Annotated in this window: 45 protein-coding genes and 8 pseudogenes (2 of these 53 running past the window's edge); 28 read left to right on the forward strand and 25 right to left on the reverse strand. The window is 70.9% G+C overall.

The window, feature by feature from the left end:
* The 3 genes in view from ACFWP2_RS09800 to ACFWP2_RS09810 are tightly spaced (each overlapping or abutting the next) and all read left to right on the forward strand, a layout consistent with a single transcriptional unit that may run on beyond the window.
* Positions 1-61: the 3' end of a hypothetical protein gene (locus tag ACFWP2_RS09800; RefSeq protein WP_380449786.1), read on the forward strand. 203 nt of this gene lie to the left of the window's left edge; only the last 61 of its 264 coding nucleotides appear in the window; the start codon falls outside the window, past its left edge; its stop codon occupies positions 59-61.
* Entirely contained in the window at positions 51-1685 is a 1635-nt protein-coding gene (locus ACFWP2_RS09805; protein ID WP_380449788.1) for an amino acid adenylation domain-containing protein, read from the forward strand. The genes ACFWP2_RS09800 and ACFWP2_RS09805 overlap by 11 nt, the downstream gene beginning before the upstream one ends.
* Positions 1613-2758 carry an acyl-CoA dehydrogenase family protein gene (locus ACFWP2_RS09810; protein ID WP_380449789.1) on the forward strand — a complete coding sequence of 382 codons (1146 nt, stop codon included), beginning with the start codon at positions 1613-1615 and terminating at the stop codon, positions 2756-2758. The genes ACFWP2_RS09805 and ACFWP2_RS09810 overlap by 73 nt, the downstream gene beginning before the upstream one ends.
* 167 nt (positions 2759-2925) lie before the next feature.
* On the opposite strand, the pseudogene ACFWP2_RS09815 reads toward ACFWP2_RS09810, so the two are convergent.
* The 6 genes and pseudogenes from ACFWP2_RS09815 to ACFWP2_RS09840 all read right to left on the reverse strand — a co-directional run.
* Positions 2926-3841 (reverse strand): annotated as a pseudogene (locus tag ACFWP2_RS09815) (IS30 family transposase); the annotation flags it as partial.
* Positions 3842-4073: 232 nt separating this feature from the next.
* Positions 4074-4400 (reverse strand): DDE-type integrase/transposase/recombinase, encoded by a 327-nt coding sequence (locus tag ACFWP2_RS09820; protein ID WP_380449791.1) that lies wholly within the window; start codon positions 4398-4400, stop codon positions 4074-4076.
* A pseudogene (locus tag ACFWP2_RS09825) lies at positions 4392-4448 on the reverse strand (hypothetical protein); the annotation flags it as partial. The gene ACFWP2_RS09820 and the pseudogene ACFWP2_RS09825, both read right to left, overlap by 9 nt.
* A gap of 19 nt (positions 4449-4467) precedes the next feature.
* Positions 4468-4749: pseudogene (locus ACFWP2_RS09830) on the reverse strand (IS3 family transposase); the annotation flags it as partial.
* Positions 4680-4991: a transposase gene (locus tag ACFWP2_RS09835; RefSeq protein WP_380449793.1), complete on the reverse strand. Its 312-nt coding sequence runs from the start codon at positions 4989-4991 to the stop codon at positions 4680-4682. The pseudogene ACFWP2_RS09830 and the gene ACFWP2_RS09835, both read right to left, overlap by 70 nt.
* A gap of 66 nt (positions 4992-5057) precedes the next feature.
* Positions 5058-5312 (reverse strand): hypothetical protein, encoded by a 255-nt coding sequence (locus ACFWP2_RS09840; RefSeq protein ID WP_380449795.1) that lies wholly within the window; start codon positions 5310-5312, stop codon positions 5058-5060.
* A gap of 459 nt (positions 5313-5771) precedes the next feature.
* Here ACFWP2_RS09840 and ACFWP2_RS09845 point away from each other — a divergent pair.
* Positions 5772-6315 (forward strand): annotated as a pseudogene (locus ACFWP2_RS09845) (hypothetical protein).
* Here ACFWP2_RS09845 and ACFWP2_RS09850 read toward each other — a convergent pair.
* Positions 6272-6847 (reverse strand): transposase, encoded by a 576-nt coding sequence (locus ACFWP2_RS09850; protein WP_380449935.1) that lies wholly within the window; start codon positions 6845-6847, stop codon positions 6272-6274. The pseudogene ACFWP2_RS09845 and the gene ACFWP2_RS09850 sit on opposite strands and share 44 nt — an antisense overlap.
* Before the next feature lie 118 nt (positions 6848-6965).
* Between ACFWP2_RS09850 and ACFWP2_RS09855 the strand changes: the two genes are divergently transcribed.
* Together ACFWP2_RS09855 and ACFWP2_RS09860 are read left to right on the forward strand one after the other, a co-directional pair.
* Positions 6966-8036, forward strand: a complete 1071-nt coding sequence (locus tag ACFWP2_RS09855) for a tyrosine-type recombinase/integrase (RefSeq protein WP_380449796.1) — start codon at positions 6966-6968, stop codon at positions 8034-8036.
* A 23-nt stretch (positions 8037-8059) separates the two neighbouring features.
* The gene (locus ACFWP2_RS09860) at positions 8060-10369 is read left to right on the forward strand and encodes a tyrosine-type recombinase/integrase (protein WP_380449797.1); all 2310 of its coding nucleotides are present in this window, start codon (positions 8060-8062) and stop codon (positions 10367-10369) included.
* A gap of 519 nt (positions 10370-10888) precedes the next feature.
* Here ACFWP2_RS09860 and ACFWP2_RS09865 read toward each other — a convergent pair.
* The 3 genes and pseudogenes from ACFWP2_RS09865 to ACFWP2_RS09875 all read right to left on the reverse strand — a co-directional run.
* Positions 10889-11062 (reverse strand): annotated as a pseudogene (locus ACFWP2_RS09865) (transposase); the annotation flags it as partial.
* Between the two features lie 306 nt (positions 11063-11368).
* The gene (locus ACFWP2_RS09870; protein ID WP_380449799.1) at positions 11369-11911 is read right to left on the reverse strand and encodes a transposase; all 543 of its coding nucleotides are present in this window, start codon (positions 11909-11911) and stop codon (positions 11369-11371) included.
* On the reverse strand, positions 11908-12660 hold the full coding sequence (locus ACFWP2_RS09875; RefSeq protein WP_380449800.1) for a hypothetical protein: 753 nt from the start codon (positions 12658-12660) through the stop codon (positions 11908-11910). The genes ACFWP2_RS09870 and ACFWP2_RS09875 overlap by 4 nt, the downstream gene beginning before the upstream one ends.
* A gap of 447 nt (positions 12661-13107) precedes the next feature.
* Here ACFWP2_RS09875 and ACFWP2_RS09880 point away from each other — a divergent pair.
* Positions 13108-13278: pseudogene (locus tag ACFWP2_RS09880) on the forward strand (pyridine nucleotide-disulfide oxidoreductase); the annotation flags it as partial.
* A 312-nt stretch (positions 13279-13590) separates the two neighbouring features.
* Here the strand turns inward: ACFWP2_RS09880 and ACFWP2_RS09885 are convergent.
* Together ACFWP2_RS09885 and ACFWP2_RS09890 are read right to left on the reverse strand one after the other, a co-directional pair.
* A complete protein-coding gene (locus ACFWP2_RS09885; protein ID WP_380449801.1) occupies positions 13591-14202 on the reverse strand; it encodes a DUF6529 family protein in 612 nt (203 codons plus the stop codon).
* Positions 14162-14740, reverse strand: a complete 579-nt coding sequence (locus ACFWP2_RS09890; protein WP_380449802.1) for a hypothetical protein — start codon at positions 14738-14740, stop codon at positions 14162-14164. Before ACFWP2_RS09890 ends, ACFWP2_RS09885 begins: the two co-directional genes overlap by 41 nt.
* 842 nt (positions 14741-15582) lie before the next feature.
* Here ACFWP2_RS09890 and ACFWP2_RS09895 point away from each other — a divergent pair.
* The gene (locus ACFWP2_RS09895) at positions 15583-15951 is read left to right on the forward strand and encodes a protein NO VEIN domain-containing protein (RefSeq protein WP_380449803.1); all 369 of its coding nucleotides are present in this window, start codon (positions 15583-15585) and stop codon (positions 15949-15951) included.
* A 113-nt stretch (positions 15952-16064) separates the two neighbouring features.
* Here ACFWP2_RS09895 and ACFWP2_RS09900 read toward each other — a convergent pair whose 3' ends face one another.
* Both ACFWP2_RS09900 and ACFWP2_RS09905 read right to left on the reverse strand, forming a co-directional pair.
* Positions 16065-16409 (reverse strand): DUF4253 domain-containing protein, encoded by a 345-nt coding sequence (locus ACFWP2_RS09900; RefSeq protein ID WP_380449936.1) that lies wholly within the window; start codon positions 16407-16409, stop codon positions 16065-16067.
* 150 nt (positions 16410-16559) lie between these two features.
* Positions 16560-16721 (reverse strand): annotated as a pseudogene (locus ACFWP2_RS09905) (IS5/IS1182 family transposase); the annotation flags it as partial.
* Between the two features lie 336 nt (positions 16722-17057).
* Between ACFWP2_RS09905 and ACFWP2_RS09910 the strand changes: the two are divergent.
* On the forward strand, positions 17058-17486 hold the full coding sequence (locus tag ACFWP2_RS09910) for a DoxX family protein (RefSeq protein ID WP_380449804.1): 429 nt from the start codon (positions 17058-17060) through the stop codon (positions 17484-17486).
* A gap of 81 nt (positions 17487-17567) precedes the next feature.
* Positions 17568-18110: a DUF6928 family protein gene (locus ACFWP2_RS09915; protein WP_380449805.1), complete on the forward strand. Its 543-nt coding sequence runs from the start codon at positions 17568-17570 to the stop codon at positions 18108-18110.
* A gap of 60 nt (positions 18111-18170) precedes the next feature.
* Here ACFWP2_RS09915 and ACFWP2_RS09920 read toward each other — a convergent pair whose 3' ends face one another.
* Complete coding sequence (locus ACFWP2_RS09920; protein WP_380449807.1) at positions 18171-18320, reverse strand: hypothetical protein; 150 nt, start codon at positions 18318-18320, stop codon at positions 18171-18173.
* A gap of 523 nt (positions 18321-18843) precedes the next feature.
* On the opposite strand from ACFWP2_RS09920, the gene ACFWP2_RS09925 reads away from it, so the two are divergent.
* The 3 genes from ACFWP2_RS09925 to ACFWP2_RS09935 all read left to right on the forward strand — a co-directional run bounded on the left by ACFWP2_RS09925 (position 18844) and on the right by ACFWP2_RS09935 (position 22740).
* Positions 18844-19257 (forward strand): hypothetical protein, encoded by a 414-nt coding sequence (locus ACFWP2_RS09925; protein WP_380449808.1) that lies wholly within the window; start codon positions 18844-18846, stop codon positions 19255-19257.
* A 176-nt stretch (positions 19258-19433) separates the two neighbouring features.
* On the forward strand, positions 19434-21767 hold the full coding sequence (gene secD, locus ACFWP2_RS09930; RefSeq protein WP_380449809.1) for a protein translocase subunit SecD: 2334 nt from the start codon (positions 19434-19436) through the stop codon (positions 21765-21767).
* A 481-nt stretch (positions 21768-22248) separates the two neighbouring features.
* The gene (locus ACFWP2_RS09935) at positions 22249-22740 is read left to right on the forward strand and encodes a hypothetical protein (RefSeq protein ID WP_380449810.1); all 492 of its coding nucleotides are present in this window, start codon (positions 22249-22251) and stop codon (positions 22738-22740) included.
* A gap of 152 nt (positions 22741-22892) precedes the next feature.
* Here ACFWP2_RS09935 and ACFWP2_RS09940 read toward each other — a convergent pair whose 3' ends face one another.
* Entirely contained in the window at positions 22893-23279 is a 387-nt protein-coding gene (locus ACFWP2_RS09940) for a hypothetical protein (RefSeq protein WP_380449812.1), read from the reverse strand.
* Positions 23280-23340: 61 nt separating this feature from the next.
* Here ACFWP2_RS09940 and ACFWP2_RS09945 point away from each other — a divergent pair.
* Positions 23341-24144, forward strand: a pseudogene (locus tag ACFWP2_RS09945) (IS3 family transposase); the annotation flags it as partial.
* A 568-nt stretch (positions 24145-24712) separates the two neighbouring features.
* Positions 24713-25225, forward strand: a complete 513-nt coding sequence (locus tag ACFWP2_RS09950; protein WP_380449937.1) for a hypothetical protein — start codon at positions 24713-24715, stop codon at positions 25223-25225.
* 425 nt (positions 25226-25650) lie between these two features.
* Here ACFWP2_RS09950 and ACFWP2_RS09955 read toward each other — a convergent pair whose 3' ends face one another.
* Both ACFWP2_RS09955 and ACFWP2_RS09960 read right to left on the reverse strand, forming a co-directional pair.
* Complete coding sequence (locus ACFWP2_RS09955) at positions 25651-26469, reverse strand: DUF4253 domain-containing protein (protein ID WP_380449813.1); 819 nt, start codon at positions 26467-26469, stop codon at positions 25651-25653.
* A 75-nt stretch (positions 26470-26544) separates the two neighbouring features.
* The gene (locus ACFWP2_RS09960; RefSeq protein ID WP_380449815.1) at positions 26545-32697 is read right to left on the reverse strand and encodes a ricin-type beta-trefoil lectin domain protein; all 6153 of its coding nucleotides are present in this window, start codon (positions 32695-32697) and stop codon (positions 26545-26547) included.
* 1268 nt (positions 32698-33965) lie between these two features.
* Between ACFWP2_RS09960 and ACFWP2_RS09965 the strand changes: the two genes are divergently transcribed.
* Together ACFWP2_RS09965 and ACFWP2_RS09970 are read left to right on the forward strand one after the other, a co-directional pair.
* On the forward strand, positions 33966-38282 hold the full coding sequence (locus ACFWP2_RS09965; protein ID WP_380449817.1) for a ricin-type beta-trefoil lectin domain protein: 4317 nt from the start codon (positions 33966-33968) through the stop codon (positions 38280-38282).
* A 493-nt stretch (positions 38283-38775) separates the two neighbouring features.
* Complete coding sequence (locus tag ACFWP2_RS09970; protein ID WP_380449818.1) at positions 38776-39792, forward strand: helicase-related protein; 1017 nt, start codon at positions 38776-38778, stop codon at positions 39790-39792.
* A gap of 568 nt (positions 39793-40360) precedes the next feature.
* Here ACFWP2_RS09970 and ACFWP2_RS09975 read toward each other — a convergent pair.
* Together ACFWP2_RS09975 and ACFWP2_RS09980 are read right to left on the reverse strand one after the other, a co-directional pair.
* A complete protein-coding gene (locus tag ACFWP2_RS09975) occupies positions 40361-40540 on the reverse strand; it encodes a hypothetical protein (RefSeq protein WP_380449820.1) in 180 nt (59 codons plus the stop codon).
* A gap of 41 nt (positions 40541-40581) precedes the next feature.
* Positions 40582-41487 (reverse strand): hypothetical protein, encoded by a 906-nt coding sequence (locus ACFWP2_RS09980; protein ID WP_380449822.1) that lies wholly within the window; start codon positions 41485-41487, stop codon positions 40582-40584.
* A 615-nt stretch (positions 41488-42102) separates the two neighbouring features.
* Here ACFWP2_RS09980 and ACFWP2_RS09985 point away from each other — a divergent pair.
* The gene (locus ACFWP2_RS09985) at positions 42103-43065 is read left to right on the forward strand and encodes a hypothetical protein (RefSeq protein WP_380449825.1); all 963 of its coding nucleotides are present in this window, start codon (positions 42103-42105) and stop codon (positions 43063-43065) included.
* Positions 43066-43462: 397 nt separating this feature from the next.
* On the opposite strand, the gene ACFWP2_RS09990 is transcribed toward ACFWP2_RS09985, so the two are convergent.
* On the reverse strand, positions 43463-43843 hold the full coding sequence (locus ACFWP2_RS09990) for a hypothetical protein (RefSeq protein ID WP_380449828.1): 381 nt from the start codon (positions 43841-43843) through the stop codon (positions 43463-43465).
* A gap of 207 nt (positions 43844-44050) precedes the next feature.
* Between ACFWP2_RS09990 and ACFWP2_RS09995 the strand changes: the two genes are divergently transcribed.
* The gene (locus tag ACFWP2_RS09995; RefSeq protein ID WP_380449830.1) at positions 44051-44380 is read left to right on the forward strand and encodes a hypothetical protein; all 330 of its coding nucleotides are present in this window, start codon (positions 44051-44053) and stop codon (positions 44378-44380) included.
* A 349-nt stretch (positions 44381-44729) separates the two neighbouring features.
* On the opposite strand, the gene ACFWP2_RS10000 is transcribed toward ACFWP2_RS09995, so the two are convergent.
* Positions 44730-46331, reverse strand: coding sequence for an ABC-F family ATP-binding cassette domain-containing protein (locus ACFWP2_RS10000; protein ID WP_380449832.1), 1602 nt, complete (start codon positions 46329-46331; stop codon positions 44730-44732).
* 301 nt (positions 46332-46632) lie between these two features.
* On the opposite strand from ACFWP2_RS10000, the gene ACFWP2_RS10005 reads away from it, so the two are divergent.
* On the forward strand, positions 46633-47553 hold the full coding sequence (locus ACFWP2_RS10005) for a RimK family alpha-L-glutamate ligase (protein ID WP_380449833.1): 921 nt from the start codon (positions 46633-46635) through the stop codon (positions 47551-47553).
* 93 nt (positions 47554-47646) lie between these two features.
* On the opposite strand, the gene ACFWP2_RS10010 is transcribed toward ACFWP2_RS10005, so the two are convergent.
* Positions 47647-48981 (reverse strand): NAD(P)/FAD-dependent oxidoreductase, encoded by a 1335-nt coding sequence (locus ACFWP2_RS10010; RefSeq protein ID WP_380449834.1) that lies wholly within the window; start codon positions 48979-48981, stop codon positions 47647-47649.
* 492 nt (positions 48982-49473) lie between these two features.
* On the opposite strand from ACFWP2_RS10010, the gene ACFWP2_RS10015 reads away from it, so the two are divergent.
* The 4 genes from ACFWP2_RS10015 (at position 49474) to ACFWP2_RS10030 (ending at position 52590) form a co-directional block, all read left to right on the forward strand.
* Positions 49474-50637 carry a magnesium and cobalt transport protein CorA gene (locus ACFWP2_RS10015; RefSeq protein WP_380449835.1) on the forward strand — a complete coding sequence of 388 codons (1164 nt, stop codon included), beginning with the start codon at positions 49474-49476 and terminating at the stop codon, positions 50635-50637.
* 493 nt (positions 50638-51130) lie between these two features.
* Positions 51131-52012: an SDR family NAD(P)-dependent oxidoreductase gene (locus tag ACFWP2_RS10020; RefSeq protein WP_380449836.1), complete on the forward strand. Its 882-nt coding sequence runs from the start codon at positions 51131-51133 to the stop codon at positions 52010-52012.
* 47 nt (positions 52013-52059) lie between these two features.
* A complete protein-coding gene (locus ACFWP2_RS10025) occupies positions 52060-52137 on the forward strand; it encodes a 50S ribosomal protein bL37 (protein ID WP_380449938.1) in 78 nt (25 codons plus the stop codon).
* 291 nt (positions 52138-52428) lie between these two features.
* Positions 52429-52590: a hypothetical protein gene (locus ACFWP2_RS10030; RefSeq protein ID WP_380449838.1), complete on the forward strand. Its 162-nt coding sequence runs from the start codon at positions 52429-52431 to the stop codon at positions 52588-52590.
* A gap of 40 nt (positions 52591-52630) precedes the next feature.
* Here ACFWP2_RS10030 and ACFWP2_RS10035 read toward each other — a convergent pair whose 3' ends face one another.
* Positions 52631-52987, reverse strand: coding sequence for a hypothetical protein (locus ACFWP2_RS10035; protein ID WP_380449840.1), 357 nt, complete (start codon positions 52985-52987; stop codon positions 52631-52633).
* Positions 52988-53137: 150 nt separating this feature from the next.
* Here ACFWP2_RS10035 and ACFWP2_RS10040 point away from each other — a divergent pair, with 150 nt between their 5' ends.
* The 4 genes from ACFWP2_RS10040 to ACFWP2_RS10055 all read left to right on the forward strand — a co-directional run bounded on the left by ACFWP2_RS10040 (position 53138) and on the right by ACFWP2_RS10055 (position 56047).
* Positions 53138-53734, forward strand: coding sequence for a helix-turn-helix domain-containing protein (locus tag ACFWP2_RS10040; RefSeq protein ID WP_380449842.1), 597 nt, complete (start codon positions 53138-53140; stop codon positions 53732-53734).
* A 63-nt stretch (positions 53735-53797) separates the two neighbouring features.
* Positions 53798-54805 (forward strand): signal peptidase I, encoded by a 1008-nt coding sequence (lepB, locus tag ACFWP2_RS10045; RefSeq protein ID WP_380449844.1) that lies wholly within the window; start codon positions 53798-53800, stop codon positions 54803-54805.
* Between the two features lie 269 nt (positions 54806-55074).
* Positions 55075-55293 carry a hypothetical protein gene (locus ACFWP2_RS10050; RefSeq protein ID WP_380449846.1) on the forward strand — a complete coding sequence of 73 codons (219 nt, stop codon included), beginning with the start codon at positions 55075-55077 and terminating at the stop codon, positions 55291-55293.
* A gap of 94 nt (positions 55294-55387) precedes the next feature.
* Complete coding sequence (locus ACFWP2_RS10055; RefSeq protein ID WP_380449847.1) at positions 55388-56047, forward strand: zinc ribbon domain-containing protein; 660 nt, start codon at positions 55388-55390, stop codon at positions 56045-56047.
* A gap of 81 nt (positions 56048-56128) precedes the next feature.
* On the opposite strand, the gene ACFWP2_RS10060 is transcribed toward ACFWP2_RS10055, so the two are convergent.
* On the reverse strand, positions 56129-57030 hold the 3' portion of the coding sequence (locus ACFWP2_RS10060) for an LCP family protein (RefSeq protein WP_380449849.1). It continues 808 nt past the right edge of the window; 902 of the gene's 1710 nt are visible here — the last part of the coding sequence; its start codon lies off the right edge, out of view; it ends in the stop codon at positions 56129-56131.

Genomic DNA, 57030 nt, shown 5'->3' on the forward strand with positions numbered 1-57030 from the left:
CGTCACCCACATCGTCGAGTACGTCGAGGTGCGCGTCGGGGGCGCCGGTAATGAAGGCTGATCCGACCGCAGCGCCGGACTCCCTCGACCAGTACCTCGACCGCACCGCCGAGCGCCTCCCGGACGGCGAAGCCGTCGTCGGCAGCGACGGACGCGGCATCACCTTCCGGGAGCTCCACCGCCTGTCCGCCAAGGTCGCGGCGTACCTGTCGCGCCACGGCGTGGGGCCGGGCGACCGCGTGGGCCTGCTGCTGCCCAAGTCCCCCGAGACGGTCGCCGTCATGCTCGGCACGCTGCGCGCCGGCGCCGCCTACGTCCCCATCGACGCGAACGGCCCCGCCGAACGCGCGGCCAAGATCCTCTCCGACTGTGCGGTCCGTGTCGCCTTCACCACGCCGGACGCCCTTCTGCGCCTCGACCGGACGGCCGCCCAACCGCACCTGACGCCGGTCCTGCTGGCCCCCGGCGCACAGGAACCGTCCGACACGCCCCACGCGGTGTGGGCCGATGTCCTCGCGGCGGACGAGGAGGACGCCCCGCGGGTCGAGCCCGATCCCGACCGACTGGCCTACCTGCTCTACACCTCCGGCTCCACCGGAACCCCCAAGGGCGTGGCCATCACCCACCGCAACGCCGTCAGCTTCGTCGAATGGGCCTCGGCCGCCTTCGCCGTCACCGAAGTCGACCGGCTGTCCGGCCACGCGCCGTTCCACTTCGACCTGTCCGTCTTCGACGTCTACGCCGCGCTGCGCAACGGTGCCGGCGTCCACCTCATCGACACCGACCTTGCGGCCAGCCCGCGCCACCTCGCGAAATTCGTCTCGTCGCGCAGGATCACCATCTGGTACTCGGCCCCGGCCATCCTCGGCGCGATCGGTGCGATGGAACCCGCCCCGCCGGCCCCCGCGGACCTCCGGCTCGTCCTCTTCGCGGGCGAGCCCTTCCCCCCGGCGAAACTGCGCCGCATCAAGCAGACCTGGCCGGGCCCCGACTACTTCAACCTCTACGGGCCCACCGAGACCAACGTCTGCACCTACCACCCCGTCCCCGACGAGGTCCCCGACGACCGCCACGACCCGTACCCCATCGGTGCGCCGTGCTCCCACTGCGACGCGCTGCTCGTCGACGAGGACCACAACCCCGTCGACGGGGAGGAGGGGTTCCTCGCGATCGCCGGCCCCTCGGTCTTCCCGGGGTACTGGCGCGACGGACGGCCGGTGCAGGCGGCGTCGCACTTCACCACCGCCGACGGGCGCCTCTGGTACGACACCGGCGACGTCGTCCGGCGGGAGGGGGGCGTCTTCGTCTTCCGGGGCCGGCGCGACCGGATGGTCAAGCGCCACGGCTACCGGATCGAGCTCGACGAGATCGAGAAGGCCCTGGCGGCCCATCCGGACCTGAGCGACGCGGCCGTGGTCAGCACCGAGAGCGACGGCCAGCGCGTCATCACCGCGTTCATCGTCGCTCCCACCGGGGCACCGTCGGCACCGGACCTGAAGCGCTACTGCCAGGGCCACCTGCCCCGGTACATGCTCCCCGACGGGTTCCAGGCCCTGGAGGAGCTGCCCCGCACGTCCACGGGAAAGACCGACTACCGTCATCTGGAGGGCCTGTGCCAAGCGGAACCGACGAGCGACAGCGGGAACTCTTCGAACGTGCTGCGGACTTCGCCCGCGAGAGTCTGAACGACGACATCCCCGGCCGCAACCGGGACGGGGTCTTCGACCGGGCCGCCTGGAAGCTGTGCGCCGAATTCGGTCTGCTGAAGATGGCGATCCCGGACGAGGGCGAGTCGATGCCCCGGCTCAGCGACCTGATCGCGGTCATGGAGGGGCTCGGCTACGGGAGCGACGACCAGGGCCTGCTGTTCTCGCTCAACGCCCACCTCTGGACCACCATGGTCCCACTGGTGCTGTACGGCACCCAGGAGCAGCGGGAACGCTACCTGCCCGGGCTGGCCGACGGAACGCTGATCGGGGCCAACGCCTCGACCGAGCCGGAGGCGGGCTCGGACGTCTACGCGATGAAGACGACCGCGCGACCCGCCGACGGCGGCGGTTACTTCCTCGACGGCACCAAGACGTACATCACCAGTGCGCCGGTGGCCGACCTCCTCGTCATCTACGCCACCCTCGACGAAAAGGCCGGACCGCTCGGGATCACCGCCTTCCTCGTGGAGGCCGACACCCCCGGCCTGGAACGCAGCCCCGCCTTCGACAAGATGGGGCTGCGCACCGCGGCGATGGGCCGGGTGGACCTGCGGCAGTGCTGGGTGCCCGACAGCGCCGTGCTGGGGCGGCCCGGTCGCGGAAGCTGGGTCTTCGAGAGCGCCATGGAGTACGAGCGCGGCTCCATCCTGGCGGCATGCCTGGGCGTGATGCGCCGCCAGGTGGAGAAGGCCGTCCAACACGCCCGCCGGCGGCAGCAGTTCGGCGAGCCGATCGGGAAGTTCCAGGCCGTCTCCCACCGCATCGCCGAGATGAAGGTCCGGCTCGACGCCGCGCGCGCACTCGTCCAGCGGATCGGCGTGCTCAAGGACGAGGGCAAGGACGCCACCCTGGAGGCGGCCGTCGCCAAGCTGTACGTCTCCGAGGCGTACGTCCAGTCCTCGCTCGACGCCGTGCGCCTTCAGGGGGCGAAGGGCTACCTGTCCGCCAACGCCGAGTCATGGCAGCTCAGGGACGCCGTCGGGTCGTTGCTCTACTCGGGGACGTCCGACATCCAGCACAACATCATCGCTCGCGAACTGGGCCTCTGAGGCCCGTCCGACGACCGAGCGGCACCCGGGCGCGGCTCCTGGAGCCGCGCCCGGGCCGTGACGGCGCGGTGGGCCGGGTGGAACCGAGGGGGACGGTCGACTGCACCTGGCCCACCGCGTCACATCTCACCGCCGAGCGTGACCCCGTCGTCCAGTACCAGGGGCTGGGCCATCTCGGCGCCCTGGTCCCAGGTCAGCGATCTGCGTAGTTGCTCGGGGAGGTCCGTGATCGTGGCGGCAATGGCGTCGCGGACGGCCTCGGCACCGTGCCCGGCGAGTGCCGGGCCGTTCTTGGCGCGTGGTCCGCCGTGGGCCCTCCATGGGCGGCAGATGCAGCAGCATCGTGTACCGGGTGGTGCGCTCCACCAGGGTGCCGATCGCGGAGCTGTTCAGGCCGATGATGAGATCGCCCTCCTAATGCCCCAGAACCGCACGATTGTTGGCCTCGGCCGGGCGTTGGCTGATGAGCGCCTCCTCGGTGACGAACTGCTTGCCACGGCCCTGGGTCCGGGCCCTCGGGACCCGCAGTGCGCGGCCGGTACGCAGGCAGGCCGCGAGCTCCCGCTTGAGCCCGCCACGGCCCTGGATATACAGGGACTGGTAGATCGCCTCGTGAGAGATGCGCATCGTTTCGTCCTCGGGGAAGTCGATCGGGAGCTGGTGCGCGATCTGCTCGGGGCTCCACGCCATGGCCCACCTCCGGTCCTGTCGCGGCCCGTGCCGTCGGCCCTTCCACCGGGTCGTGGGGCCGGGCACGGTACGACCGTCCGGGGCGGTGACCGTGCCGGCCAGCCGCTCCTGCACGTAGTGTCGCAGCTGCTCGTGCTTGGAGAGCTTGCACGGCTTCGGGCGGAGTGCCTGCCGGTCGGCGTGCCACTGCGCGGTCGAAGCCCGGTAGTCCAGGCGCCCGCCCCGGGTGGCCGCGTTGCGCCGCAGCTCGCGCGAGATCGTCGACGGTGCGCGTCCGAGCTGGCGGGCGATCTCTCTCACGCCGCGCTCCCGGGCCCGCAACAGGGCGATCTCCTCGCGCTCGGCGAACGACAGGTAGCGCCCCGACGGGGTGTCAAGGCTGATTGGTGGCATGTCGCCACCTTCATGGAACCATCGCGGTCCAAGCGGCATAGACACCCCGGCCACGACAGCGGCCTCCTCGCTGGACAGCCCCTTTGCGATCAACCGCCAGAACTCATGTCGCTCCGCCCGCCGATTCACCGGGGGACGACCCGGCGACCGCAAGGGTGGACGACCGGCCTTCAGCGCTGCACGCGCCCTTCCCTGAGCCACATCCTCCTCCTCGATCGAGGTGTTGCGACGATCAGTTGAAACCGCCCTGGCAGCCGTGGTCGCTGTGGTGAATCAATTGCCCCGGCTCGACGGGCCGGCCGTGCAGTGCGTACTCCAGCGCGGTGAGCACGAGGTCGGCGTCGGCGCGCTCCGAGGTGTGCCAGCCCACGATCCGGCGGGAGAAGGCGTCGCGGATCGTGGCCAGCCACCACGGTCCCTCGCCGGTGGGGACCAGTGAGATGTCGGCGACCCACAGTCGGTTCGGTGCGGTGGCGGTGACGTCGCGCCGGACCAGGTCCGGGGCGGGGTCGGCCGCTGGGTCGCGGCGGGTGAAGGAACGGGGCCGACGCGGGTTCACACCCTGCAGGCCGGCCTGGCGCATCAGGCGTTCGACCCGCTTGCGACCGACGTGGGTGTCCTCGCGGTCGCAGGACGGCGTGAACGCGTGGGGAGCCGTAGGTGTCGTCGGAGTCGGCGTGGATGCGGCGGATGTGCTCGGTGAGTTCGGCGTCGTGGCGTTTGCGCTCGCAGGGCTCGACGGCCTCGCGGCGCCAGCGGTAGTAGGCGGAGGCGGGGATGTGCAGTTCCCGGAGGACGGGCTCGGCCCCGAAGCGGTGCTGGTGCTCGTCGATGAGCTTCAGTACCGTCGCCGGGTCGGGTCGAGCTCCTGGGCGAAAAAAGCCGATGCGGCCTTGAGGATCTCGCAGGACCGGCGAAGTTCGGCGTTCTCCTTGCGCAGAGCGGCCAGCTCCTCCTTCTCGGCGGTGGTCAGCCGGTCGTCGCGCTCGCCCCGGTCCGCCTCGTCCTGGCGGATCCAGTTGCGCAGGGCCTCGTGGTGCACGCCCAGGTCCCGGGCCATCTGACGGATCACGGGCTTCGGATCAGCGGCTCGGTACGCGGCAACAGCCCGCTGCCGCAATTCGGACGGGTACTTCATCGGTGCAGCCATGGCAGAAGCTCCCTTCTCATGGCCAATCAGGCCACCTCCGGCAACCTTCCGCATCTCGGGGGAACCTCACACGTCGTACTCGCGGATGCGACCGGCCTTGGTCTGGCTCTGCGGGTGCTCGCGCTTCGCGCGGTAGATCTCGGCGAGCCCGTCGATCGCCTTATCCTGGGTGGCGAAGCCGGACTCCTCGGTTTGCCGCCCGGAGGCGTTACAGTAGCGGATCTTGTAGTCGTGGCGGCATTTCGACCACCGTCTCTGGGGGTCATCGCACTCCTTGGAGAAGGTGCCCATGCCGTGGGCCAGGGTCCTGGGTGCCACCATGTGCGGTCTCCGTCTCGTCCCGTGGTGACGTTTGCTGACCGTGGATGGTCCACCAGGCCCTGACATGGGAAGAACTGTGGATCGGGTGGTATTCGTTGGGCGCTTTCACGGATACACCAACTGGCTCGCGGGCCCGGACGGCCGAGGAGAGATGTCACAACAACCACTAACTCGCTGTTCTCAGTCGTTGCTGTCCTCAGCCGTTGCCGACCCCGTTTACTTCTCGGGACAACGCTTGGTGTCCCGTGTCATTGAACTCTGCACACGTCAGCTCTTGCATCAGCCTTTGTATAGGTCAGCGTGGCCTTGCATCGGGGAGTGGAGTTAGCCGAACGTGGTGTATGCATTAGTGGCTGTTGTCTTTCCGGGCTTGAGAGCTGCGATTCCGCTGTTCAGGCATAGGGTCGGCGGTCTCGGAGAGTGGTGGCGTGTCATGTCGTCGCTCTGGTGGAGGTCGGGATGCCGTCGGTCGTTGGGCTGCTGGAAGAGCGTGAGCTGACCGCTCGCCGTCGTGTGGACGCGCTGCGGGAGGAGGCGGACCGTATCCGGGCCGAGCTGGTCGTGGTCGAGCGGGAGTGGAACGAGTGGGTCATCGCTCGTTCACGTGTCGGCGAGGTGTTGTCCCGGGGCGAAGGAGACGCCGCCGAGCCGGGTGCCGCCGAGGAGCTGCCGGATCGTGGTGAACCGCCGGTGCCGCCTGCATCCTCGGAGGCGGCGAAGCCGAAATCGGTGGTGCCGATGTGGCGTGCGGGTCTGGCCTGGTCGGCACTGTCGGCGGACTACCGTGCATCGTGCAGGCTCTCGCGGACCGGGGCCGGCTCGGTCAAGGTCCGCTGACCTGCCAGGAGATGGCCGGCTGCTTCGGCTTGGACCCGGTGCCCGCGAAGATCGAGGCGTTGCGGTCGAAGGCGAAGCGGCTGACAGCGCGCGGATGGCTGGCCGAGCCGGCGCCGGGCCGGTCACGCTCGCGAAGAGCGTGACCGGGCAAGGCGCCGGGTCATGAGCTGCGTCATCGACCAGTAGACCATCGCCTCCGCGCTGCCGGTGGACCGCTCGAAGTCCCGCACGAGGCGGCGGCTTCGCATCAGGTGGGCGAAGAACCGCTCCACGATCCAGCGCTTGGGCAGCACGACGAAGCCGCGCATGCCGTCACTGCGCTTGACGATGGCCAGGACCAGGGCGAGGACGGCGAGGCCGTGCTCGACGAGGCTGCCGGTGTAGCCTCCGTCGGCCCAGACCAGCGCCAGCCGGTGATGCGCGGCGGCGACCCGGGCGAGCAGGACCTGCGCGGCGGCGCGGTCGCCGATGTCCGCCGAGGTCACCAGCACTGCCAGCAGCAGGCCGAGGGTATCGACCACGGCGTGCCGTTTGCGGCCGTTGATCAGCTTGTCGCCGTCGAAGCCCCGGCTGTCGGCGCCGACGACGGTGTCTGCCTTGACGGACTGGGAGTCGATCACGCCGGCGCTCGGCTCCGCATCCCGCCCGGCCTGCTCGCGGACCTTACGGCGGAGCCGGTCGTGGAACCCCTTGACCAGGCCGTGGTCGCGCCAGCGGGGAAGAACGCGTAGAACCGGTCCCTATTAGTTACGTGGAATCAAGCGCTGCACGATGCGTCTCGTATCCTGCGGCGTTCCCACGTACTGAGGAGATCTGTTGGGCAGCGCGGTGGTACTGGAGGAGAAGTGGCCGGTCCTGGGGCGGCATGACCGGGCGGCCGAGTGGCTGCGGGTATGGACGGATCTTGGCCGGGCCCCGCGGACGATCGACGCGTACGCCAGAGGCCTGGCCGAGTACCTGCTGGTCTGCGAGCGCGATGGCGTCGACCCAGTCACCGCGAACCGGCTGCATGTGGCCGCGTTCGTGAAGGACCTGACCGCACGGCCGAGCCGTCGGGGTCCCAATGTCGTCGCGATGGACTCCGGCGTCGGCCGGGCGAACGCGACGCTACAGCAGCGGTTGGTTCCGGTTCGGCTGTTCTACGACTACCTCATCGAGGAGGGGCTGCGGGAGTCCAACCCGGTCGGCCGCGGCCGCTACACGCCGGGCCGGAAGTTCGGCGGTCATCAGCGCGGCCTGGTCCCGCGCCTGACGAAGCTGCCCTGGATCCCGAGCGAACAGCAGTGGCTCGACCTGCTGGACGTCGTGCGCGACGAGCCGATACGCAACCGCGTGATGCTCGCCCTCGCCTACGACGCGGCACTGCGGCGCGAGGAACTGTGCTCGCTGCGAACCGACGACCTCGACCCCGCGCATCGAACACTGCGAGTTCGCGCCGAGACGACGAAGACCCGGCGCGAACGCATCGTTCCGTACTCCGCCGCCACCGGGGTGCTGCTGTCCGGCTACCTCGCGCACCGGGCCACCATCAGCCGAGCCCGCGGCCCGCTGTTCCTTTCGGAGTCGCGCCGCAACTACGGCCAGCCGCTGACCCTTTGGACCTGGTCCAAGGTGATCCGGCGCGTGGCGCTCGCCGCCGACCTGCCCCGCTTCTCCACCCACACCACGCGGCATCTGTGCCTGACCGATCTGGCCCGGATGGGCTGGGAACTACACGCCATCGCTACCTTCGCTGGCCACCGCAGCACCGAGTCGACCATGACCTACATCCACCTCTCCGGCCGCGAACTGGCCGAGAAGCTCGGCCGCGGAATGCAGCAGATCCACTCCTGGCGCGTGGACATGCTCACCCGGGCCGCCCACGCCGCAGGGACGGCCGCCGAGTGACCGCGCACCCGACCCCGACGGCCATGCGACCGTCCAGCACCCCGGCATGGGCATGGTCGATCGACCTCGCACGCCACGACCGACGCGGCCTGCTCACCGAGGCCGAGGCGGAGGCACTCCGGACGCTCGGCATCGATCAGCTCCGACAGCACGACCTCACCGCCGACGCGGAGCCCCTGCGGCCGATCGCCCGGCTGGTCAGGCCACTGGCGGACGCCTTCAACGCCTTGCACTGGCCACCGAAAGACCGGCATCAGCGCCGGTACGCACGGGATGCGGCAGGACTCGTGCTCCTCCGCTGCGGCGAACTGCGGCGGGCCTTCTGGGGCTGGTCGGTGCAGGAATGGGCGGACCTGATAGACACGGACGGCGCCAAGTTCCGTCGAACGTGGGGCGGGCAGATCGGCCCCAACGCCCAGCCGTTCGTGATCGCCTACGCCTACCTCCTCGGCGAGTTCACCGCCTTCGACCGGCTCGGCCGGTTCATGCGGCCGACCCTTGCCCGCCGGGTCTTCGGGGGCGAGCTCGTCGACGCGGCCATCCAGCAGATCTGCACGGTCCTGGCCGACTGGGGCTACCGCCGCGATGCCGAGAAACCGGCCGCGGCGATCTGCCAGGTGCTGCTGCTGAACCGCAGCCCCCGGCTGGAGGATCTGTCCACCGACGCCCTGGCCGCACTGCGCGAGAGCCCGGCCATGAGCGGGCAGTGGGGCACCGACCTCCACGGCATCCACCGAGCCGTCGCCGCGCTCGGCCACGCAGACCCACCGCCATCCGTCCACGAGGCCGGTCCCGCCGCGATGGAGGGAGTGCCAGCCGCGTGGGCGGCATGGGCCGAGCGCTGGTACGCGACCTCGACACTGACCCCGAAGATCCGCAGAAGCTACCGCAGCGTGCTCGCCAAGATCGGCCGCTGGCTGGCCGCCGAGCATCCCGAGATCACCGAGCCCGCCCAGTGGACCCGGCAGACCTGCGCGGCCTGGGTCGCGGCGGTCGACCGGATGGCCGTCGGCGACTTCTCCCAGTGGACGCACGGCATGCGCTCGCAGGGCCGCCTGGGCAAGCCGCTCACCGCGGAGTCGAAGTCCGGCTACCTCAAGGTGCCCCGCGCGTTCTTCCGCGACCTGCACGAATGGCAATGGATCCCGCGCCGGTTCGACCCCGCCCATACCCTGCGGACGCCCCGAAGCGTCCGCGCTCTGCTGGGCCCCGACCCGCGCGTGATCGCCGACGACATCTGGGCCAAGCTGCTCTGGGCCGGCCTGAACGTCGAGCCGGGCGACCTGCCGACCGCAGACGCCCGCACCTACCCGGTCGAGCTTATCCGCGCCATCACCTTGACCTGGCTGTTCGCCGGCCAGAGCAGTGACGAGATCGCCCGGCTCCGGGTCGGCTGCATCCGCTGGCAGCACGACGGCCTGCCCATCCCCGGCGACTCGGGTGAGGTCCTGGCCCGCGACGCGGTCTGCCTGCTCGACGTCCCCACCCACAAGACCGGCACCGCCTTCACCAAGCCCGTCGACCCGCTCCTAGGCAAAGCCATCGAGGCCTGGCAGGCCGTCAGGCCGGCCCAGCCGCCGATGCTCGACCCCAAGACCGGCGAGTACGCGGACTTCCTGTTCGCTCACCGAGCCCGCCGGGTCGCCAAGCACTACATCAACACGGCGATCATCCCGATGCTCTGCCGCAAGGCAGGCGTCCCCACCGCCGACGTCCGAGGCAACATCACCAGCCAGCTCTACAACGCCAAGGAGCCCATGACCCTGTTCGAGCTGCAGGAATGGCTCGGCCACCGGACTCCGGAAGCGACCGCCCACTACGCGAAGATCACACCGAACACCCTGGCCAGGGCCTACAACGACGCTGGCTACTTCGCCCGCAACGTCCGCACCATCGAAGTCCTCGTCGACCGCGACGCCGTCGCCTCCGGCGCCGCGGCCGAAGGCGAGCCCTGGCAGTACTTCGACCTCGGCCACGGCTTGTGCACCTACACCTTCTTCGAGCAGTGCCAGCACCGGATGGCCTGCGCGCGCTGCGACTTCTACACGCCCAAGGCCTTCAGCAAGGGCCAGCTGCTGGAGGCAAAGGAGAACCTGCAGAAGATGCTCGCGGCCATCCCGCTCACCGATGACGAACGCGCCGCCGTCGACGACGGCCAGGCCGCCCTGGACCAGCTGTTGGAACGGCTCACCGATATCCCCACCCCAGCAGGGCCGACTCCACGTCAGATCGGCGTCCCAGCCACCGCGACGCTGCTGCCGATCCTGGGCACCACCCGCGGGCTGTCACCGGCAGCGGCTCCTGCCTGCGGCGGGTGCCACTCGGGTCAGTGACTGGTCACACCCGCCGGGCCCACCAGGGTAGGTCCCTCGAAGCCAACGGATTCGGCACGGTACGGCTGCGAAAGCTCTCGTCCAACGGCGCGATCAGCTTCTCGAGAGCGCGGGCAGATGGAGCCGACAGCATGCTCAGCACTTCGTCCAGCAGCCCGCGGCTGCTTCGACCGCAGCATGCGCAGGGATGGAAATTCCTCCGGGAAGGTTGCCGGGAGGTGCTCGACCACCCGGACAGGGCCTCCGTCGTCGCCCCAGGCCACAGGCCAAACCCCGCCCAGTTCATGGCTGTTCGGATCTCGATCTGGGAGATCTCCTGCTGCACGATTGCTGGAAGGCCGGGCGCGTGAGGCACGGCTCTCCAGTGAGGCCGGTGGCTGGCAGCACGGCGCAGTTCATGGGGCCGCTTATGCGGCATCAGCGTCTTTTTTCGCAGATCAAACTCACGGACTGGCCGTCAGGCTACCAGGGTGAGTCGACCCTCACCGGGCCGTCAGCTTGACTTCCTTGATTCCACAGAAACGGCGGGAAGTCGGCCGGCAGGGCCCGCCACTTCGTTCCGTTGTCGATCAGGTAGCGGATCGCATCCAGTATTGCGCGGTGGCAGTACACCTCCGGCTGCCCGCCCCGGCCCCGCAGCCGGCCCGGCACCGGCAGCAGCGGCCGCACCACCGCCCACTCCGCCTCGGACATGTCCGTCGGGTAACGGCGCTCACGGACCCCGTGGTCGGTGGCGTTCCCGAACCGGTGTGCCAGGCAGTCACACGCGAGAGTGACCGAAGTCGACCCCGCTCCCGCGATGCCGTAGAACTGCGACAACAGGGCCTCCTGGACTGCTCTTTGGCGTAGACACCCTTCGAGCTACCAAGAGGCCCTGCTTTCATGCGCGGCGGCCGTCATACTCACCCGATCGAGACTCCCGTTCGACTAGCACTCCTCAAGATCGGAACGACAACAGCCACTGAGCTTGACTCTGTCGGGGATCTTGGATGATCGGGCTCAAGTGCCAAGGGCTCGCCAGGACTTCGGCCGGGGGACGTCGTTTTCGTCCAGGAAGGTCTGGAAGGCGGTCGGCGGTCTCGGTGATGGGGCTTCGTCGGTGACTGGCTGGCCGCTGAGCCGTTCGATGTTCACGGCGATGGCTGTGAGTACGTGCTGTAGGTGGGCTTTCGGCTGGCCTCGGTAGCGGCAGCGGCGCATTCCGTGTCCGTGGGCGAACTCGTTGATGGTGCCCTCGATACCGGAGCGGACCGCGTAGCGGGCCTTCCACTCGGGTGTCTGCTGCTCGGTGCGGACGCGGACTTGCAGGTCTCGGAGTTCTCGCGGGGGAAAGCCCACGTTCCGGGCGCTCTCGCGGGAACTGATGCACCGGGGGCGGTCCGGACACGGCTGGCACTGGCCCTTGGTGAACCGCGCCACGATCAGGGGTGCCGCGGTGGGCGAAGAGGTTGGATAGGGGCCGTGCCAGCCCTGGCTGACCTGGCCTCGGGGGCAGGTGACCTGCCGGCGGGTCGAAGTCGATGTGGAAGTCGTCCCGGTCAAAGCCTTCGCTCCTGCGGTGCTGGCGGGTGGGATTGCCCGGCAGCGGCCCGCTGACAGTGACCTGGTGTTCGCGAGCGGCTCGTTCCAGGTGGACCAGCGAAGTGTAGCCGCCGTCGACCAGGTGCTCGGCGGGCAGCAGTTCGCGGCGTGCCAGGCGGGTGTGGGATGCCGGGCAGGGCCTGGCCGTCGTTCGTGGCGGCCGAGGTGGTGGCCACGTCCGTGATCACGTTGACGCTGTCGGAGGCACATGTCTCGGTGACATGCGCGGCGAACCCGTTCCAGCTGATGATGTGCCCGTGACGGACGTAGCGCGCCGTCGTGTCGTAGGGGGAGACGATCGCCGAGGCGGAGGGCGGCAGGCCACCGTCGTCGGCGGTGCGCCAGCGCAGGCGGCCTGCCGCGTCGCGGTAGTAGTTCTGCATCATGATTTGCCGCAGTGCCTCGGCCTGCGGGCCGGGCCGGTAGCCCGGTCCGTGCTCGTGGAGGTGCTCCAGCAGCCGGCAGGCGTCCTCGCCCGCGGCAAGAATCCTGGTCTTCGGCCGGGCGGGGTTCTTGCCCAGACGGACCGGACGGCCGTCGCGGCGCCCCCACTCCTCGTCGACCAGGCCGGTCAGCAGGTGCGAATCAGTGCGGGCCACTTCTTCCAGCACGGCACGGCCCGCCTCGGTGACCAGCTCCAAGCGGGTCAGGTCGCGTACCGCAGCCAGGACGTGGGTGGAGTCCGTGCGCTGCGTGGTGCGCTCGCGCACGAGCCCGGCCTCGGTCAGGCGGGCGAGTACCAGCCCGCGAAGTCCTCGTCGCACCACAGCCCGTTCAGCCGGTCTCTCACCCACATCGCGGTCGTACCGCCCGGGTTGCTCGCCCGCGCGATCTGTGCGGTCAGAGAGGGGACTTGCTCACCGGAACGGGGGCGGAGCGACAACTGACACCTCGACAACTGCATCGGTCTTCGATCAACCCCGAGCATGCCCGCTGATCAGGCGGGCACACCGGGAAACTCCAAGATCCCCGACAGAGTCAAGCTGAGTCCGGATCGCTCAGGCTGGCGACTGCGGTCGGGGAGGGCACCGACTTGGCGCTGCGTGCCCTCGCCAGATGAGCGAGTGCCTTCGCCAGTCGGGCCCGCTGCCGGACCAGGACCGTCTTGTTCTCCATGGGCACGGGCGGTCGACCGTTGGCGGCCCGGCGCCGTCGAGCCGGACCCGGCGGCCGTCGAGGAGCACCTGCGCGCGCAGGGCGTCCGCTTCACCACCTGGGAGGGGTGGCAGCTGCTGGACGCCCACGAGCGCGCGCTCGGCGAGGCCGAGCAGCGCGAGCGGGTCAAGGTCGTCGAGCGCGAGGAGATGCTCCGCCACAGCGGGGCCTGAGCCCCCCGCAGGAGTCCGGCCCGAACGTCCGAGGGCCCGGGCCGCGCCTGACGGGATCCCGGACGCTTTTGGTGATTCGAGGTCCTGATCATTTCGCCCCGCCGATCCGGTGCTCGGCGGGGCGATCCGGAGTGCCGGGCTGCCCTTCGGGAAGGCCGCCCGCGCCACCACACCGTCTCCACCGGAACCCCGCCCGGGCCCACCCGCACGCATCGACACCGGACCACCCCGCAACGACCACGCCACTCGCCGCACCCGATCACTCACAATTCACCAACAGCGTCCGGAGGTACGAGGGCTGCCGGGGACGGTTCACAGACCCGGCACGTGGTAGCCGTTGAGGCGCCAGAGCGCGGCGCTGTACCAGAGCAGGGCGATCAGGACGAGCAGGGCGCCGCCTGCCGTGGGCAGGGCCCAGCCGGGCAGCCGGCGGTGGCGGACCACGATGACCTTGGCGACGAACGCGCCGTAGAGGAAGCATCCGGCGAACGAGTGCACGGCGATCCGACTGTCCGCCAGCTGCACGCCGTAGGCCCCGAGGCAGTGGTAGGCGATCGGGAGGGACAGCAGGAATGCGGCCAGGCCGACCAGCCGGTGCCCGGTCCGGACCGACCGGGTTGCGGTGGGCAGGCCGGGCAGCCGGCCGTACATCCAGAGCGCCAGCAGGAGCTGGACCAGCGCGAGGCCCAGCAGGGCGGTGCCGAGTTGGGCCTTGAGCTGGTTGGCGTCGTCGAATCGGCGGCCGAAGAGGCTGCTCGCGTAGTCGGGTGTGTGCGCCCGGCCGTACCAGAAGAGGCCGGCCGTCACGGCCACCGGCAGCGTTGCCCACAGAAGGCCGGAGGCCCGCCGAGGGCGGGACGACCGTTCGACGCCGTTCAACCGCTCAGCTGCCCTCGACCTTGTTGCCCGAGGTGTTGACCACATACCACGTGGCACCGAAGGCGTTGGACTCCTCGCCGTTGGTGTCGCCCTGCGCCGTGTCGCCCTCGAAGTAGTAGAGCGGGTGGCCGTTGTAGACGATCTGGGTCGTGCCGTCCTTGCGGGTGCTCGTGGAGAGCTTGGCCTGGTCGACGCCGTTGGTGGCGGCGGGGGTGCCGGTGGTCAGGGCGGGGGGCCAGGCGGTGGCGCAGGCGTCGTAGCAGGTCGAGGTGGGCGAGGTGTCCGCCTCGAACAGGTAGAGCGTCTTGCCTCGGGCGTCGACCAGGATGTTCTGGTACTTGCCGACGGTGGTTGCCGAGACCGTGGCGGCCGCACCGCCGGCTCCGGCCGAGGGGCTCGGGCTCGCGCTCCCCGTCGGGGTCGCTTCGGCGGGCTGACTGCCGGAGGGGCTCGCTGCGGAGGTCGTCTCGGGTGTCGGGCTTGCCGCGGGTGTCGACTTCTTGCTGCTGGAGCAGCCGCTGCACACCACGGTGATCAGGGCGACGACGGCGGCCGTGGCGGTCACCGTACGGGAAACTCTCATGTGCTTCTCTCCGGCCGGGGTGGGAACTGGTGCCACCACTTCAGCGCGAACAGGCTCGGCCGCTTCACCAGGCACGCCAGCAGGCGGGCAAGGCGAGGCGACCGTTAACCCCGATGGCCGACAGTAGCGGCTCATGGCCCGGTTCGCCGCCGCGATCAACCTTGCCCGCATCGACGCCCACCTCACCAAAAACTCCCCGGACCCACACCCGCACAAGCCACTTCGCAGCATTTCGCCCCGCCGAGCACCAGCTCGGCGGGGCGAAATGATCAGAACCCCGAATCACCGACAGCGTCCGGGATCCCGTCGGGCGCCGCCCAGGTCCTCGGACGTCCAGGCCCGGGGCGCCGCCACCGAATCCCGCGGGAATTCCCGCCGAAGCCGCACCTGCGGGGCTCCGGCGGATTTCCGCGCCGGGAAATCCGCGGCCTGCTGCCGATCGTCCTGCCGCACCCCCGGGGTGCCCCGTCAGGGACGGACGATCGGCAGCAGCAGCTCGTCCACGATCTCCGCCGGACCGGGCCGCACTGAGTCCCGGGTGTCGCCGCCGCCTTGCCGCCGGGGCCCCGGCCCGCCCCCGCCGCAAGGCGGCACTTCCGAAGCAGCGCAACGCCGTCGTGCCCGAGCCACCGCGGCTGGTCGACCTCGACCGGCTCGGTCGGCCCACCGTCCGCCGGACCGGGCCGGCCCCTGGCATCACGGGGGGACCGGTCCCGGCCCAGCCGCAGCGCGCGTCCCGCACCCGGGCCGGTGGCATGTCGTCCCCCCGGCCGGGCGGCGCCGTGCCTCGCGAACAGTCCACTCGGCACGGATTCCAGGACAGCAGCTCCAAGGAGACCCTGGTGATCCGAACCCTCGCCGCCGACCTCGGGGAGGACCCGGACAGCCTCGACCAGCGTGGAAAGCTGAACGTCGGAGCCGACGTGGTCGACAACGCCGGCCGCTACTACGAGATCAAGGCACACGGCGGCGCCCGACCGGGCCACGTCACCCTCACCGCCGCGGAGTACAACCGAGCCCGGGAACAGGGAGAGAACTACATCCTGGTCGTCGCCGAACACCTCAACGAGGACAGCGGAGGGGAACCGGTCCTGACCCTGATCAGCGACCCGTTGGCCAAGCTCGACCTGGAGCCCGTGTCGGACGTCCGGCTCAAGGGCCTGCGCGGAGCCGACCTGGAGGCCCTCGTGTGGGAGTGGCCGACGACCTGACGCGGACGGGAGGCATACCCCGGACAACCCTCCCCCGGGGCGGCCGGGGTACGTCTTTCCCGACATGGGAAGGCGGAGGGTCGGTACGTGCCGGAGTCGGCGCGTACGGATCGTCAGTCCCACCAGAAGGACCAGACAGGGGAGCGGACCTGCCCGTCGCCGGCCTGCTCCAGGTCCTGGATGTCGTCGGGTGCGTAGGCGTACTGCTCGATGGCGACCCGGGCCGCGGTGTGCCGGTCGGATGGCGGGCGGGTGACCAGCAGTTCGAGGCAGGAGCTGCCCGCGTAGTAGAGCTCCGCGCCGAACCGCTCGTACCAGCTGCGCAGCACCGCGACGTGCCAGGCGGGCAGGAGTCGGCGGTCGTCGTTCCCGTCGGGGGAGAAGTTCCGGTTCGGTGTTTCGAGGGCCTTGGGGAGGAGCGCCGCACCTCGTAGCCGTGGCGGGCCCGGACGAAGCAGATCGAGGTGCTGCCGGAGCCGGAGTGGAACCGGCCGGGGCGGGTACGCCGGCTGGCTTCGGGGTTCTCGGCGATCTCCGGGGACGTCCGGGCGATGGAGGGCTGGTAGAACCGCAGGCCAGAGGGGGTGGCTAGAGGGTCCGCCAGTAGGTCATCGGATGCGGGGGTTTCGAGGCCGGGTGTCCCATCGGTGGAGGGTCCAGGCGCGTTGGATCAGGCACCGGACGGTGATGGTGACGCTGGCCAGGGCGATGAAGAACTCGACAGGGGTTCTTCATCGCTCGGTGCGGCGGCGGAGCTTGCCGAAGTTGTTCGTCTGCTCGGCACCTGCTGACGAACGGACTTGGCTGGGGGCGGCGATGTGGAGCCGGTCGCGTTGCCGCGCGCGGGGATCGGGGACCTGGCGGTCTTTCACGACACCGGCGCATGTGGGGCGAGCATGTCGTCGAACTGCAACTCCAGACCTCTGATCCCGGAGGTCACGGTCAAGGCCGATCGGGCCGGGCCGATCCGTGGGCGGCAGGCCGGGCGAGCTGTTGGCGCTGGAGGTGGGGCTGCCGGAAAACTTTTTCTCCGGGGACCGATGAGTTCAGGCGGTGGCGGCGGTCAAACCTGAGAAAGCAACGACAGCCGACCAGGGAGACCTGAAATGTCCAGCACCGCCACCGCCGCCACCACGACCACCGCCACGGCCGCGAAGTCCAGCACGGCCGTGGTCCGGGTGGTCTGGACGCTGCGGATCCTGCTCGCGCTCTTCTTCGCCCTGGCCAGCGCGCTGCCCAAGCTGCTCGCGCTCCCCGCCGCCACGACCGTTTTCGACGCCATCGGTGTAGGCCACTGGTTCATGTACCTGACCGGACTGGTGGAGCTGGCCGGAGCGGTCGGCCTGCTGGTCCGCCGGCTGGCCGGGCCGGCCGCGACGGCGCTGATCGTCTTCCTGGCGTTCGCGTTCGTCACCCAGCTCACCGCGATGCACGGAGAGAACGCCGGGACCCCGTTCATCTTCATGGTGCCGCTGGCCGTCATCGCCTGGAACCGGCGCGACGAGACGGCCGAGCTGCTCGGCCGCTCGCACTGACCTGGTGCTTGGAGGGGGGGTCCGTCAGCAGAGCCCGTCCCGGCTCCCGGACGAGCGGTCGAGGCGGGTCGTGGCCGGCGGATGGTGCTGCACGCCATGCACAGCGTTGTCGACTGGCTGGCCTTCGGGGTCTGGGAGGACGGGCGGCTCGTCCGCTCGCTGAGCCTGTCCCCGGACAGCGGGATCATCGAGGACATCGGTGAGCCGCTCTCCTTCGAGGTGCCATCCTGGGCTCGGGAGCGCCCGGCCGATATCGTCCCGTGGCCCGACGAGGACGAGCATGTTGAGAGGTGGCTTCGAGTGCTCGGACCTTCCGTGGCTCGGGGGTCGTGTCGCGGTAGGCCGGTAGCGGGTCGGGGTTGGCCGCAGGAAGAAGAGGGGGCCAGGATGGCCGTGGGGCGTGCGGGGACAGTCCTGTTGGCGTTGGGGGGAGTTCTGATCGCAGCCGGCGGTGTCACCGCAGTGGTCTGTGTCCGCGATTCGGGAGGGGTGGTGACGCAGGAGAACATCCCGCTCACCCCGGAGATGCAGAAGTATGCCGAGACTCCGGCGGCGTTTGAGGAGTACCTGCGTTCGCATCCGCCGAAGCCCCTGATGGGTGAGATCCGTGGGGGAGGCAAGTAGCACACAGGGGTGGGGCTGCGCAGGTCGAACGCGCAGCCCCGCTCCCGACGCCGGTAGCGGTCAGTGCGAGTTGAGCCAGTTGATCACACCGGCGGCGCTGCTTCCATGGTTGGACGAGTACGTGTGGTTGTCGACCCAGTTGTTGCTGTCTGCCAGTTGATGGCTGTTGGCCCCCACGATCTGGCTGTTCCCGTCGAGGCCGGCGATCACGGGGCCGCCACTGGCGCCGTGCCCCCATATCGAAGGGGAGCTGATCGCGGTCGTGGTGTCGGCGCGCTCCGCGGGGGAGGGTGAATCCGACTATCCGTTGCCGTACAAGCGGCGGGACGTAGCCTGCGGTCTGGACCAGTCGGCCCCGCGCTCGCGGGGATGGCTCCTGCTCGGCGGCCCGACGTGGGTCCGCCCGGCTGTCGGCCCCGCGCTCGCCGGGGTGACCCCCAAGCCTTGACCTCTCGCGAGGTGTGCCTCCAATCAGCCCAGCCCGCGCGGAGGCGACCCTGAGCACTGACAGTTCGTCACCGATTCCGGAAGTGCCGCCTGCCCCGGTTCGGCGCGCGGGCGGCACAGCAGAGGAGGCCCACTGATGGAGAGCACCGTGCGGGCCCCCGCCGGGCCATGACCCCGGCCCCGGCCGGTCCGCCGCCCGAACCGCCCTGCGCGGTGGCGCCGTGGCCTACAGTGAGAGCTTCTTGCGGACGGGACCGGGTGACGGCACGAGCGGGAGGGGGCCGGGGTGGAGCGACGCGTACGTCGGACCGCGGCGGCCGCGCTGTCCTGGGCGTTCCTCGCGGCCTGGGCCGTCTGCCAGGTTCTCCTCGGCACGGCGACGGGCGCGGCGCAGCCGGCCCCCGGCGCGCCGCCCGCCGTCGCCGCCCCCGCCGCCGTACGACTCGGCCCGGCGGGCGCGGAGGTCCGGCGCACCGCGGACCGCCCCGGTTCCGACGTCGCCCAGCGGCAGGCGGCTGTCGCCGAGCCCGGCGTCCGGCTGCCCGCGCTCCCGCCGGTCGCGCTTCCGGCCGCCCGGACGGACGCCCCCCGGCCCCGGCCCGGGGTGTACGCCCCGGGGCCGCGCCAGGAGCGGGCGCCACCGTCCGACCACTACGACCCCCGCCATACCCGCGGTCCCCCCTCCACCCGGTCCAGCTGACGTCCCATCGCGCCCGCCGACCCGGGTGCCGCGGCCTGCCCGCGGCCCGGACGGGAGGACTCCGGCCATCGTGCCCGGAGCGTTCCCGGCGGCGCGCCGTCCCCTCGCGTCCGCCCGTCCCGGGTGCGGCGTCCCCTGCGGACGCCCGGCTCCCGCGGACCGCCCGTGGAGTACCCATGCCTACTCGCCGTACCGCGTTCTGGCGCGCGCTCGTCGCGCTCGCCGTCGTCGGTGTCTCGCTCTACGTCGCCCTGACCACCCCGCCCCGCCTCGGCCTCGACCTGCGCGGCGGCACCCGGATCGTCCTGGAGACCCAGGACTCGCCCACCGTCCGCGCCGACGCGGACGCCACCGACCGGGTGCTGGAGGTGCTGCGCCGCCGGGTCGACGGCCTCGGCGTCGCCGAACCCTCGCTCGCCCGCGCCGGGGAGCGGCGCATCGTCGTCGAACTCCCCGGCGTCCAGGACCCCCGCGAGGCCGTCGGGGTCATCGGCCGCACCGCCCAGCTCACCTTCCACCCCGTCGTCGCGACCGCCGATGGCCCGGCCGGATCCCCTGCAGCGGACGGCTCCCGGGTCCTCGCCGACCCCGGCCTCCCCGGCGGCCACCTGCGGCTGGGCCCGCCGGCGCTGACCGGCGACGGCGTCGAGGACGCCTCGGCCGTCCTCGACACCCGGACGGGCCGCGGCTGGAGCATCGACCTCTCCTTCCGCGGCTCGGCCGGCGACGCCTGGGCCAGGCTCACCGGGGACGCGGCGTGCGCCGCGTCGGCCGACCCCGCTCGCCGGGTCGCCATCGTGCTCGACGACCGTGTCCTGTCCGCCCCCGGTGTTCAGGACAGCGTGCCGTGCGGGCAGGGGATCACCGGCGGTTCGACGCAGATCACCGGCGGCTTCTCGGCCGACGAGGCCCGTGACCTCGCCGCCCTGGTCAAGGGCGGCGCCCTGCCGGTCCCGGTGACGGTGATCGAGCAGAGCACCGTCGGCCCCACCCTCGGCGCCGAGGCGATCCGGGCCAGCTCCCTGGCCGCGGCCATCGGTCTGCTCTGCACCGGGGCCTTCATCATCGCGGTGTACCGCCTGCTCGGCGTGGTGGCCACCGTCGCGCTCGCCCTCTACGGACTGATCTCGTACGCCGCCGTGGTCGCGCTCGGCACGACGCTCACCCTGCCCGGGCTGGCCGGCTTCGTCCTCGCCATCGGCATGGCGGTGGACGCCAACGTGCTGGTCTTCGAACGGGCCAGGGAGGAGTACACCGCTCCTCGGGCGGTCGGCCCCGGCAAGGAGCGCGACCTGCGGCGCCCGCTCCGTGTCGGGTTCGCGAAGGCATGGAGCGCGGTGGCCGACTCCAACGTGACGACGCTGCTCGCCGCCGGTCTGCTCTTCGTGTTCGCCACCGGCCCGGTCAAGGGCTTCGGGGTGACGCTCTCGATCGGCGTGCTGGCCTCGATGTTCTCGGCCATGCTGATCACCCGGCTGCTCGCCGAGTGGGCAGTGCGCCGGCCCTCCGCCGCCCGGCGGCCCACCCTGACCGGCATGGCCACCGTCGGTCGGCTCCGGACCCGGCTGACCCGGCGGCCGCCCCGGCTGATGCGCCACCGGCGGCGCTGGCTGGGCGCCTGCGCCGGCCTGCTGATGCTCGCCCTGGCCGGGATCGGCGGGCGCGGCCTGGACTTCGGCGTCGAGTTCACCGGGGGCCGGGCGGCGCAGTACACCGCCGCGCAGAGGGTCGACGCGGACGCCGCTCGCGCGGCGGTGGCCGACGCCGGGTTCCCGCAGGCCGTGGTGCAGACCACCGGCGACACCGGCGTGTCCGTCCGCACCAAGGAGACCGGCGACGACCAGCAGCAGCGCATCCGGGAGGCACTCACCGGCGTCACCGGCGAACTGTCCGTGGAGCGCGACGAGCTGATCGGGCCGAGCCTCGGCAGCGAGCTGCGCGGCTACGCGCTGGCCGCGCTCGGGCTCGCGGTCGCCGCCCAGCTGCTCTACCTCACGATCCGCTTCCGGCGGGCCTTCGCGGCCGCCGCGGTGATCGCGATGGCGCAGGACCTGCTGCTCGTCCTCGGCCTCTTCGCCTGGCTGGGCAAGCCGGTGGACAGCGTCTTCCTCGCCGCGCTGCTCACCATCGTCGGGTACTCGGTCAACGACACTGTGGTGGTCCTGGACCGGCTGCGCGAGCTGCGCCGGACCGGGACGAAGGCGAGCTGGGCGGACCTCGCGGACCGCGCCGTGGCGCAGACCCTCCCCCGAACGGTGAACACCGGCATGGGGGCGCTGTTCGTCCTGGTGGCCCTGGCGGCCCTCGGCGGTGACTCGCTCGCCGACTTCTCGGTGGCGCTGTTGGCCGGGGTCCTGATGGGCACGGCGTCGACGGTGTTCACCGCGATGCCGGTGGTCGTACTGCTCCAGGAGCGGTTCCCGGACCGGCCGCGGGAGGCCGGGGAGGCACGGGCGCCTCACGCGGCGGGCGCGGCGCGAACGCGCGACCACAACGGCGCGGTGGTCTGAGCGGCGCCGGTTCGGCGGGGAGGCCGTGCGTTTCGCGACCGGCCGGCCGAGTGGGGTCGGCCGGCCGGTCGCCGGGGAGGGCTGTTGCGCGCTGCTGATGCTGGACCTTGCCGCCGGGCACCTTGCCGCCGACCGGGTGGACGGTGCGTTCGCCATCGCGGACAAGGCGCTCGATGCCGGGGCCACCTACGGGTCCGGCCGCCCTCGACGCCTCGGCCGCCCCCGCGCACATGGCGGGCAGCGAGACAGTCGTCGGTCTGTCAGACGTCGTCCTCGCGGTCTGGGACGGCATGCCCACACGCGGGCACGGTGGAACCGCAGACGTCGTGGCCAACGCGCGACGCTGCGGCGTTCCCGTCCAGGTCCTGTGGCCCGAGGGCGCGACGAGGTAGTCCGACGTCACAGGTCGGCCACGACCGTGCACGACCGATCGGCAACCCGGCACCGTTGCCCCACACCACACCTGTCCTAGGGGGGGACCATGCGCACCCGTACCACCGCCACGGCCGTCGTCGCCGTACTGCTCGCCGTCGGCTCGGCCGCCTGTAGCTCGACCAGTGGCTCGAAGGGGGCGCCCGCGGCACCGAGCAGCGCGGTCACCGCCCAGCCGACCTCGACAGCGGCCGCGCCGGCTGCGCCCCAGACACCGGCCGAGGCCGGTGCGGCGGCGCCCGCGCCGGCCGGGGCGAAGCCGAGTGGGCCGCCGGCCAAGCCGGATGCCGCGACCACCGCGGCGTACATCGCGGCGCTGACCGCGATCGACCCGGAGATCGTCAGCGACAAGCCGGACCGGGCAGTGTCGCGCGGCCGCGACCAGTGCACCTCCGTCGCCGAGTGGCCGAATGACCAGGCGAAGCTGGTCGACCTCGCCAGCAAGCGGTTCACCTCGGCGAAGCATCCGGAGGGCTTCGGACCTGAGAAGTCGGCACGGATCCTTGAGGCCGTGCGCAAGCACATCTGTCCGACCTACTGAGCCTGGACACGACGAAGCGCCCCCGTCCCGGCCGAGGCCGAGGCATGCGGTCGGCCCCGCGCTCGCGGGGATAGCTCCGGCCAGTCCATGTTGGTCGCGCAGATGCTGCTGTCGGCCCCGCGCTCGCGGGGATCGCGCTCGGCGCAGCCCGCCTACGGATGCGTCCAAGTCTCCCGTCGATGCGCGACCGCCCCCCGGACCTCTGCCAGCGCGCGTTCGCGGTCGACCGGCGGCGGCTGGAACCGGCCGCCGGACCGTCGGACGTGTTCCTCCCAGCGGTCCTGCCAGAACTCCACCGTCCAGCCGGGCCATCGCTGTGGCATCTCGTACGCCTCGGCCGACGCCCCGAGTACCCACCAGCCCACCCGGCGCCGAACCGGATCGACATGGACCCCGGCTTCAGCCGGCATGCGACACACCGCCTGCTCCGGACCGTCGGCCAGCCGGTCGAGAAGCGAAGTCCCCTCGCGGATCGGATGGTCGGCAACGTTCGCCACCACATAGCAGCGGTCCGAGCCGACCGTCACCACTGCGACCATCGGCTCGGGGTCGGCCAGGTCCTCCGGATGATGGCGCCGCGAAGTTCACGAGCCGTGCGAGCGCAAACGCCACGACGCCGAGCTGACCGGGCACATCCGCCGCATCCACGCCGACTCCGACGCCACCTACGGATCCCCGCGGGTCCACGCCGTCCTGCGGCGTGAGGGCACCCACGTGGGCCGCAAGCGCGTCGAGCGCCTGATGCGCCAGGCCGGCCTGCAGGGCGTCAGCCCTCGCGGGCCCCGCTCCTTCACCCGCCGCGACCCGGCGACCAACCTCGCCCCGGACTTGGTCCAGCGCGACTTCACCGCCGCCGCGCCGAACCGGCTGTGGGTCGCCGACATCTCGCTGATCCCCACCGGCGAGGGACCGTGGTGGCTGGCCACGATCCGCGACGCCTTCTCCCGCCGGATCGTGGGCTGGCACACCTCCGAGCGGGCGGACGCCGACCTCGTGCTCACCGCGCTGGAGTACGCCCTGCACGGCCGACCCATCGAGCCCGGGAAACTGATCCATCACAGCGACCACGGGTGTCAATACACGTCCATCAAGCTCACAACTCGCCTGCTGAAGGCGGGAATCGAGCCGAGCATGGGAAGCGTGGGCGACTCGTTCGACAACGCCCTCGCGGAGAACTTCTGGAGCGTCCTGAAGACCGAGTGTGTCCGCCGCACGACCTTCGCGACCCGCACAGACGCCGACCTCGCACTGTTCGCCTATATCGACGGCTGGTACAACACCCGCCGCATCCAGAAGCGACTCGGCTGGCTCAGCCCCGACGAATACGAGGCCAAGTACTACGCCGACCAGGCGACGGCCGAACCAGTGGCCGTCGAACTACCCACACCCGCCCTGACCAGGTAATCAACACCTCCCGCGCAGCGGGGGAAGCTCACCCCCCTTGCCGTGCCGACGCAAGGCGATCGTAGTGCGATCCCGATGAGGCGGCATCCGGCACGTTGCCGTCGCGTCCCAACCGTGCCCGATCGAGAGGGAAGCCACGGGCCTCTCGGGCAACTCTCACCAACGAACAAGGCGAAGGTTCTCTGATGCGGCAGAGTACGCAGTCGGTGTTCGCGCAGCTTTCCGGGAATACCCCCCCGCGAACGCCGTCCTCCTGGTCCGCTGCCCCGGGCTCGACGCCCTCACGCCGCGTGTCCGCTCCTTCGCCGTCATGCTGACGGGACACCAGGGCGAACGGTTTCCGGAACGGCCCGACGCGGTCCGCCAGGACGACCAGCCCAACGTCCGCACCCTCGCCGCTGTCATCGTCGCAGGAAGTTCCCTGCCCTCGAACTTCGGCGTCATTGAAGGACACGTGATCCGTATCGTTCCGTGGAATCGACGCTGTCAAGTGCCGCCGAGGCTCCTGCCGCTTCGAATACGTGCTGGCCGATTGGGTCGCGGGCCGGAAGACTGAGCTGCTGTGGACATGGGGATCTCTGGTTTCAAGCCGTCCTTCCTGGTAGGGGTCGAGGCGGTTCGGCAGGCTCACGAGGCACGTCTGGCAGCGCTCGTCGGCAGGCGGCTGGCGGGGTTCGCCCTGGTGCGGTTCGCTGAGGACGACGACTGGTTCGCCGACTGCCCAGTGGTGGTGGACTTCGACGGCCTCCAGATGGAGGTCTGCCACGCGAGGCTCGACGAACTCTCGATCGGCTGGAACACGATCGACACCGCAGCGACCATCACCGGGTGGGGGCGGTCCGAGCTCACGCCCCGGTGGTCCCACAGCGATGAACGGCTGGAGCCGTTCATCGCCCGGGAACTGCGCGAGGTCGCGCTGCTCGAGTGGCGGCCGGCAGACCGTGACCTGGCGGCCGCAACGGTGGCGGTGGAGTTCACCTTCCCCGAGGGCCGTCTGCGGATCGTCAACGGCCTCGACGAGAACCACATCGAGACCGGCGCTGCCCAGCCGGACTATATCCGACACCGGATGCGCCGCTGATCGCTCGTTCACCAGTGACGATCCACCGCTTCGCGCGGCACTCGTCAGCTGGCGCTGCTGTCACCTATCGAAGCCACCCCCCTTCCAAAACCCGCAGAGGCCCCACCGGAAAATATCCGGCAGGGCCTTTGCGGCTTTAGGAGCGGGGGTGGAAGAAATGGGGCTGGCCAGCTGTAGGCCTTAGGCCGTTCTTGCTGCGCTGCCTTACAGGCCTGGCGTCCATGGAATCCACCGTTACCCTCGCCCTAGTCTCGCCTAAGCGCGCGTCCCGAGAACATCGAAGACGACTTCCATGGCCAGGGAAGCGAGTTCTTTACACGAAAGGAGCTGGGACTTCATAGTGCATGACCCGGACGTGCTCAACGAACTCAGGACCGACGGAGGTGATTGCGCCTCAGATAGTAGGGGAGTCCTTGACGCGATGGTCAGTCCCACCAGAAGGACCAGACGTGGGAGCGGACCTGCTCGTCGCCGGCCCGTTCCAGGTCCTGGATGTCGTCGAAGGCGTAGGCGTACTGCTCAATGGCGACCCGGGCAGCAGTGAGCCGGTCGCTCGGCGGGTGGGTGACCAGCAGTTCGAGGCAGGAGCTGCCCGCGTAGTAGAGCTCGGCACCGAACCGCTCGTACCAGCTGCGCAGCACCGCGACGTGCCAGGCGGGTAGGAGTTGGCGGTGGTCGTCCCCGAAGGGGGAGAAGTTCCAGTTCGGTGTTTCGAAGGCCTTGGGCAGGAGTGCTGGCACCTCGTAGCCGTGGCGGGCTTGGACGAAGCAGATCGAGACGTTGCCGGAGCCGGAGTGGAACCGGCCGGGGTGGGTCCGCGGGTCGACTTCGGGGTGTTCGGTGAGGTCTGCGGCGAGGGTGTCCTCGAACATGTCGGACGGGAGGGCCAGGGGCGGGCCCTCCCAGTCGGCGAGGGTCCATTCCCGGGCGGCCGAGACCAGTTCCTGGACCACCTCTTCCGGGTCTTGGGCGAGGGCGCGGGCGAGGCCTTCCGGGCCGCCGCCGGACCAGGGGCCGCCGATCGCCTCCCGGGCCACGAAGTCGCTGCTCCACAACGGTGAGACGAAGGGGTACCACCCGGTTTGAGCGTGTTCACGGTGGTAGCGCAGCCAGGTCTCGTAGGCCTGTGCCTTGGGGACGCGGATCTCCAGGACGGTGACCGAGTCGCCGACCGTGGCGCTGTGCACCTCGGCCTGGAGGTGTCCGGTCATGGCCTGCTCGGACAGGGCAGGGCGGTGGTTCATGGGTTCCTTCCAGCAGAATCGGACGGCGGTCCGGAACGGGGAGGCCGTCCCGGACCGCCGTGAGGAACTACGTGGTCACTTGAGGTTAATCGTCGTCCGATAGCCGTCGCCGATGAGGTGGACCTGAGAGAGATTGATGGTCTCCCTTCCAGGTGTCTTGAGCCATCCGTTGACCTTGTTCTTCGCCTCTCGCTCGGTGATATTGGAATTCAACAACATGATGTAGACGGAATCGACTCCTTGTGTGTTTGCCTTTGAGAGGTGGCCGTTGATTCGGTTTGCACTGCCCCTGACCAGCTTGAACTCGGACCTGACTCCGTCGACCCAGGCGTCAAAGCGATTTCCATCCTGGGCACCGGGGGCAGGTGTGTTCTCGCCCCGCGCCACGACGTGGTGGCCGTCCAACGCGACCTGGAAGGCCACTTCGAAGTCGTCGTCGCCGAATGCGCCCGCGTCGGATTCGTTCTTGCCGCTGTCCGACTCGTCGATCCTGCTCAGGACCTCCTTCACCTGGTCGGCCAGTCCCTTCTGGTTCATGTAGGAAGCGAACCGGCAGCCGGCTTTGCCTCCGGGCTCCCTCTGGCAGCTGTGAGAGTCGATTTTGCGAACCTGACTGAGCATCTTGCCCCACTCGAACTTCCCCGCGCCCACGATCTCGTCGTAGCGCTTGTCGCGTAGCATCTGCGCCTTCTTGGGGTCGGTGTGCTTCGCGCGGTGCTGGGCGTCGACCTCCGCGTACTGGCGGGTGAAGGCTTTCGCGACGGGCGCGTCGAGGCCTTGTCCCTCACCCACGTACTTGCCGTTGGTGCAGTCCTCGCCGCGGGCGTTGCAGTAGTTGCGTTCGTCCGGGTCGTATTCGCCGCTGGGATCGGAGCGGTCGATCGGGTTGTTGTGAGCGTATGCGTAGCCGTTGAGGGCCTGCGGGTCGTCGCTCACCAGCAGCGGGTCGACGCTGAGGAAGCGGCCGGTGGCAGCGGCGTACTCGCGGGCCCCGAGGTGGGTGAAGCCGGTAGTGGTGTCGGCTTCGCCGCCGATGAAGCCCTTGTCTCCGAGCCAGCCAGCGGGCGCGGGCTGGTTACCGCGGGGGTTGCCGAACGGGTCGACGGGGCGGCGGGTTGTGGCGAGCGTCGTCAGGTCGATGCTGACTGTGTTGGTGCCGTGGTGGTCGGCGGCCTGGACGAGGAAGCTGCCGGCCGCGGTACCGGCTCCTTGGCGGACCATGGTGAGGCCGCCGGGGATGGGGTAGTAGCGGATGCCGCTCTGGGGCTTGCTTACGGTGCCGGTGTTGACGGTGAGTTCGTCACTGCCGAGGTTGATGGTGGTGCTGCTGGGGTTGCGGCGGATGAGCTGGTTGCCGTCGGCGTCGTAGAGGTATGTGGTGGTGGTGCTCGGGGTTGTCCACTTCTGCCCGGCTGGGACGGTGCTCGCGCAGTCGCCGAGGGCCAGGGCGGTGCTGTTGGTGGTGACGTCACCGGGGATGGCGAGGCACAGCTTGGACTCGGGGTTCTGGATGGTTCCGTCGGCGCGGGGAGTCCAGGTCTGCGCGGCGGAGTTGTCGCAGTTCTGGACCTGGACGGCCGAGCCGGCCGTGGTGCCCATGGCCTGGACGCACTTGCCGAGAACGACGAGCCGGTTGTTGGCGACGGTGTAGAGCTGGCTTCCGTCGTCGGTGCAGGCGTTGATCTGCAGGGCGGTCCCGTTGGCGGTGCCTCCCCCGGCCGTGGCGATGCACATGCCGCCGTTACCGGTGATCCGGCCCGGGGCGGTGTGGCTCGCCAGCTTGCCCTCGCTGTTCCAGGTCAGAGCGGAGGTGCCGGTGCCGGACACGCCGGTGCGGATGGCGGTGGTGTTGCCGGTTGCGTCGTACTGGGTGGCGCCATTGGCAGTCGTGGTGGTGCCGGCCTTGACAGTGGATCCGAGCAGAGCGTGCGCGCCGCCGATGCCGCCGCCGGTGTTGGCTGCGGTGGTCGGCGTGTTGACGGTTCCGGGTGCCGGGAACTGCTGGGTGGTGGTGACGTCCTTCGCCGTGTCACCGGTCGGGTCGTGTTGGATGAGGGAGGTGCGGTTGCCGGTCAGGTCATAGGTGTACTCCTGCCAGTAGGGGTTGCCACCGCCCACAGTGGTCTTGGCCGGTGCCACGGCACCGCTGGTCGGGGTCGTGTTGGCGCAGGCGCCCTGGTCGAGGGTCTTGTGCTGGAGCGGGTCCGGGGTGGTAATGCCGCCGGTGTCGGTCCAGGCGGTGGTCAGGCGGCCGAGGTAGTCGTAGGTGAAGCACTGCCGGTCGGTCGCGGCGGGATTGTTGTCGGGAATGTCGGTGATCGAGGTGATCGAACCGCTGGGGTCGTAGGTGTAGTTGGTCTGTTGCACCGCGCCCGTGACGGAGGTCTGCTTGTCGAGGAATCGGGAGCGGACCCGGCCGGTGGCCTGGTCGAAGTCGGTGGTGGTCACCACCTGGGTGGCCCACGGGTTGACGGTGGAGCGCACCGGGCGGCCGAAGGCGTCGTACGCGGTCTGTACGTCGTAGGTCGTCGCGCCGGCGTAGGAGAACATCTGGCCGTAGCTGTTGTTCGAGTACGCGAGCTCCTCGTACGGCAGGCCGCCGAGGGCTGGCAACGTGGTCAGCTTGGGATTGCCGGTGATCGGGTCGTACTGGTGACTGGTGGTGTAGGTGTACGTACCCGAGCTGAGACCGGCCTCGGTGCCCGGCATGCTGACGGTGGTGCCGGTGGGCCGGTAGCCGTTGTCGTAGCCGGTGATGGCGGAGGTGTACTTCTGGCCGCCGCTGCCGCCCACGTAGCGGGTGGAACCGGTGGGCTTGCCCTTCATCACGGTGTCGTACGTCCAACTGGCCAGTTGGGTGGCCGGCGTCACCGGGCCCTCGTACAGGCCGGTCTTTCGGCCGGCGATGTCGTAGGTGTAGCTGAGGACCTCGCCCTTCCCGTTGGTGGTGGAGGTGCGCCGCGACTCCGCGTCGTAGGTGTGGGTGACGGAACCGGAGTCCGGGTCGCTAGTAGAGGTCTGACGGCCCCGCAGGTCGTAGCCGAAGCGCCAGGTGTTCCCCGCGGCATCGGTCAGGGAGGTGCGCTGGCCTGCCGCGTCGATGGTGTACCGGGTCACGTCCGCGTCCGCGGCCTTGCCGGTCGCGGTGGTGGTGCGGTACTGCCACCGCTCGGTGGTGTATCCGCGGGCGTCGGTGACCGCGCTGGTGGGCCAGGAACCTTGCGGCGGGACCACATCGGTCCGGTCGACGCCAGGGTAGGCGGTGGTGGTCCGGCTCTGGAGTGCCCCGAGGGACCAGAGCTCCGAGGCGGCCGGTCGGCCCAGGCCGTCGAAGGTGATCCGGGTCTGGGCGGGGATGGTGCTGTCCGGAGCCGCCACCAAGGTGGTGACCGGGGCGGAGTCCTTGTTGTACCAGGCGGCGTTGGCGGCCCGGATACGTCCTTGGGAGTCGTACAGGGTGTCGGTGATCAGCCGACCGGTGTAGGCCGGGTTGCCCGGGGAGGACTGGGTCTGCCGGGGGCGGGAGAAGCCGTCGAGAAGGGCGACCTGGGACGTGTAGACCGGGGACGCCCCGTCCGCTGTCAGCGTGGAGCTGGTGGTGGTGGACGGTACCCCAGTGGTGCTGGAGACGTTGTAGGAGAACTTCTGGTTGGGGTTGGGCTTGGTGGCCGGAGTGCGGCCGGGCAGCCAGACGGCAGTCAGCCGGCCGAGTGCGTCGTAGGTCTCGGTGGCGGTCTTGCCGTTGGGGTCCGTGACGGCGAGCGGAAGGGATCGGCGGCTGTCGACCTTGGTGACCGTGGTCCAGACGCTGGTCGGGGAGCCTGGGGCGGGCGCCGAGACCGTCACGGTGGTCGGGAGTTCGCCGTTGGCCCCCGCTGTGAAGACGGTTGTGGTGGTGGCGCCGTTCGGGTGATCGGCGTCGGTGGTGTTCGGGTTGTTCACCGAGACCGTGCGGCCGTATGCGTCGTAGACGCTGGTCGAGGCCATGACGAACACGGGGATGCTGCCGTCGAAGCGGTCGAGGGCCTGTGCGCCGGTCGCGTCGGCCGTCGCGAGGGCCTGCCCGTGGGGCAGCCCGTCGTAGAGCACCCGGTTCCAGGAGACCGTGTTGGCCGCCGTGGGTGCGGCGGTGCAGGCACCCGGGCCGGAGACGGTCAGGGCCTCCGAGATGTGGTCGCTGTACTGCACGTCCGGGCCGATGGCGTACCCGGTGCGGGTGCACAGGTCGGGCAGCCCGTCGGCCTGGTCGAGTACGGTGACGGTCCGGTTGTTGTGTGCCGGGTCGCTGGTCGTCGTCTTGGTGCGCGTCTGCGGGCTGCCGTCCGCCTTTGCGGCGCGGGTCGTAGTGGTCTTGCTGGTGGCGGTGAAGCGGGCGACTAGGTCGGGAAGACCGTTGCCGCGGGCCTGGGTGGCGGTGGCCACCTCGCCGCTGGAACTGTTGACGATCACGGAGATGACGGGGCCGTCCGCCTGGGCGAAGGTCTCGGTCTGCAGGACCTGGCCGGTGAGCCAGTCCACGTCGGTGGACTTGCGGCCGAGGGCGTCGGTCAGTTGGGGGACGGCCCGTTTCGTGTTGTCCTTGCGGATGTCGCCGTCCATACCCTGGCGGTAGGTCACCCGGACCTGGCTCTTGGGCCCGTCGTTGCCACTGCCCACCGTCGTGGTGACGGTGGCGAAGCCACGGAACTCCCCCCAGGTGCGGGACTTGGCGTCGGTGAGCTGGCTGTCATCGCGGTGCCAGCCGGCCGGGCCGTAGGCGTAGCTGGTGGTCTTCGCTGGAGCGTTGGTGGCGAGGTCGTTCTCGGTGAGCGAGGCGACGGTGTGATGGTGGAACCAGTCCAGGACCGGGTCGGCTCCGACGATCGAGCCGGGCGGGGACCAGCGGACGGGGTAGCAGGACCGGGTGTTGTCGTCCTCGGCGGTCGGCATCACGCCCTTGATGCGGGAGCACTCGGGCAGGTTGTAGTCGACGTTGAGGACGCCGCCGGTCTCGTTGCGAATCTGCTGGATGCGCGGGCGGTTCATCAGCGGCGGTGCCGGGACGAGATCAGTGCCGTCGACCCGGTTGGGCAGCATCACCGGGGTGAAGGTGACCGGCGGGGTGCTGGCGTCGGGGCTGGCCGTCTTACCGGTGCGTTGGACGGAGTCCAACCAGAGTACCTTCTGGCTGGTGGCGTCGCTGGGGTCGGGGAAGGAGTGTTTCAGCTCGTAGCTGTCGACGTCCTGCCACGAGTTGTTGACGCGCACCTGGGTCGCGATCGAGGCCAGCCGTTTGGTGGTGAAGTAGGTCGGGCTGTAGTTGGTGCAGGTACCGGTGTCCTTGCACTCCTGGTCGACGGGGACGTCGGGCCAGTTGTCCTTGTTCGCGACGGTGCGGTTGGCTGGGTCGCAGGCCGAGCCGGCTGCCAGGCAGCGCTCGGCGACAGTGAAGTTCACCCGGGCTGCAGGCTGCAGAGAGCCCTTCGCCGCGACCTGCTCGCTCAGCCGCTGACCGTAGTCGATCCGGGACAGGGTGGCGGCTCGGGTGTAGGCGGTGAGAGCGCCGTTGCCGTTGTTCTGCCCGCCGCCGCGGGAGTAGTGGTTGACCTCCGGCGCCCAGGTGTAGGTGGTCAGGTTGCCGTGGTCATCGACCACGTAGTCGAGTGAGAGGCGCTGCCACATCTGGCACCAGGACGCCTTGCCCTTGGCCGCGTCGTAGCACCGGTCCCCGCTGTTCGGAGCGTAGACGGGCACGGTGGAGACGGAGTTGGTCGCCGGGTCGCTCCTGTCGCCACCGGGCAGGTGGTTGAGCCCGAAGTAGTACACGGTTCCGGAGACGTCGGTGACCTTGGCGTAGATGCCGTTGTCGGTGCCGTTGGCGGCGCCGCTGCCGAACTCGACCTTCGTGCCGTCGTCATCCCGAAGGTGCCAGACCCCGGTCGTATCGTCCGAGGCCGCCGCGTTGTTCGAGGCTCGTACCAGTTGCCCGGAGTGTCCGCCGAGTACCAGGGTGGCGTTGAAACCGTCCCAGCACAGGTCGCCGGAGTTGGTGATGCCGTCCTTGTCGCACGGCAGGTAGCCGCGCTCGATGAAGCCGGGGTTGAAGTCCCAGCCATCGCCGATCCAGGACGCCTGGGCGTTGGTCGCCGACGTCCTGCCGTCCACCGACGAGGAATCGTAGCCGAGCGAGACGGTGGGCGCGTCGTCGCCGAGTGCGGGCGGAACCTGAACGCCATAGCTGTAACTCATGGAGCCGGAGGACCCACCGGCGGACCAGCCGGAAGAACTGGAGAGAGCGGTGGCCTTGTAGGTACCACCCCCGCCCGCGGCACCGGTCTCCGCCGCCAGCAGCACTCCGCCGACGGCGGCCGCAGAGGCAGGTGCCGCCGCGAACGATGCCTTGGCAGAGAACGCGGCTGCGGTCGCCTCCTCCGGTTCTCGGGCGGCAGGAAGTTCGATCTCTGTGACGAGGCGCCCGGTGGCGACATCGTGACCAGTGGTCACCGGAGTGCGGACCTGACACGACGGAACCTCGGGGGAGGTCAGGGCGCAGGACGGCAGCGTCACCAGACGCCCGCGGGAGGCGAACTCGATGCCCGTCCGGGTACTCAGCTCAACCGGGTCGACGGCGACCCTGACCGGGACCTTGCCCTCGCCGGAGCTTGCCGGGGGTTGGGTCGGGGCCGGGGTGCCGCCGGTCTCGGCGGATTTGCCCGGGGCGGTGGCTGTCAGGGAGAGAAGCAGTCCGTCCGTGCCAGCGTTGCGGCCGTCCGACGGTGCCACGGTGACCGACGACGCAGCGCCTGCCGCTTGCCCGACACCGCTGACCCAGACCGGAAGCGTTCCGATCCGGGTAGGTGCCCCGGTGAGGTCGGCGGTGACGGAGCCCCCATACGCGGCCGGTGCCTTCGGACCGGGGGCACCCGCTCGCCCGGGGACGGGGTAGTGCGGTGCGACCTCGCTCGGCTTGGCCACCAGGGAGGTCTTCACCGACGGGGTACCCGGTAGAGGGGTAGCCGGCGGCTCCCACACCCGGGAGAAGTCCGGTGCCGAGGTGGCGGCCTGAGCGGCCACCGGCACCAGAAGCGAGGCTGTCACAGCCAGCCCGATGGCGCCGGCCACTCGCCGACGCCTGCCGGCCGGAGGTCGGGTTCTTCTACTAACTATCAAGGAATTTCCTAGAGTTGACGATCCATTGCCCGACTCTTGGTGAGCCATGGGCTGGAGAATTCTATTCGCAAGTGATCATCAATCTGTATGGGTGCGGTCGAAATAACTCAGGCGATGCGAATCACGGTGGGGCTTTGTGGGGATTCACCCGGTTTTGGTGATTCGGTTATCAAAAAAAGATCTTGACTGCTCCGACTGTCACTGAAAGTGTTCATCCGACCTCTGCGCAGTTCGCGCAAGTGGCTGATATTCAGGGAAATCGTGTGCGCACCACGTCAACATTTTTGATGGACCGTCAAAAAACATATCCTGCATCAAGAAAGGACCGACCTGCCCGACTCCGAGCCATGTCGGCAGCGACGGTCCTGGTGGTCTCCGCCGGCCTGCTCTCACTCGCCCCGGTCGCGGTCGCGGACGGCGCCGACGACCTCCGGGCGATGGTCGAGGCCGGGGACGCCAGGCACGCAGGTGAGCTCCTGGACCCGCGCCCGGCCGAGCTGGCGATCGCGGAGGCGAAGCGCACCGGCAAGGACGTGCCGATCCCCGCGCTGACCGATGAGTTCAGCACCACCACCGCCATGCCCAGCGGCCGGCTCCGCCAAGAGCAGCACATGGACGCGCAGCGGGTGAAGCGGGCCGACGGCTCGTGGGCCTCATTGGACGACACACTGCTGCGCCGCGCTGACGGGACGTACGCACCTGCGGCGGCGAGTGAGGGCCTGGTGATCTCCGGCGGCGGCAACGGTCCGCTGGCGACGATGAGGACCGGGGACGGCAAGGAGCTGTCAGTCGGGTCGCCGTTCGGCAGTGCGCTGCCGGTGCCGGTGGTGAGCGGCAACAGTGCGCTGTTCACATCGGTGGCGCCTGATACCGATCTGAAGGTAACGGCTGATCGGTTCGGTGGATACAGCACGGTACTGGTGCTGCACACTCCGGCCGCCGCGGCGAACCCGGCCGTGCGTTCGCTGAACTTCCCCGCCACGGCCAAGGGCGTGGAGCTGTCGGCCAATGCGGACGGCAGTCTGAAGGCTGTAAGCGGCGGTCACGAGGTCTTCACGGCTCCGAAGTCGCAGATGTGGTCGGCTGCGGCCCCCACGGCGGGCGGATCCGTTGCACCGACTGCCGAGGGCGGGGCCGTGAAGGCGTCGTTCGCGGTGCGGGAGGCGGCTTTCTCTTCGCCTCCGCCGGAGGAGGGCGCCGGCGCAACCCGCCAGGACCCAGATGCCCCGAGCAGCGCGGAGGGTCCCGGTCCGAAGGCCACCGTGGCGGACATTCCGGTGACCGCGGCCACGGACGGGAAGGGCGTCGGGGCGATCAAGCTGTCGCCCAGCCCGGAGCTGCTGGATGGTGCCGACACCAGCTACCCGATCTACGTCGACCCGTCCTGGTCGAATGATGCCCGGGGCAAGAGCCACCACGCCTGGGTTCAGTCCGCCTACCCGGGGGTCGGCAACTTTGACCGCACCGGCTCGGCGGACCGCGACCGACCCGGTGTCGGCTACCAGGGCTGGGAGACCACCAAGGGTGTCGAGCGGGCGCTGTACGAGTTCAACCTCAGCGGCTACCTGCCCAACACTGCCATCAACTACGCGAACCTGCGGGTGTCGCAGTACGTCTCGGCCGACTTCTCCTGCAGCAACGCCTATCCGGTGAACGTCTACCGGGCCGATCCGTTCGACAGCTCCATCTCCTGGAGCAGCCACAAGACGTACGAGTGGGTCGACGGCAAGAACGTTCCGGGAAACGGGAACAGCTCGGCCTGCTACGGCGACATCCCCGTCGACTTCAACATCACCGCCCCGATGCGCAACGCGCTCGCGGACACCGGCCGGCCCCTGGCATTCGCCCTGGTCGGTATCGAGGGTATCGGCGACAAGATGGGCTTCAAGCGCTTCGGCTACGACGCCGTCCTGTCCACTGAGTACGACCATGTCCCGCTGCAGCCGGGCGACCCGCGCACCTCACCTGCGGCGCGCAGCGTCACTCGCGGCGAGGGCGACAGCTGCGCCGCCACACCCGTCTCCTCGCTGCGCTGGATCACCGACACCACCGTCAACCTGACGTCGGTGGTCAGCAGCCACAACCAGTCCCAGCTCACCGAGTACGTCAACATATGGGACGACTCCTCCTCCGGCTCCCCGAGCGTCAGCAACGGCTGGTCGAGCTTCGTGCCCAACGGCAGCCGCGCCTCCTACAACGTCCCCCGCTTTACGCTCAAGGACGGCCACATCTACGGCTGGGCCGCTCAGGGCGACGACGGACTGCTCCGTGGGCCCTCGACCCCGGCGTGCCACTTCGCCGTCGACATCACCCCGCCGGTCGCGGCGTTCGGCACGTTCACCGACCCGAACACTCAGTTCCCGCCGTCCGGCAACGGCCAGACCACCAAGCTGCGGCTTGGTGACGAAGGGCTGATCCCCTTCTCGGCGTACGACCCCAACCCCTCTGGCCTGCTGGCGTCGGGTGTGGTCTGCGTCCGCTACGGCTACGACCCGCAGCTCGCCGACTACACACAGGACTGCGCCGGGGCCGGCAGTGCCCTGAACGTCACCGAGATCAGGACCAAGCCGACCCACTGGGGCACCAACATCCTGTACGCCCAGGTCTTCGACGACGCGGGCAACGCCTCACAGACGATGTCGTACTCCTTCTACGTCCCCTGGGCGGACGGCCCGGTCGCCTTCGGCGACACCACCGGCGATGCCAATCCCGACATCCTCGTTCCGGACAGCGCCGGCAACCTGATCACCCATGGCCGGGCCACCGAACCGGGCAACACCACTGTTCCCCCGACCGGCACCGCCGCCCCCGCCAACCAGGCACCTGAAGCCAGCTCCGGCCGGACGTGGAAGGACTTCAAGGTCACTCACCGCGGCTCCCGTGACCCGGGCAAGAACACCGACGACCTGTTCGTCCACCGCGACGGCGGCGACCAGCTCTACTACTACGCCAACTCGGAGCGCGACCCGGGCCACTTCGATCTGGGCACGACAGCAACCCTCGATCGCCCGAACTGCTCAGGGGACGACACCAGCTGCCCCGGCTACCACCAGGACGAGCAGTGGAGCTACACCAGCCAGATCACCCCGATCGGCTCGGCCAAGGACACCCGCACCCCCAACCGTGAGGTCAAGGACGCCACCGGCTTCCTCGCCGTGGAGGCCGGCAACCTCTGGTACTACCCGGTCAAGCCCAACCACACCCTGCGCGCGCCGAACCTCGTCGCCACTGGCGGCTGGGACACCCTTGACCTGATGGTCCCGGGCAACACCCTCGCCGTCGACCCCGCCGGCGCCACCCCGGTCACGCCGGCCCTGTGGGCACGCGCCCGCACCACCACGGGCAACCGGACCGCCGGCGACATCCTCCAGTACGCCCTCACCATCGAGACCCGCGCCGACGGCCTCGGCGAATACACCACCGTCACGGCGGTCTCCCCGGGGAGCGCACACCGCATCGGCACCGACGTCACGACCAGTGCCTTCCCGACGGTCGGCACCGACGGCGACGTCACCGGCGACGGCGTCCCGGACCTGTGGGCCCTGGACAGCTCCGGCAATCTCCACACCTGGCCCGGCTCGCTCACCGGCAAGGCGGTCTCCGGCTTCGGCAACGACCACTACCGCGGCAACACCCAGGCCCCGCAAGCCCAGTGGAAGCTCCAGGGCGACGCCACCGCCAACCCTGTCAGCTACAACGCGACACCGAGCAACCTCACCTTCGCCGACGACACCGTCGACGGCCGTGCCACCAAGGTGGCCGTCTTCAACGGCAACAGTTCCGTCACCACCGACAAGCCGGCAGTCGACACCCGTCAGAGTTTCACACTCAGCACCTGGGCCAAGTCCACCGGCACCGGCCAGATCGTCGCCAGTCAGAACACCACCCGTGCCAGCAGCTTCATTCTCTGGAGCGAAGGCACCGGGGGTGCCTGGCGCTTCGCTCTTGCCTACGCTGACGACAACAACTGGCCGTACGACCACACCTCCGTCGCCAACAGCGCCGCCCTGGTGAAGAGCGACGTCTGGACCCAGCTCACTGCCAGCTACAACGCCACCACCGGCCAGATGAGCCTCTACGTCAACGGCACGCTCGCCGGCAGCGCCTACCACAACGCGAGCACCAGCCCCGCCCCCAGCGGCAGTCTGGTCCTCGGCCGCTACCAGTACCAGGGCCAGCCGAGCAGCGGCTTCAACGGCCGCGTCAGCAACTTCGCCGTCTACAACACCCCCGTCAACCCGCCGACCGCGAGCATGGCCATCCGCCACGCCGCCAGCTACAACTGCCTTGACGTCCCCTACAACGACACCAGCCAGGGACTCGAGATCACCACCTGCAACAACACCGCCGCCCAGAACCTCACCGTCGACTCCGCCAACGGCACCATCAGCCTGCGCGGAATGTGCGTCGACATCACCGGTGGCAGCACTGCCAACGGTGCCGCCGTCGGCCTCCGGAACTGCACCCCCGGCGCCTCGAACCAGGTCTGGCTCCCCCGGGCAGACGGAAGCCTCTACAACCCCGGCTCCAACCACTGCCTCGACCTGCCCAACAACGACACCACCCCCGGCAGCCGACTTGCGGCCTTCACCTGCAACGGCACACCCGCACAGACCTGGAGCTTCCCCGCTCTCAGAACCCCACCCCAGCCCGTCAATCCCTGATAGACCAGGCATGACTGGGCCCCTAGCACACGAGCTGGGGGCCCAGTTCCATGTACGACGGGAAGGGCCAGGCCCTCAAGGCGTGGCAAGGGACCTTCACCGGCCCCATTGTCGTGGTTCATACAAACCTGCACGAGAACGAGGCTCGCTCGGCTCGGTCCAGAGCACGTTCGCGCAGGCGGCTGTCCACGGACAGTGGCCCGTCCGCCGGCACGTCGTCGCTCGGCCAGAGCCGCGCCCCTCGCGCGGGCGTCATGGACTGCCTCCGAGTCATGCCATGGGGCCGCGCCCCTGCTGCGAAACTCGGCCTCGTCAGCTGCGACCGAGGAGGCCGCCCGCTCCGACTCGGCTCGGATGGGCCGAGGGGCCTGGCCGACATCGACTACCGTCCCAATGGCAGGACCGCCTGGCCACGTTCCTCGACCTCGGTGAAGGCCGCGTAGGTTCCCTGGGTGCGGGCACGGACCGCCGCGGCCACCTGGTCGACCTGATCATGCTGCAGACGCTCAGCCACCGCGACGCCCCCGACGGACTGCTCGACGGCTACGGCCTCGTAGTCGTCGACGAGTGCCATGCCGAGGGCGTACAAGGCGCCGAGGCCGCGATCCGCAAGGCTCGCGCCCAGTGGTGGATCGGCCTGTCGGCCACCCCGTACCGGGCCGATCAGATGGATCCGCTGATCACCATGCAGTGCGGTCCCATCCGGCACGAGATCTCCGACACCAGCGCCTTCGCCAGGCACCTCGTCGTCCACCCCACCTCATTCACCACCGACGAGCCGGGCAACGACGGCGCCTCCTTCCAGACGATCTACACCGAACTCGCCGCGAATTCCGACCGCAACACCCAGATCGCCGCGGACATCGCCGACGCCTCTCGGCGGGGACGATGCTGCCTCGCCTTGAGTAACCGCGTCGAACACCTCCACCAGCTCGCCACGTCCCTTGCCATGCATGGCATCGAACCGCTGCTCCTGCACGGCGGCATGCCCTTGGCCGAGCGAGCCCGTGTCCGAGCCAGCCTGACCGACGAGACGATCACCCCGCTGGTGCTGCTGGCCATCGACAAGCTCGCCGGCGAGGGCTTCGACGCTCCCAGGCTCGACACCCTATTCCTCACCAGCCCGATCTCCTTCAAGGGACGCGTGATCCAGCAGGTCGGCCGGATCATGCGCAACACCGAGACGAAGAAGCCTCACGTCGAGGCGCACGACTACCTCGACTCGGATGTGCCCTGGCTGGAACGCATGCACCACAAGCGGCGCCGCATTCTCGAACCCCGAGGCTTCATTGCCACCACCCCCGAGAATCTGCCCCGGTCACCCGGCCACTCCGTTGCCTCCGCACGCCGTCGGCCGGAGCCCTCGCGATCTGCGGCAACGCCGCCGGTGGCCGAGGTGCGGCGGTGGGCCAAAGGCCAGGGCATGGACGTGCCACCGCGAGGCCGACTCCGCATCGACATCTGGGACGCCTGGCACAAGGCCCATCCCCAGCCTCAACCGGTCAGCTGATGTCGGCGCTCCCGACGGACCCAGCGCCGACGATCAGATGAGGAAGTGCCCGAACCGTCGGGTCCGCTCCTCGATCGCGGTGCGGAACACGGGTGGTCCCGGTCGGGCATGCTGTGGGCAGAGCAGACCGCAGCGGGTTGGCTGAGGATGCTCGGCTGCTCGCCGAAGGTGACGACAGGTTGGCCTCGTGGTGGCAGCTTGCGGTGTCGAGGGCCGTGATCAGTTCCTCGCCGCGCACTGTGGTCACGCGGTCCCAGGCGTCCCGGTCCAAGGGGCGAGGGCGGTGGGCCCGTGGATGGCTGCGAGAGCTCCCACGGCGGACCCTGTCGACGGCGTGTCTGCCGCAGGCTGGGGACGGCCACGGAGCCGATCGCTTGGATGGTCCAGACCGCTCGCTGCCGCACCTCGTGTTCCGGGCCCTCAGCCGCGGGATCAGCTGGTCGATGAACCTGGCCGCCGCTTCGCCCCGGAGTCTGGAAGGTGAGGAGCGCGTCGCTTTGGATACTGGGGCGGGAGTACTCAGGGGCACGACGACCGCGTGGTCGGGCATGAGTCTCGCTCGCTCCGGCTATTCGGTGGCACCGGTCGGTGGTGGGACGACCAGGGCGTCGAGTGCCTGTTGGGCCCGGCCGAGGTTGTCCTTGCCAGCGCGGCGCAGGCCGGCCTTGGCGTACTTCTCGACCATGGTGGTGAAAGTCCCTTCTCCGATCGGCTGGTAGCCGAAGGAGGAGATCGGCGCCCAGGGCACAGGACGGAGCCGTTCTGGGCGCCGATCTCCGTGTGTGTCTGTCAGAGGGTCCGGGCCATGGCGATGCGCTCCACGATGGCCTCCTTGGCCAGGTAGCGGTGAACGTCATGGGCTTTGGCGACGCCGCCGTTGTGCGCCACGACATCGGTGATTCCCACAGCGAGGTGGGAAAGGCCCGCTCCCTTGTTCATGACATCGTTCGGAGAGTGGAGATTGGTCCAGTGCACTCCTGCCGGCACGGAGAGCGGAGCGCCCGGGGTGTGGACTCCCCGTCGGATACACAGCCAGCTCAGCGGGGACCCACAGGTCACGAATGTGGTCACGCCCGGTCCGCGGTCACGCCCCGGTGGCACCTCACCGCGGTTCAGCATGTCGTAGAACACCACGCTCCCCAGTGAGTGAGCGATGACCATGCGGGCACCCGTGGCCGTCAGTGCTCCTCGGACCTCGGCGCGAACGGCGGCTGCCGTCTCCTCGTGTCGCAGGTAGCCGTGAGCTTCGCGGACCAGCCACAGCAGACGGCCGGTAATCCCCTTGCCGGCCACCTGGTCCACGGCATGCGCACGGCGCAGGATCCGCGGCGTGAGCCGCAACCCCCCGAGGGTGTGGCCTGCCATCGGCGAGGAATCCTCCTTGGCGACTGCGGCCGGAGCCTGCAGGCCGCTTGCCGCGACGCGTCCGGAAGACTGGCAGAGGCGCAGAGCAGTCAGGAAGCCTCGGTCAAGGCGCTGACCGACCCCCAGCAGCGGCGCGTGGCCGCTGTACTGGTATTCCGAGCCAAATACGGAACCGGTTCGGAGGAGGTCGGTCCCGCATCGTTTGATCCCGGCCGGGCCGGCCAACCGCAGTCCAACCGCCCGGACGACCGGGTCTGCCCAGTCTGTAATGCGGCGGGTCTTCTGCCGGGTCAGCACCGCCACAAGCGCTGTGAGAATGCGGCTCGGCACGACACCACCACGCACGTGGTCGGGCCTTACCAAGCCGCTGCCGCAGAGCCTCCAGACCAGTATCGGAAGCTGATTGCGTTGCGAAGGGTGCCTCGGGATACGTCGACATCGGCCGTTCGGGGGAAAGACGGGCGCGAGAAGGAACATTCTCGCCACGTCCCCCGGATTCCGCAGCGCGTACGGGTCCATGACGAACGCGGCCGCGGACCAGCCGATTAAGGAGCCCTTCTCCTTGCCGCGCCGCGCCCTGATGAACTTGACGACGGTGCCCAGCTCGTCCCATTCGCTCTGGTAGTTGCCCAGTTGGTGCGGGTAGGGCGCTGTGTTCGCCCTGAGGAACGGCTGCCCCCGGGGGTGGCCGGCATCTCCGCCGTCCAGGGGCTGTAGGGGGAGCCGGGACGGCTGGACGCACGGATGATGACTGGTCGGGTGAGCGCCGCTCCTCCGACCGGCGGGGCGCACCCGAGGGACTCCGTACCGGGGGGATGTCGGGGCCCGGCAGCGGCCGGGTGGCCGGGGCGGGTGGGTGAGGTCCCGGCGGGCGGCAGTAGGGTGCGGCGCTGACGGATTGATCATGTGTCGGCAGACGGGCGCAGCGCGCGTGAGGAACTCGGCGTGAGGTACGGAGAGCAGGAGTCCCTGCGGCGGGCCCCCTACCGGGAGGGGTCGCACCAGCCGCAGCAGCCGGGCGGTGTCCCGCTGTGGCAGCGGTTCCGGGGCGAGGAGTGGCCGACCCTGCGGGAGGTGCTGGCGCCCGTGCGGCGGAGGGTCGGGGGCTGTGTCCTGGTGCTGCTGGTGTTCTTCCTGTGGCCGCTGCTGGTGTTCCTGGGGCTCTACCCGATGGCCAGGTCGGCGCGGCGGCTGGCGCGGCGGGTGTTCGCCGTGCCGGGGCCGCCGGGGATCACCGACGAGCCGGTGCTGCGGGTGCAGCGGATCCGGGGGTGGCTGGCGCTCGCGGCGGCGTCCTGGGTACTTGTGGTGTACGGGTCGGCGGACGATTGGGGCCGGCTCGACGAGCAGTTCGAGATCCGGCTGGCGGTCACGCCGGTGCTGGTGCTGGTGACCACACCGGTGGTGGTCGGGATACTGTTCCGGCTCGCCGGGCCGGCCGCCCGACCTGCCATGCGGGCGCAGGTGCGGCCTGCGGTGCTGATGGCCCTGAAGTACGTGGGCGGGTGCACGGCGGTTCCGGTACTGCTGTGGCTGGCCTCGCAGGCGCGGGGGTCGGTCCAGGGCCTCTTCCTTGGGCCGCTGTTCGACTTGCTGGTCCTGGCGGCGCCGATCTGGGTGCTGATGTTCGTGGCCTTCGCCTCGCCGACGGTGGCCCGTACGGCGTTCACCATGGACCGGGTGCACGCGACGTTCCCTCCCATCCTCACCGGCATCGTGGTCTGGGAACTCGCCGGGATCGGGCTGCTGTTCGGCGGCCTGCCGCCCGGCCCGCCGCCCGTCCAACTGTGCGCCGTGGTCGGCGGGCCCGCGACGGTGACGGCAGTGGCCTGGTGGGAGGTGCACCGGCTCCGTACGCGCTTCGGGGTGTCCCTGCGCGGGCGGGCGGTGGCCGCGAACGGGCGGTAGCCGGGCCCCGTGCGGAAGGCGTGCCCCTGCCGCGGTCGGCCCGCGCGCCCGCCGACTCCTGCTGCACCGCTACACCCGGCCCGGGCTCCGGCGACGAAGGAGGAGGGTTCGCCGAGCCGGGTGGCGGCGTCCGTCAAGAGCGGATCCTCCGGCGCCACGCGCACCGCGACGTGATAGACGTGCTCGGCCGGCGTGCTACCCCGGGCAACGTGCACCGGAGCGTCCAGGAGCAGCGCGAGATCCCCGACCGTCGCGTCCGGCGACCGCGCCGGGTCCGGCACCCACGGCGCCCAGGCGGCGACCATCCGCGGGTCCTCGTGCTCGTCCCGCTTTCCGGGACCGTACAGGTAGAACAACAGCCCCGCGGTGTCACTCCCGCCCTTCGCCAGCTTGGGGATCACCAGCGCGACGCCCGCTCCCGCATCAACTGCAGCGTCGCCCGGTCGACCCGCCGTACGGCCTCCTGGACGAGACGTGTGGCCGCCCCCACATCGACGGGGCCGGTCGACCCGAGCCACTCACCGATCCGCACCAGCTCCCCACGCGATCTGATCAGCTCCACCAGGACTTCCCGGGCGTCCGCGGACACCGGTACGAGCCGATCCTTGGCGACCTCCAACGCCTTTCGCGCAACCCACGCGGACACCACCATGCCGTCACGTTTCGCCGCCTCGTGCACGATCGTCAGCTCGGCCTCGTTGTACGCCAGATTCACCCGCCTCGACCGCGGCGACCCCATCTGCCGCTCCCGCCGCCGCGCGCCCTCCGTGCCACCCACCGTCGGTCCTCCTCGGCTCCGCGGGCCGACGTTCCGAAGACCGCAACGAACACGACCCTCGCCGCGACCCCCTGCTGCGCCACCCTGCTTCGCGATCGAACCGACGGCCAGCGGATACGCCGGAGTGGCAGCTGAAAATCACCGACACGGGTGACCTCTGCGGCCAGATTCGAAACCACCGGAAGCGGTGGTTCTACGATCCGCGACATGACGAGGGAAGAAGAGTTCCTGAAGCGCATGCGCGAGATTCAGGACGACCGTGAGAAGGCCATCGTGTCGCTCGCAGCCGTCATGGCGAAGCGACAGCTCCTCAAGGACCGGCTGGCCGAAACCGAGGTCCCGTACGGAAGAGCCTATGCAGCCGCAGAGGCAGCCGGCTGGAGCACGGAGGAGCTCGCCAGGCTGGGCGCGGAGGTTCCCGCGCGCCGGCCCAAGGGGCGGCCCCGGAAGCATGCTGTGACCACCAGGGCGACTCTCCCCGCCCCCTCCGCTGGTGACGGGGAGAGCCTCGATGGTGCCGGTGTACAAGCCGGCTGAGTACCGGCGCGGCTTCGTCGCCGACTGGTGCGGGGCGGGGACTCCTCGCGGAGTCGCTGCCTACAGCTGCCTACAGCGAGTTAGTGGTCAATGTTCCGTCAACTCTGGTGCGCACCTCTCGGGCCCTGAAAGAGCCTTGCCGCGGCGACCCGGCGACAGCGGCTGCCGTGAGGGCGCACTGGTGATGTGCAACGTCGTAGTCGATGCACGGGTGAACAGGAGGCTGCTCGCCGAGCGGTGGGGCGACTGCGGTCCGCACGTCGTGCTCCTGCACGCCCGGCTCACCACCCGCGGCGGCTCCGGCACGGCCCACCCGCCGGGCTTCTGCCCGGCGGGCCGGCGCCGGGGTTCAGGACCGGGCGACCAGGTCCAGGTACGCGTCGTGCCAGAGGTCCTCGTCGCCGTCCGGCAGGAGCAGTACGCGGTCGGGCCGGAGGGCCTCGATGGCGCCGGGGTCGTGGGTGACCATCACGATCGCGCCCGGGTAGGTGCCGACCGCGGCCAGGACCTCCGTGCGGGAGGCCGGGTCGAGGTTGTTGGTCGGCTCGTCCAGCAGCAGGACGTTGGCGCCGGAGTGCACCAGGGCGGCCAGGGCGAGCCGGGTCTTCTCGCCGCCGGACAGCACCCCGGCCGGCTTGTCGGCGTCGTCGCCGCGGAAGAGGAACGCGCCGAGCACGTGCCGCAGTTCACCGTCGGTCAGGCCGGGCGCGGCCTGGGCGAGGTTGTCGCGGACGCTGAGCGCCGGGTCGAGGGTGTCGTGCTCCTGGGCGAAGTAGCCGAGCCGCAGGCCGGTGCCGGGGACGACGCGGCCGGAGTCCGGCGTCTCCCGGCCGGCCAGGATGCGCAGCAGCGTGGTCTTTCCGGCCCCGTTCAGGCCGAGCACGACCAGTCGGCTGCCGCGGTCCACGGCCAGGTCCAGCCCGGTCAGCACCGGCCGGCCGCCGTAGGACTTGGCGAGGCTGATCGCCCCGAGCGGCATCCGCCCGCACGGGGCGGGCTCGGGCAGCCGGATCCGGGCGGTGCGCTCGGCCTGCCGGACGGGTTCGAGTTCGGTGAGCATCCGGTCGGCCCGGCGGGCCATGCTGCGGGCGGTGGTCGCGGTGGCGACGTTGGCCCGCATCCGGTCGGCCTGCGCGTGCAGGGAGGCGGCCTTGCGTTCGGCGTTGGCCCGCTCCCGGGTGCGGCGGCGCTCGTCGGCGGCGCGCTGGGTCAGGTAGGCGGTCCATCCGGTGTTGTGGACGTCGATCGTGGCGCGCTGCGGGTCCAGGTGGAAGACCCGGTTGACGGTCTCCGCGAGCAGGCCGAGGTCGTGGCTGATCAGTACCAGCCCGCCCCGGTGGGTGGCGAGGAAGCCGCGCAGCCAGGCCACGGAGTCGGCGTCCAGGTGGTTGGTCGGCTCGTCCAGCAGCAGGGTTCCGTGGTCGGCGAACAGGATGCGGGCCAGTTCGACCCGGCGGCGCTGGCCGCCGGAGAGCGTGCCGACGGGGGAGCCCATCAGGTGGGAGGTCAGGCCGAGCCCGGCCGCGACCCGGGCCGCCTCGGCCTCGGCGGCGTAGCCGCCACGGGACTGGAACCCGGCCTCGGCCCGGACGTACGCGTCCATCGCATGCCGCTCCTCGGCCGGCGATCCGGCGCGGGTCATCGCCGCTTCGGCGGCGCGCAGGGCGTGGACGGCGGTGTCCAGGCCGCGGGCGGACAGGATGCGGTCGGTGACGGTGGTCGACGGGTCGGCGGCGCGGGAGTCCTGCGGGAGGTAGCCGACGGCTCCAGTCCGGGTGACCGTGCCGGCGGCGGGTGCCAGCTGTCCGGCGAGGGTGGCGAGCAGCGTGGTCTTGCCGGCTCCGTTGCGGCCGACGAGGCCGATCCGGTCGCCGGGGGCGATGTGCAGGGTGACGTCGGACAGCAGGAGGCGGGCGCCGACGCGCACGTCGACACCACGGGTGGTGATCATGGGATAACGCTCCGAAACGGCTGGCGAACAGACGGGTGGCGTGGAGGCGGGCCGTCTGGCTAGGAGATTCGGGGCGTGGACATGTGGGGCACGGTAGCGGGAGGGGCGGGCCGAGCGCATCCGAATTAACGGGGTGGCGCATGGCGGGCGGCATGTGGCGGGTGGGCGTGGCGGGCGGCCGTGACGGGCTCGGGGTGTCCGTGCCGTTCGTTCATGGCGATGCGGTTTCGGCCATGCCGGGCGACGGATGGCGGGCCGGGCATCCTTGTCATGACTGTGTCGAACTCGCTTGCATGTCCGCATGGCCCGACGTGACCTCGTACTCCTGACCGACCACAGCTCGACCGAAGGCAGCCGACAGGTGCTCGCCGCCGCCGCGCGGACGCTGACCGGCCGCGAACCCGTCCAACTGGACGCCCGGCACTTCATGACCGGCGGCAGCGGTCTGATCGAGGCCGACGACGCGGGCGGCTTCCGACTGGAGGCGGCCGGCCGGTCGGTGACCGCCGACACGGTGATCGTCTACGAGATCCCGCCGCACCGGCGCCGGGCGTTCGAGGACTGTCAACGGCGGCTGCGAGGATTCGGCGCCCGCTCGCTCGGCACCGACGCCGAGGCGTGGCGGGCGGCCACCGAGAAGGACGTCACCGTCGGCCACTTCGTCCGGGACGGCGTGCCGCACATGCCCAGCATCGCGCTCTCCAGGCCGAACCCGGAGGACGCCGCCGAGGCCTTCGCGGCACTCGGCGGCGACGTCTGGGCCCGGCCCTGCGTGGGGATGGGCGGCGACGACGTCTTCCACGTCACCACCCGTGCCCAGCTCGACGCCGCCACGCGGTACTACGCCCGGGCGGGCGCGGACTGGCTGATCGCCCGCGACGCCCGGAACCTCCTCCCGGACGGGCGCCGCCACCAGTACCGGGTGGTGGTGCTGAAGGGGCGCGTGGTCCGGGTCGTCGAGCACGTCCAGGCGGACCCGGACGCACCCTGCAACGAGAGCCGGGGTGCCGTCTCCACGCTGCTCGACTACACCGAACTGCCGGACGGGCTCGCGGAGTCGGCCATCGCGGCGGCCGCCTCCGTGGGCCTCGACCTCGCCGGGGTGGACCTCGCCGCCGAGAGCGGCGGCGTGGTCTTCGAGGTCAACGTCCACCCCGCCTTCGGCCGGCGCGGCCTGGAGCAGGTGGCGCTGCCGTACGTCGCCGCGCACCTCGGCGAGTAGGGCCCGGAGCAGCCCACCGGGGCTCCTCGTGGCGGCCGGGCCCGCCCAGGCGGCGGCCCCGGCTCCTCCCTTGGGCCCCGCAGGACCGCTCCCTCAGGCCCGCAGTATCGCCGCGAGCACCGACGGCCGGAACAGCATCGACGGCGGCCCCACCAGCGACATCACCTCGTGGAACACCGCGGTGACCGCCGGGTCCTCGGTGCTGGCCGCCAGCACCTTGTCGAAGAAGCGGTGCTGGAGCTCGACCAGGGCGCCGGAGGGCGCGCCGGTGGTGGCGCGGAAGCGGGCGTCCTCGGCGCAGGAGATCATCCAGGGGATCTTGGACGCTGTGGCGACGGCGCGCCGTGCGGCCCGGGCGGTGGCGTGGCCGATGCCGCCGTGCCGCTTCGCGGTGCGGCGAAGCTCCCGGGCGCAGAACAGCGCGACGGTGACGCCCTGCCCGTACACCGGGTTGAACGTGCTCGCGGCGTCGCCGACCACGACCAGCCCGTCCGGGCAGCTGCGCTCGTAGTGCCGGCGCACGCCCGGGCCGGGGTGGAAGCCCCGCACCTCGCCCGCCGGTTCGGCGTCCCGCAGCATCTCGCGGAGGAGGGGGTCGCGCAGCAGGCCGAGGTGTTCGGTGAACCCCTCGGCGCCGGCCGCCGGCTCGGCGCCGCGCATCCCGGCGAGGCTGACGATCCAGCGGTCGCGCTCGACCGGCAGCAGCACGCCCAGGCGCTGCGCGTCCGGTGCCTTGGTCTGGAGGTAGGCCGCCTGGGTGCCGAGGTCGGATCCGGCCGGGCGGTGGAAGATCCGGGAGGCGTACGCGACGCCCGCGTCCACCCGCTCCTCGGGCACCGGCGGGCAGCCCAGCCCGGTGAGCCACTTCGGTACCGAGGTCGAGCGGCCCGTCGCGTCCACCACCAACTCGGCCGGTATCTCGCGGACTTCGGCGCGCTCCGGGCCGCGCTCGCGGACCTTCACGCCGGTCACCGCGGTCGCCGAGCCGAGCAGTCCGACCGCGTCGGTGCCCTCCAGGAACTCGATCGCGGGGTGGGCGCGGACCCGGTCCAGCACGAACGAGTCCAGCAGCGGCCGGGTGCAGGAGAGGAAGCTCACCTGGGCCGGGTAGTCGGCCAGCCATCCGGCGGAGCAGAGCCACTTGACGTCCGAGGCGGCCACCCGCTGCGCACCCGCGGCCATCAGCTCCTGTTTGATGCCGGGCATCATCTCCTCCAGCAGCCGGTGCCCGGCCTCCAGCACCAGGTGGGCGTGCCGGCCCTGCGGCACTCCGGCCCGGAACTCGGCCCCCGCCGGGTACCGGTCCCGCTCCACCACCACGATCCGCTCGGCGAATCCGCGCAGCGCCCACGCGGCCGCCATCCCCGCGAGACCGCCGCCGATCACCACCGCCGTACCCCGCCCCGGGGTCCTCTCCGAAGAAGTCATGACACGTAGCGTAGTGGCGTGCTCGCCTCCCCGTGATCACTTCGCTGCGGACGAACAGCCCTGCCCGGTCGGGCCGTTGACAGCGCGTGGCGGCGGCACCGGGCGCCATCGGGAGGCGCCGGGCGGCCGCCGGGGCGCGCACGCGGGCGGCGGGCGCGGGCCGGGGCGGGGCCCCGGTGGGAGGTCGGGTCGTACGGGTACTAGACTCGGCGGGGTTGTGCTGGCGCCTCTCCCGGTGCGTGGGCGCGCGGAGCCGAGGAGGTGAGAGCCGTGGAGTGCAGTAGTACGGGTCGAAGTCGGCCCCGCCCCCGGTTGTCCCGCACCACTCGCGGCCCCCGGCACACCTCCTCCCGTACGGCTCCCGCGCGGCACTGACCTCGTCCTCCCGACGAGGCGCCGCCGGTCGCGCCGTGCGCGTGGCGGCCGGCCGGGCGCCTCCGGTCCGCCGTGTTCCCGTACGGCGGCCGGGCATCCACCGTGGAGGTCCCCGCCATGTCCGACTGGCGTGTGCGCGCCGTGCGCGCGAGCAAGCGTCCGTTCTCCCGTTCCGTCGTCCGGCCCGCGGACACCCAGCCCGCGCCCGAGCACTCGATGGACCCGCGCCCCGACCAGCCCGTCGAGCCGGTGACGCTGGCGCGCTCCGTCGTGGACGCGGCGGTCTACCGGGACGGTCGCCGGATAGAGGCGCCCACCGACCTCGCCGACATCTACCGCAAGCTGCCCGACCGGCCCGGCACGATGGCCTGGATCGGCCTCTTCCGCCCCGCCGAGGCGCAGCTGCTGGAGGCCGCCGACCGGTTCGACCTGCACGAGCTGGCCGTCGAGGACGCCATCGTCGCCCACCAGCGGCCGAAGCTGGAGCGCTACGGCGACACCCTGTTCGTGGTGCTGCGCGCCGCCCGCTACCTGGACGAGGCGGAGGAGGTCGACTTCGGCGAGATCCACCTCTTCGTCGGCCCCGACTTCGTGCTCACCGTCCGGCACTCCCAGGCGCCGGACCTGTCGGCGGTGCGCCGCCGGCTGGAGGACGACCCGGAGCTGCTGGCGCTCGGCCCGGAGGCGGTGCTCTACGCGGTGCTGGACGCCGTGGTCGACGGCTACGCGCCGGTGATCGCCGGTCTCCAGCACGACATCGACGAGATCGAGACCGAGGTGTTCGGCGGCGACCCGCAGGTCTCCCGCCGCATCTACGAGCTGTCCCGCGAGGTGATCGAGTTCCAGCGGGCCACCCGCCCGCTGCTGGAGATCATGAAGAGCCTGGAGGCGGGCTTCGGCAAGTACGGCACCGACGAGGAGCTCCAGCGCTATCTGCGCGACGTCGCCGACCACGCCACCTACGCCGCCGAGCGGGTGGACGGCTTCCGGCAGATGCTCCAGAACATCCTGACCGTCAACGCGACACTGGTCTCGCAGCGGCAGAACGAGGAGATGAAGCAACTCGCCGAAGCCGGGCACGCGCAGAACGACGAGATCAAGAAGATCTCCTCCTGGGCGGCCATCCTCTTCGCTCCGACGCTCATCGGAACGGTGTACGGGATGAACTTCGAGACGATGCCGGAGCTCAAGTGGGTCTTCGGCTACCCGTTCGCGATCGGGCTGATGGCGCTGGTGTGTACGGGGCTGTACCTGGTGTTCAAGAAGCGGGACTGGCTGTAGGCCGGAGCTCTTCGGGCCTCGCGAAGCCCACGGTGCGGAGGGGCCGGCCGGGGCAGGCAGGAGGCCGCGTCAGGGATTCGTCAGGGCGTCGGCGCGGCGCTTGCCCGGGTGGGGGAGGGCCGGTTGGATGAGGAGCATGAACCGCCCGGTACGCCATCACGACCGCCCGCCGCATAGGCGGCTGACGGTCCGTGCCGCCGTGGCCGTCATCGCCGTGCGCTGACCCGCGCCTCCCCGCCGGAGGGCACGGCACGTGCCGCACCCCGTCCCGGCGCCGTCGTGGCGCGGGCGGGGGCGGGCACGTGAAGCCCTCGTCCGGGGCCGTCGCGATCCGCGGCCGGCGTTCCGCATTTCCGCGTTACGCACGTCCGCCGCTCCGCGTTTCCGCGGTGCCGCGTTCTCCGTGTTGCGCATTCCTCCTTCCATCGGGCCGGTTGGGCCCGCACCTCCGGCCCGGGCAGGGCCGGTGGTGTCACACACCCTGGGAACGGTCATGTCCGACTCCGTCCTGTCCACCTCCACCCCCGCCGTGTCCGGAATGTCCGGAGCTGCGCCGTCCGGCACCGTGCTGTCCGGCCGAACCGCCCTGGTCACCGGGGCCTCCTCCGGGATCGGGTGGGAGACCGCCCGGCTGCTGTCCGGGCTGGGTGCAACCGTGCTGGTGCACGCCCGGACCGCCGCCGAGGCCGGGGCGGCCGTCGAGCGCCTGGTCGCCGGGGGCGCCCGACGGGACCAACTCGTCGAGCTGGCAGCCGACTTCACCCACCTCGCGGAGATCGCCGGGCTGGCCGGCACGGTCGTCAAGCACTACCCGGCACTGGACCTGCTGGTGAACAACGCCGCGGCGATGGCGCCCGAGCGCTGCACCCTCACCGACGACGGCAACGAGGTCTCCCTCCAGGTCAACTTCCTGGCCGCGCACCTGCTGGCGAGGCTGCTGCGCGCCCCGCTCTCGGCGGCCGGCGACGCCCGGATCGTCAACGTGTCCTCCTCGCTGCACCGCACCGCCTCGATGAACTGGACGGACCCGCACCGGACGAAGAAGTACTCGCGGGTCGCCGCGTACGCGCAGTCGCAGCTCGCGCTCACCATGGCGACCGCCGAGATGGCCCCGGCCGGCTCCGGCATCACCGCCGTCAGCCTCAACCCGGGCCAGTGCGCCACGGCGCTGCTGCCGCTGTACGGACGGACCGGCGCGCCGGCCGCGGAGGGCGCGGCGGCCGTGGTGCGGCTCTGCCTGCCCGGCGTCGAACTCGCCAACGGCGCCTACTACGAAGGCGGTTCGGTCGCGCAGACGGCGCCGGCCGTCCAGGAGGAGCGCTCGCTGAAGCGGCTGGCGAAGCTCGCCGACCAGCTGGTCGGCCAGGCGGCCTGAACGCCTTTCGCGAGCACGATCGGACCCGAGAGACCGGAGGAAGCACGATGTCCAAGCGCGCCCGCAAGAAGCGGACCCGACGGAAGAAGAAGGCGAACCACGGCGGCAGGGCCGGCCAGGGCTGATCCGCCCGGCCTTCGCCGAAGGGGGATGACCGCCGGGCGTCGGGAGGGCGCCAGAGATGCGTCAGGAACGGCGCCCGGCGGCGTCAAGGAGGCGTCAGGGAAGGTCTCGTGGCGGCCGGCGGCGACCTCCAGCAGGCAGCCCAGGCCGCTGCCGACGATCCCGCCGGGCAGCGCGTCGTCCGGTCGGCGCCGTTGCTCACCGGACGGTGACAACTCGGCCTCGGTCCAAGGACGTTCGGTGCCGGCGCGGGGCCGGTGGGGACTCTTCCCGGGGACGGGGAGGAGGCCCGGATGCGGGCGATCGCGGGGATGGTGGTGGCGGCCGTGGTGTTCGGAGTGTTGCTGGGAGGCACGGTGGGCGTGCTCTTGTTCGTCGTCACGGACTGGTTCGATCCGATCGAGCGGGCGTTGAACGAGCAGGGGCCCTTCCTCTGGTTCCTCGGCACGCCCTAGCCGCAGGCGGACGCAGGGCGGCCGCGAGCAGTCGGAGGGCCTAACCGGCCAGCAGCCGTTGGTACTCGGCCTCCGGGTCCAGCTGGCGCCGGTACTCGACGTGCAGTCGGACGGTGCCGTCCGCTCCGGCCAGGTGGTCGAGCGGGCCCTGGGCGGCCGGGAGCGGGCGCGGCTGGGGCCACTGCTGGGCGAGGACGGCCAGCGGGGTGCCGTCGGCGCCGCGGACCACCCAGGTGGCGCGGCCGCCGCCGATCAGCGGGAGCCGGGGCCGGGGGAGGCCGAGGGCGGCGAGCGCGGCCGGGGCGTCCAGGTGGTCGGGGAGCGTGACGGTCCCGGCGTGCGGGGCGTCGGCGTCGTCGCCGGCCGCGACGCTGTCCCGGGTGAGGAGGATGCGCATGGTGGGAGGATAGGCCGCAGCCGCAGACATGGGTGTAGTCGCAGCCACAGGCGTGGGCGCGCTCCGGGGTGGTGGCCCGCAGGGCGGCGGCCGGGCCTCACCCGGGTGCCGGATTGACAAGGATCCTTGCCGTAGCGGCAAATGGCAGGCATGGCTGACGAAGAGTTCGAGAACGTCCTCACCACGGTGGGTCCGCGGCTGCGGGCGCTGCGCCGGGAGCGCGGCACCACGCTCGCCAAACTGGCCGCCGTCACCGGCATCTCGCTCAGCACGCTGTCCCGGCTGGAGTCAGGGCAGCGCAAGCCGACGCTGGAGCTGTTGCTGCCGCTGGCCCGGGAGTACCGGGTGCCGCTGGACGAGCTGGTCGGGGCCCCGGCCACCGGCGACCCGCGGATCCACCCGCGCCCGGTGACCAGGGACGGCCAGACCATCGTCCCGCTCACCCGCCACCTGGGCGGCCTGCACGCCTACAAGCACATCGTGCCGCCGGGCCGGAACGCCGGACCGGACCTGGAGCTGAAGGTCCACGAGGGGTACGAGTGGCTGTACGTGCTGTCCGGACGGCTGCGGCTGGTCCTCGGCACCCACGACCTGGTGCTGGCGGCCGGTGAGGCCGCCGAGTTCGACACCCGCACCCCGCACGCCTTCGGCAACGCGGGCCCGCAGCCGGTGGAGTTCCTCAGCCTGTTCGGGCCGCAGGGGGAGCGCATCCACGTCAGGGCGCGCCCGGGAACCTCTGTTCGGTAGGTTCGTTCCTGACAGGGGGTCTTCGTACCGGCTCCCGCCAGGCCATCGGGAGGGGCCGAGGAGATGAGTGTGCAGCAGAGCGCGGAGTCCGGCGAGAGCGGCGGAGCCGGGGAGCGTGCGGAGGCCGGAGGCGGCCGGGCGGAGGCGAGTGCGCGCGGCGCGGTGACGGAGGGCACGGGGGCCGGTACTTCCGAGGAGGCCGGTGCTCCGGGGAAGGGCGCTCCCGGGAAGGCCGACGGGAAGGCCGACGAGCAGGCCGAGCGCCCCCGGAAGAAGCGTCCGTTCTGGCAGGAGCTGCCGATCCTGCTGGTGATCGCGCTGCTGCTCTCGCTCGGCATCAAGACCTTCTTCGTGCAGGCCTTCTCCATCCCGTCCGGCTCGATGGAGCAGACCCTCGCGATCGGCGACCGGGTGCTGGTCGACAAGTTCACCCCGTGGTTCGGTGCCGAGCCCGAGCGCGGCGAGGTCGTGGTGTTCCGCGATCCGGGCGGCTGGCTGGAGGGCACGCCCACGGCCTCGGGCGACTCCGTGACGGGCACCGTGCAGAAGGCGCTCAGCACCGTCGGCCTGATGCCCTCGGCGGACGAGAAGGACCTGATCAAGCGGGTGATCGCGGTCGGCGGTGACACCGTCGAATGCGCTGCGGGTGCGCCGCTGAAGGTGAACAACGTCGCACTGGACGAGCCGTACCTCTTCCCGGGCTCGACGCCCTGCGACAACGACCCGGTCGGCACCATCACCGTTCCCAAGGGCAAGCTGTGGGTGATGGGCGACCACCGCAACAACTCGCGGGACTCCCGCTGGCACCACAACGAGACCGGCGACGGCTTCGTACCGGTGGACAACGTGGTCGGCCGGGCCTTCGTGGTCGCCTGGCCGCTGTCCGACTGGTCCACCCTGCCGGTCCCGGACACCTTCGACAAGGTGCCCGCCGGGGACGCGGGCGCGGCCGGCGCGCCGTTCGAGGCGCCGCCGGCGCCGGAGGCCGCCGCGCTGGCCGGCATCGTGCCGCTCGCCCTGTGGCAGCGGCGGCGCTCGGCCCGCGGGGCCTCGGCGCGGAAGGACCGCTGAGGCCGGCTCACCCTCGGTACCGCGACCGCCGTCCCGCCCGGGTCGATCGTCTTCGATGGAACTCCTCCCGCTGACATCTACACGCCTGTAGAGTTCAGGAGGTGAGCTGCACCCCGGCCGTCGGTCGCCCCGTACGGGGGCGTCCGGCGCCCGGGTCCGGGTCGGGAGGCGGAGCCGTGGTGGAGAGTCAGTGCAGGCCCGGGCGCACCGGGGGTCCGGCGGGACCGGGACCGGCCGGAACCGATCCGGCCGGGCCGGAACAGCCAGGAGTGGCGGACCCGGCGGACCGGGACGTCCGGTGGGTCTACCAGCCGGTCGAGGTGGACCTCGGGGGCGGAGTCTGGGCGCTCGGCCGGATCAGCGCGTGGTGGCAGGACGCGGCCGGGCGGCGCTGGTGCCGGCTGAGGGTCGGCCGCAGCGGACAGCCCGCGCGCTGGCAGCCGTTCGACCCGGCGCGCGTGCTGCTGCTCCCGGTGTCGGGGCTGTGAGCGGGTCGGCCGGGCGCTCCCGGCGGAACCGTTCGGCGAACTCCGTCGTCCCTGGCAGCGACCGCTGACAGGCCACACAGCTACCGGGGACGACGTGACTTCGGAGATCTACTTCAGCAACAACTACCGCGACCTGTGCGAGCAGCACGGCACCGGCGCGGGCTTCCAGTTCGAGTTCTCCTGCTACCGCTGCTCGGACACCTGGCGATCGGCCTTCGAGCCGTTCCGGACCGGTCAGATGGCCGGCTGGATAGGCAAGGGCGTCAGCGCGGCCTGGAACCTCATCGGCGGCAACGCCAACACCATCAGCAACGCCGCCGACGGGCTGGCCGGCCAGACCTGGGGCACCTCGCGCGACGCCGCCTTCCAACGGGCCATCACCAACGCCCAGTCCCACTTCAACCGCTGCGCCCGGTGCACCCACTACGTCTGCGGCCGCTGCTTCGACCCGGTCCAGGGCCTGTGCCACACCTGCGCCCCGGACACCGCGGCCGAGGCGATGGCGGCGCAGCACCGCGGCCTCAACGACACGGTCACCGAGCGCGCGTACAGGTCCGGTCAGCAGTCCGGGGCCGAGTTCGACGTCGACACGCCGCGTCAGCTGGTCTGCCCGCAGTGCCGCACCGAGACCCACGGCACGCCGTTCTGCCCGGGCTGCGGCTTCCGGCTGGCGCAGCCCGTCCAGTGCACGAGCTGCCACAAGGACGTCCCGGACGGCGCCGCGTTCTGCCCGTCCTGCGGGGCGAGGCGCTGACACCCCCTCGCCCGCAGCGCGGCGGGGCACCCCGGAACGAGCCGGAGGTGCCCCGCCGTCGTGTGCGCGGGGTGGACCGGCTCAGCCGTACGAGAGGTTGGCGCAGGGATCGTCGTCGGCCGAGCGGGCGGCGCCGCTGACGCTGGTGGGCAGCGGGGCCGGGGCGGTGGCGGCGCCGGCGGGGGCCGAAGCGGCGGGGCCCGCCGGGTTGGCGGCGGCGAAGTCGTGGCCGAGGACGACGCTGACGCCCCGGCCGCCGGGCTGCACGGTCGCGCCGGGGAACAGCTTGGCGACCGCCTCGGCGGCGGTGCGTTCGCCGGTGCCGTACTCGACGACGGTGGTGCTGCGCGGCTTGCCGACCGCGTTGCCGACGCCGGTGACGGTGTATCCGGCGCCCTTGACGGTCTCCGCGGCGCGGCCGCCGAGTCCGGTCTCACCGGTGCTGTTGAGCACGGAGACCTTCACCTCGGTGGCCTTGATCTCGGCGGCCTTGGTGTCCGGCGCGGGCGTCGGGGTGGGCGCGGGCGCGGCCGCGGCGGCGACGGGAGCGGCGGAGGGGGCGGTGCCGGAGCCGGCCTCGGCCGGGGCGCTCGCGTCCTGGCCGTCGATGGTGCGGTCGGCCTTGAGCGCGGCCCACAGCTGGTCCACGTCGGGGTGCACCAGGGCGACCCGCGGGCCCTCGTAACGCCAGGGCACGGTGAGGAACTTGATGTCGTGCAGGTCCACGTCCTTGAGTTCCATGGCGAAGGAGAGCAGCTTGGCGGCCGAGCCGAGGCCGGGGTCGACGGTCAGGGACCTGGTGGCCGCGTCGGCCAGCGGCAGCAGCGTGGTCGGGTCCATGCCGCGGGACTTGACCTCCTTGATGAGGGAGGACATGAAGGCCTGCTGGCGCTTGGTGCGGCCGATGTCGGAGCCGTCGCCGATGCCGTGCCGGACCCGGACGTAGTCCAGTGCGGCCTGGCCCTCGACCTTCTGCTTGCCCT

The organism is Kitasatospora sp. NPDC058444 (genome assembly GCF_042721415.1).
Classification (GTDB): domain Bacteria; phylum Actinomycetota; class Actinomycetes; order Streptomycetales; family Streptomycetaceae; genus Kitasatospora.

Bases quoted from the DNA above. Each gene is read 5' to 3' on its own strand.
- ACFWP2_RS09910 (WP_380449804.1), top strand. From the start codon at position 17,058: ATGTCCAGCACCGCCACCGCCGCCACCACGACCACCGCCACGGCCGCG.
- ACFWP2_RS10035 (WP_380449840.1), bottom strand. From the start codon at position 52,987: ATGCGCATCCTCCTCACCCGGGACAGCGTCGCGGCCGGCGACGACGCC.
- ACFWP2_RS09935 (WP_380449810.1), top strand. From the start codon at position 22,249: ATGCGCACCCGTACCACCGCCACGGCCGTCGTCGCCGTACTGCTCGCC.
- ACFWP2_RS10030 (WP_380449838.1), top strand. From the start codon at position 52,429: ATGCGGGCGATCGCGGGGATGGTGGTGGCGGCCGTGGTGTTCGGAGTG.
- ACFWP2_RS09890 (WP_380449802.1), bottom strand. From the start codon at position 14,740: ATGAGAGTTTCCCGTACGGTGACCGCCACGGCCGCCGTCGTCGCCCTG.
- ACFWP2_RS10015 (WP_380449835.1), top strand. From the start codon at position 49,474: ATGTCCGACTGGCGTGTGCGCGCCGTGCGCGCGAGCAAGCGTCCGTTC.
- ACFWP2_RS09835 (WP_380449793.1), bottom strand. From the start codon at position 4,991: ATGGCTGCACCGATGAAGTACCCGTCCGAATTGCGGCAGCGGGCTGTT.
- ACFWP2_RS09805 (WP_380449788.1), top strand. From the start codon at position 51: ATGAAGGCTGATCCGACCGCAGCGCCGGACTCCCTCGACCAGTACCTC.
- ACFWP2_RS10040 (WP_380449842.1), top strand. From the start codon at position 53,138: ATGGCTGACGAAGAGTTCGAGAACGTCCTCACCACGGTGGGTCCGCGG.
- secD (WP_380449809.1), top strand. From the start codon at position 19,434: ATGCCTACTCGCCGTACCGCGTTCTGGCGCGCGCTCGTCGCGCTCGCC.
- ACFWP2_RS09950 (WP_380449937.1), top strand. From the start codon at position 24,713: ATGGGGATCTCTGGTTTCAAGCCGTCCTTCCTGGTAGGGGTCGAGGCG.
- ACFWP2_RS09840 (WP_380449795.1), bottom strand. From the start codon at position 5,312: ATGGTGGCACCCAGGACCCTGGCCCACGGCATGGGCACCTTCTCCAAG.
- ACFWP2_RS10000 (WP_380449832.1), bottom strand. From the start codon at position 46,331: ATGATCACCACCCGTGGTGTCGACGTGCGCGTCGGCGCCCGCCTCCTG.
- ACFWP2_RS09965 (WP_380449817.1), top strand. From the start codon at position 33,966: ATGTCGGCAGCGACGGTCCTGGTGGTCTCCGCCGGCCTGCTCTCACTC.
- lepB (WP_380449844.1), top strand. From the start codon at position 53,798: ATGAGTGTGCAGCAGAGCGCGGAGTCCGGCGAGAGCGGCGGAGCCGGG.
- ACFWP2_RS10020 (WP_380449836.1), top strand. From the start codon at position 51,131: ATGTCCGACTCCGTCCTGTCCACCTCCACCCCCGCCGTGTCCGGAATG.
- ACFWP2_RS09885 (WP_380449801.1), bottom strand. From the start codon at position 14,202: ATGTGGTCAACACCTCGGGCAACAAGGTCGAGGGCAGCTGAGCGGTTG.
- ACFWP2_RS09970 (WP_380449818.1), top strand. From the start codon at position 38,776: ATGCTGCAGACGCTCAGCCACCGCGACGCCCCCGACGGACTGCTCGAC.
- ACFWP2_RS09940 (WP_380449812.1), bottom strand. From the start codon at position 23,279: ATGGTCGCAGTGGTGACGGTCGGCTCGGACCGCTGCTATGTGGTGGCG.
- ACFWP2_RS10005 (WP_380449833.1), top strand. From the start codon at position 46,633: ATGGCCCGACGTGACCTCGTACTCCTGACCGACCACAGCTCGACCGAA.
- ACFWP2_RS09995 (WP_380449830.1), top strand. From the start codon at position 44,051: ATGACGAGGGAAGAAGAGTTCCTGAAGCGCATGCGCGAGATTCAGGAC.
- ACFWP2_RS10010 (WP_380449834.1), bottom strand. From the start codon at position 48,981: ATGACTTCTTCGGAGAGGACCCCGGGGCGGGGTACGGCGGTGGTGATC.
- ACFWP2_RS09960 (WP_380449815.1), bottom strand. From the start codon at position 32,697: ATGAGTTACAGCTATGGCGTTCAGGTTCCGCCCGCACTCGGCGACGAC.
- ACFWP2_RS09955 (WP_380449813.1), bottom strand. From the start codon at position 26,469: ATGAACCACCGCCCTGCCCTGTCCGAGCAGGCCATGACCGGACACCTC.
- ACFWP2_RS10025 (WP_380449938.1), top strand. From the start codon at position 52,060: ATGTCCAAGCGCGCCCGCAAGAAGCGGACCCGACGGAAGAAGAAGGCG.
- ACFWP2_RS09860 (WP_380449797.1), top strand. From the start codon at position 8,060: ATGCGACCGTCCAGCACCCCGGCATGGGCATGGTCGATCGACCTCGCA.
- ACFWP2_RS09915 (WP_380449805.1), top strand. From the start codon at position 17,568: ATGGTGCTGCACGCCATGCACAGCGTTGTCGACTGGCTGGCCTTCGGG.